Origin of the sequence: Jannaschia rubra, assembly GCF_001403735.1 — a bacterium.
Classification (GTDB): domain Bacteria; phylum Pseudomonadota; class Alphaproteobacteria; order Rhodobacterales; family Rhodobacteraceae; genus Jannaschia; species Jannaschia rubra.
In genome coordinates this window covers 111089-166348 of record NZ_CXPG01000017.1, presented here as the reverse complement: position 1 = coordinate 166348, position 55260 = coordinate 111089, and the positions used below count along the sequence as shown (strand labels likewise).

General features: G+C 65.4%; 52 protein-coding genes, 4 tRNA genes and 2 pseudogenes (2 of these 58 only partly in view). 30 read left to right on the top strand and 28 right to left on the bottom strand.

The window, feature by feature from the left end; translation table 11 throughout:
- Both JAN5088_RS09300 and JAN5088_RS18900 read right to left on the bottom strand, forming a co-directional pair.
- Window positions 1–771 carry the 5' portion of a site-specific integrase gene (locus JAN5088_RS09300; RefSeq protein WP_055682556.1) on the bottom strand. The gene continues 129 nt to the left of window position 1, outside the view, so only the first 771 of its 900 coding nucleotides appear in the window; its start codon is at window positions 769–771; its stop codon lies beyond the left edge, outside the window.
- Window positions 772–779: 8 nt separating this feature from the next.
- Entirely contained in the window at window positions 780–926 is a 147-nt protein-coding gene (locus tag JAN5088_RS18900; RefSeq protein ID WP_158448477.1) for a hypothetical protein, read from the bottom strand.
- Between the two features lie 58 nt (window positions 927–984).
- Here JAN5088_RS18900 and JAN5088_RS19255 point away from each other — a divergent pair.
- A pseudogene (locus tag JAN5088_RS19255) lies at window positions 985–1236 on the top strand (IS5/IS1182 family transposase); the annotation flags it as partial.
- 455 nt (window positions 1237–1691) lie between these two features.
- Here JAN5088_RS19255 and JAN5088_RS09290 read toward each other — a convergent pair.
- Complete coding sequence (locus tag JAN5088_RS09290; RefSeq protein ID WP_055682554.1) at window positions 1692–2123, bottom strand: EF-hand domain-containing protein; 432 nt, start codon at window positions 2121–2123, stop codon at window positions 1692–1694.
- Window positions 2124–2278: 155 nt separating this feature from the next.
- Here JAN5088_RS09290 and ilvN point away from each other — a divergent pair, with 155 nt between their 5' ends.
- Window positions 2279–2842, top strand: a complete 564-nt coding sequence (gene ilvN, locus JAN5088_RS09285; RefSeq protein WP_055682553.1) for an acetolactate synthase small subunit — start codon at window positions 2279–2281, stop codon at window positions 2840–2842.
- Window positions 2843–3311: 469 nt separating this feature from the next.
- Here the strand turns inward: ilvN and coaD are convergent, their stop codons facing one another.
- From coaD to JAN5088_RS09270, 3 genes are all read right to left on the bottom strand, one after another.
- Window positions 3312–3806, bottom strand: a complete 495-nt coding sequence (gene coaD / locus JAN5088_RS09280) for a pantetheine-phosphate adenylyltransferase (RefSeq protein ID WP_055682552.1) — start codon at window positions 3804–3806, stop codon at window positions 3312–3314.
- Between the two features lie 92 nt (window positions 3807–3898).
- Window positions 3899–4336: a CBS domain-containing protein gene (locus JAN5088_RS09275; RefSeq protein WP_055682551.1), complete on the bottom strand. Its 438-nt coding sequence runs from the start codon at window positions 4334–4336 to the stop codon at window positions 3899–3901.
- A gap of 88 nt (window positions 4337–4424) precedes the next feature.
- Window positions 4425–4796, bottom strand: coding sequence for a hypothetical protein (locus JAN5088_RS09270; protein WP_143114947.1), 372 nt, complete (start codon window positions 4794–4796; stop codon window positions 4425–4427).
- Window positions 4797–4899: 103 nt separating this feature from the next.
- On the opposite strand from JAN5088_RS09270, the gene JAN5088_RS09265 reads away from it, so the two are divergent.
- The 8 genes and pseudogenes from JAN5088_RS09265 to JAN5088_RS09230 all read left to right on the top strand — a co-directional run bounded on the left by JAN5088_RS09265 (window position 4900) and on the right by JAN5088_RS09230 (window position 13493).
- The gene (locus JAN5088_RS09265; protein ID WP_055682549.1) at window positions 4900–6396 is read left to right on the top strand and encodes a CoA-acylating methylmalonate-semialdehyde dehydrogenase; all 1497 of its coding nucleotides are present in this window, start codon (window positions 4900–4902) and stop codon (window positions 6394–6396) included.
- Window positions 6397–6417: 21 nt separating this feature from the next.
- Window positions 6418–7128, top strand: a complete 711-nt coding sequence (locus tag JAN5088_RS09260; RefSeq protein WP_143114950.1) for a hypothetical protein — start codon at window positions 6418–6420, stop codon at window positions 7126–7128.
- Window positions 7128–8252 (top strand): annotated as a pseudogene (locus JAN5088_RS18290) (glycosyltransferase); the annotation flags it as partial. The gene JAN5088_RS09260 and the pseudogene JAN5088_RS18290, both read left to right, overlap by 1 nt.
- A 193-nt stretch (window positions 8253–8445) precedes the next feature.
- Window positions 8446–9036 (top strand): L,D-transpeptidase, encoded by a 591-nt coding sequence (locus tag JAN5088_RS09250; protein WP_055682546.1) that lies wholly within the window; start codon window positions 8446–8448, stop codon window positions 9034–9036.
- Between the two features lie 122 nt (window positions 9037–9158).
- Window positions 9159–10298, top strand: coding sequence for an acyl-CoA dehydrogenase family protein (locus JAN5088_RS09245; RefSeq protein WP_055682545.1), 1140 nt, complete (start codon window positions 9159–9161; stop codon window positions 10296–10298).
- Complete coding sequence (locus tag JAN5088_RS09240; RefSeq protein WP_055682544.1) at window positions 10295–11338, top strand: enoyl-CoA hydratase/isomerase family protein; 1044 nt, start codon at window positions 10295–10297, stop codon at window positions 11336–11338. The genes JAN5088_RS09245 and JAN5088_RS09240 overlap by 4 nt, the downstream gene beginning before the upstream one ends.
- On the top strand, window positions 11335–12207 hold the full coding sequence (mmsB, locus tag JAN5088_RS09235; protein WP_055682543.1) for a 3-hydroxyisobutyrate dehydrogenase: 873 nt from the start codon (window positions 11335–11337) through the stop codon (window positions 12205–12207). Before JAN5088_RS09240 ends, mmsB begins: the two co-directional genes overlap by 4 nt.
- Window positions 12207–13493, top strand: a complete 1287-nt coding sequence (locus tag JAN5088_RS09230) for an ATP-grasp fold amidoligase family protein (RefSeq protein ID WP_055682542.1) — start codon at window positions 12207–12209, stop codon at window positions 13491–13493. Before mmsB ends, JAN5088_RS09230 begins: the two co-directional genes overlap by 1 nt.
- 54 nt (window positions 13494–13547) lie before the next feature.
- On the opposite strand, the gene JAN5088_RS09225 is transcribed toward JAN5088_RS09230, so the two are convergent.
- The 4 genes from JAN5088_RS09225 to JAN5088_RS09210 form a co-directional block, all read right to left on the bottom strand.
- A tRNA-Asp gene (locus tag JAN5088_RS09225) sits at window positions 13548–13624 on the bottom strand.
- A gap of 26 nt (window positions 13625–13650) precedes the next feature.
- A tRNA-Asp gene (locus tag JAN5088_RS09220) sits at window positions 13651–13727 on the bottom strand.
- A 150-nt stretch (window positions 13728–13877) separates the two neighbouring features.
- A tRNA-Val gene (locus tag JAN5088_RS09215) sits at window positions 13878–13953 on the bottom strand.
- 21 nt (window positions 13954–13974) lie between these two features.
- Entirely contained in the window at window positions 13975–14577 is a 603-nt protein-coding gene (locus JAN5088_RS09210; protein ID WP_055682541.1) for a histidine phosphatase family protein, read from the bottom strand.
- A gap of 165 nt (window positions 14578–14742) precedes the next feature.
- On the opposite strand from JAN5088_RS09210, the gene JAN5088_RS09205 reads away from it, so the two are divergent.
- The 5 genes from JAN5088_RS09205 (at window position 14743) to JAN5088_RS18895 (ending at window position 19407) form a co-directional block, all read left to right on the top strand.
- Window positions 14743–15873: a TRAP transporter substrate-binding protein gene (locus tag JAN5088_RS09205; protein ID WP_055682540.1), complete on the top strand. Its 1131-nt coding sequence runs from the start codon at window positions 14743–14745 to the stop codon at window positions 15871–15873.
- 61 nt (window positions 15874–15934) lie between these two features.
- Window positions 15935–16519 (top strand): TRAP transporter small permease subunit, encoded by a 585-nt coding sequence (locus JAN5088_RS09200; RefSeq protein ID WP_055682539.1) that lies wholly within the window; start codon window positions 15935–15937, stop codon window positions 16517–16519.
- Window positions 16516–17937, top strand: coding sequence for a TRAP transporter large permease (locus JAN5088_RS09195; protein ID WP_055682538.1), 1422 nt, complete (start codon window positions 16516–16518; stop codon window positions 17935–17937). Before JAN5088_RS09200 ends, JAN5088_RS09195 begins: the two co-directional genes overlap by 4 nt.
- A gap of 25 nt (window positions 17938–17962) precedes the next feature.
- On the top strand, window positions 17963–19252 hold the full coding sequence (locus tag JAN5088_RS09190; RefSeq protein ID WP_370736408.1) for an amidase: 1290 nt from the start codon (window positions 17963–17965) through the stop codon (window positions 19250–19252).
- Window positions 19249–19407: a hypothetical protein gene (locus tag JAN5088_RS18895; protein WP_158448476.1), complete on the top strand. Its 159-nt coding sequence runs from the start codon at window positions 19249–19251 to the stop codon at window positions 19405–19407. The genes JAN5088_RS09190 and JAN5088_RS18895 overlap by 4 nt, the downstream gene beginning before the upstream one ends.
- Window positions 19408–19430: 23 nt before the next feature.
- Here the strand turns inward: JAN5088_RS18895 and JAN5088_RS09185 are convergent.
- Window positions 19431–19505 (bottom strand) — tRNA-Val (locus JAN5088_RS09185).
- A gap of 251 nt (window positions 19506–19756) precedes the next feature.
- On the opposite strand from JAN5088_RS09185, the gene JAN5088_RS09180 reads away from it, so the two are divergent.
- Window positions 19757–19894, top strand: coding sequence for a hypothetical protein (locus JAN5088_RS09180; RefSeq protein ID WP_233489748.1), 138 nt, complete (start codon window positions 19757–19759; stop codon window positions 19892–19894).
- 73 nt (window positions 19895–19967) lie between these two features.
- Here JAN5088_RS09180 and lon read toward each other — a convergent pair whose 3' ends face one another.
- From lon to JAN5088_RS09165, 3 genes are all read right to left on the bottom strand, one after another.
- Window positions 19968–22373 (bottom strand): endopeptidase La, encoded by a 2406-nt coding sequence (lon, locus tag JAN5088_RS09175; RefSeq protein ID WP_055682535.1) that lies wholly within the window; start codon window positions 22371–22373, stop codon window positions 19968–19970.
- Between the two features lie 238 nt (window positions 22374–22611).
- Window positions 22612–22842 carry a hypothetical protein gene (locus tag JAN5088_RS09170; protein WP_055682534.1) on the bottom strand — a complete coding sequence of 77 codons (231 nt, stop codon included), beginning with the start codon at window positions 22840–22842 and terminating at the stop codon, window positions 22612–22614.
- Between the two features lie 2 nt (window positions 22843–22844).
- On the bottom strand, window positions 22845–23492 hold the full coding sequence (locus JAN5088_RS09165; RefSeq protein WP_055682533.1) for a hypothetical protein: 648 nt from the start codon (window positions 23490–23492) through the stop codon (window positions 22845–22847).
- Between the two features lie 380 nt (window positions 23493–23872).
- Between JAN5088_RS09165 and JAN5088_RS09160 the strand changes: the two genes are divergently transcribed.
- Window positions 23873–24508, top strand: a complete 636-nt coding sequence (locus tag JAN5088_RS09160; protein WP_055682532.1) for a hypothetical protein — start codon at window positions 23873–23875, stop codon at window positions 24506–24508.
- Here JAN5088_RS09160 and tgt read toward each other — a convergent pair.
- The gene (gene tgt, locus JAN5088_RS09155) at window positions 24505–25635 is read right to left on the bottom strand and encodes a tRNA guanosine(34) transglycosylase Tgt (protein WP_055682531.1); all 1131 of its coding nucleotides are present in this window, start codon (window positions 25633–25635) and stop codon (window positions 24505–24507) included. The two genes, JAN5088_RS09160 and tgt, sit on opposite strands and share 4 nt — an antisense overlap.
- Before the next feature lie 211 nt (window positions 25636–25846).
- Between tgt and JAN5088_RS09150 the strand changes: the two genes are divergently transcribed.
- The 4 genes from JAN5088_RS09150 to JAN5088_RS09135 all read left to right on the top strand — a co-directional run bounded on the left by JAN5088_RS09150 (window position 25847) and on the right by JAN5088_RS09135 (window position 30028).
- Window positions 25847–26488 carry an outer membrane protein gene (locus JAN5088_RS09150; protein WP_055682530.1) on the top strand — a complete coding sequence of 214 codons (642 nt, stop codon included), beginning with the start codon at window positions 25847–25849 and terminating at the stop codon, window positions 26486–26488.
- A gap of 141 nt (window positions 26489–26629) precedes the next feature.
- Window positions 26630–26995, top strand: coding sequence for an SUF system Fe-S cluster assembly protein (locus JAN5088_RS09145; RefSeq protein WP_055682529.1), 366 nt, complete (start codon window positions 26630–26632; stop codon window positions 26993–26995).
- Between the two features lie 51 nt (window positions 26996–27046).
- Window positions 27047–28708: a mechanosensitive ion channel family protein gene (locus JAN5088_RS09140; RefSeq protein WP_055682528.1), complete on the top strand. Its 1662-nt coding sequence runs from the start codon at window positions 27047–27049 to the stop codon at window positions 28706–28708.
- Window positions 28709–28801: 93 nt separating this feature from the next.
- Window positions 28802–30028 (top strand): glycerophosphodiester phosphodiesterase family protein, encoded by a 1227-nt coding sequence (locus JAN5088_RS09135; protein ID WP_055682527.1) that lies wholly within the window; start codon window positions 28802–28804, stop codon window positions 30026–30028.
- Window positions 30029–30118: 90 nt separating this feature from the next.
- Here JAN5088_RS09135 and JAN5088_RS18890 read toward each other — a convergent pair whose 3' ends face one another.
- A complete protein-coding gene (locus JAN5088_RS18890) occupies window positions 30119–30262 on the bottom strand; it encodes a hypothetical protein (RefSeq protein WP_158448475.1) in 144 nt (47 codons plus the stop codon).
- 85 nt (window positions 30263–30347) lie between these two features.
- Here JAN5088_RS18890 and JAN5088_RS09130 point away from each other — a divergent pair, with 85 nt between their 5' ends.
- The 3 genes from JAN5088_RS09130 to tpiA are packed head-to-tail and all read left to right on the top strand — an operon-like array spanning window position 30348 to window position 32348.
- The gene (locus JAN5088_RS09130; protein ID WP_055682526.1) at window positions 30348–31187 is read left to right on the top strand and encodes a LysR family transcriptional regulator; all 840 of its coding nucleotides are present in this window, start codon (window positions 30348–30350) and stop codon (window positions 31185–31187) included.
- Between the two features lie 47 nt (window positions 31188–31234).
- Window positions 31235–31603 (top strand): HesB/IscA family protein, encoded by a 369-nt coding sequence (locus tag JAN5088_RS09125; protein WP_055682525.1) that lies wholly within the window; start codon window positions 31235–31237, stop codon window positions 31601–31603.
- A gap of 37 nt (window positions 31604–31640) precedes the next feature.
- Entirely contained in the window at window positions 31641–32348 is a 708-nt protein-coding gene (tpiA, locus tag JAN5088_RS09120) for a triose-phosphate isomerase (protein ID WP_055682524.1), read from the top strand.
- Between the two features lie 11 nt (window positions 32349–32359).
- Here tpiA and JAN5088_RS09115 read toward each other — a convergent pair whose 3' ends face one another.
- The 4 genes from JAN5088_RS09115 to JAN5088_RS18885 form a co-directional block, all read right to left on the bottom strand.
- A complete protein-coding gene (locus JAN5088_RS09115) occupies window positions 32360–33802 on the bottom strand; it encodes a TRAP transporter large permease (protein ID WP_055682523.1) in 1443 nt (480 codons plus the stop codon).
- Between the two features lie 3 nt (window positions 33803–33805).
- A complete protein-coding gene (locus JAN5088_RS09110) occupies window positions 33806–34540 on the bottom strand; it encodes a TRAP transporter small permease (RefSeq protein WP_055682522.1) in 735 nt (244 codons plus the stop codon).
- Between the two features lie 61 nt (window positions 34541–34601).
- Window positions 34602–35606 carry a TRAP transporter substrate-binding protein gene (locus JAN5088_RS09105; RefSeq protein ID WP_055682521.1) on the bottom strand — a complete coding sequence of 335 codons (1005 nt, stop codon included), beginning with the start codon at window positions 35604–35606 and terminating at the stop codon, window positions 34602–34604.
- Between the two features lie 698 nt (window positions 35607–36304).
- Window positions 36305–36916, bottom strand: a complete 612-nt coding sequence (locus JAN5088_RS18885; protein ID WP_055682520.1) for a sensor histidine kinase — start codon at window positions 36914–36916, stop codon at window positions 36305–36307.
- A gap of 497 nt (window positions 36917–37413) precedes the next feature.
- On the opposite strand from JAN5088_RS18885, the gene JAN5088_RS09095 reads away from it, so the two are divergent.
- Window positions 37414–38574, top strand: coding sequence for a cytochrome P450 (locus JAN5088_RS09095; RefSeq protein WP_055682519.1), 1161 nt, complete (start codon window positions 37414–37416; stop codon window positions 38572–38574).
- A 39-nt stretch (window positions 38575–38613) separates the two neighbouring features.
- On the opposite strand, the gene JAN5088_RS09090 is transcribed toward JAN5088_RS09095, so the two are convergent.
- From JAN5088_RS09090 to JAN5088_RS09075, 4 genes are read right to left on the bottom strand one after another with little or no spacing between them, the layout of a single operon-like run.
- Window positions 38614–39225, bottom strand: a complete 612-nt coding sequence (locus tag JAN5088_RS09090; RefSeq protein ID WP_055682569.1) for an ABC-type transport auxiliary lipoprotein family protein — start codon at window positions 39223–39225, stop codon at window positions 38614–38616.
- Window positions 39226–39230: 5 nt separating this feature from the next.
- Window positions 39231–40946: an MlaD family protein gene (locus JAN5088_RS09085; protein WP_055682518.1), complete on the bottom strand. Its 1716-nt coding sequence runs from the start codon at window positions 40944–40946 to the stop codon at window positions 39231–39233.
- A complete protein-coding gene (locus tag JAN5088_RS09080) occupies window positions 40946–41734 on the bottom strand; it encodes an ABC transporter ATP-binding protein (protein ID WP_055682517.1) in 789 nt (262 codons plus the stop codon). The genes JAN5088_RS09085 and JAN5088_RS09080 overlap by 1 nt, the downstream gene beginning before the upstream one ends.
- Entirely contained in the window at window positions 41734–42858 is a 1125-nt protein-coding gene (locus JAN5088_RS09075; protein ID WP_055682516.1) for an ABC transporter permease, read from the bottom strand. The genes JAN5088_RS09080 and JAN5088_RS09075 overlap by 1 nt, the downstream gene beginning before the upstream one ends.
- Before the next feature lie 247 nt (window positions 42859–43105).
- Here JAN5088_RS09075 and uraH point away from each other — a divergent pair, with 247 nt between their 5' ends.
- Window positions 43106–43495 carry a hydroxyisourate hydrolase gene (gene uraH, locus JAN5088_RS09070; RefSeq protein ID WP_055682515.1) on the top strand — a complete coding sequence of 130 codons (390 nt, stop codon included), beginning with the start codon at window positions 43106–43108 and terminating at the stop codon, window positions 43493–43495.
- Window positions 43496–43531: 36 nt separating this feature from the next.
- Here the strand turns inward: uraH and JAN5088_RS09065 are convergent, their stop codons facing one another.
- The 4 genes from JAN5088_RS09065 to JAN5088_RS09050 form a co-directional block, all read right to left on the bottom strand.
- A complete protein-coding gene (locus JAN5088_RS09065; protein WP_055682514.1) occupies window positions 43532–44425 on the bottom strand; it encodes a polysaccharide deacetylase family protein in 894 nt (297 codons plus the stop codon).
- Between the two features lie 64 nt (window positions 44426–44489).
- Window positions 44490–45554 (bottom strand): AI-2E family transporter, encoded by a 1065-nt coding sequence (locus JAN5088_RS09060; protein WP_082429917.1) that lies wholly within the window; start codon window positions 45552–45554, stop codon window positions 44490–44492.
- A 165-nt stretch (window positions 45555–45719) separates the two neighbouring features.
- On the bottom strand, window positions 45720–46469 hold the full coding sequence (locus tag JAN5088_RS09055) for a sulfite exporter TauE/SafE family protein (protein ID WP_055682512.1): 750 nt from the start codon (window positions 46467–46469) through the stop codon (window positions 45720–45722).
- 145 nt (window positions 46470–46614) lie between these two features.
- Window positions 46615–46893, bottom strand: a complete 279-nt coding sequence (locus JAN5088_RS09050) for a YjiS-like domain-containing protein (RefSeq protein ID WP_055682511.1) — start codon at window positions 46891–46893, stop codon at window positions 46615–46617.
- A 660-nt stretch (window positions 46894–47553) separates the two neighbouring features.
- On the opposite strand from JAN5088_RS09050, the gene rnk reads away from it, so the two are divergent.
- From rnk to glgB, 4 genes are all read left to right on the top strand, one after another.
- A complete protein-coding gene (rnk, locus tag JAN5088_RS09045; RefSeq protein ID WP_055682510.1) occupies window positions 47554–47991 on the top strand; it encodes a nucleoside diphosphate kinase regulator in 438 nt (145 codons plus the stop codon).
- A 135-nt stretch (window positions 47992–48126) separates the two neighbouring features.
- On the top strand, window positions 48127–50097 hold the full coding sequence (locus tag JAN5088_RS09040; RefSeq protein ID WP_055682509.1) for an alpha-1,4-glucan--maltose-1-phosphate maltosyltransferase: 1971 nt from the start codon (window positions 48127–48129) through the stop codon (window positions 50095–50097).
- Complete coding sequence (gene treS, locus JAN5088_RS09035) at window positions 50094–53375, top strand: maltose alpha-D-glucosyltransferase (RefSeq protein WP_055682508.1); 3282 nt, start codon at window positions 50094–50096, stop codon at window positions 53373–53375. Before JAN5088_RS09040 ends, treS begins: the two co-directional genes overlap by 4 nt.
- Window positions 53372–55260: the 5' portion of a 1,4-alpha-glucan branching protein GlgB gene (gene glgB, locus JAN5088_RS09030; RefSeq protein ID WP_055682507.1), read on the top strand. It continues 289 nt past the right edge of the window; 1889 of the gene's 2178 nt are visible here — the first part of the coding sequence; its start codon is at window positions 53372–53374; its stop codon lies off the right edge, out of view. The genes treS and glgB overlap by 4 nt, the downstream gene beginning before the upstream one ends.

Here is a 55260-nt window from a genome sequence, read left to right as displayed (position 1 = left end):
CACCCGCTTGGTGTAAATCGCGGCGGTTTTGGGATCACTGTGAGACAAGTAGGCCATCACCTCGTAAACCGATCCGGACGCCTCTGCGATCTGCTCTGCGCGGCGCTTGCGGATGCCATGCTGCGATCGGGTAGCGCGCATCTTCGGATTCCCGTTCTTTTCCAGGATCGGGTTGCCCTCGTCGTCGAGCGCAGGCTCGCAGAGACCCGCCGCGATGGTCCATTTACGGACCGCGTTGTCGAGCGAGCCCGACGATGCGAATGGCGTGCCCTTTTCGGTCAGAAGGTAGGCGGCGGCATCTGCGGGGAGATTGGCGGCCTCCAGCATGAAATCCCAGGGCAGCGGAAGCTGGACTTCAGACGATCCACGCTTTGATGGTTGAAACCGGATGTAAAGTCGCTCGTTCCGGGTCATCTCGGTGACCGCTTCCCTGACGGCGTGCAGATCGTTTGCGCAGCGCACCAGAGCGGGCGTCTCCTCTTCCAGGTGGATGACTTCGTAGCCACCGCGAACGTGACCCTCGTCCGCCTCCCAGCCGACATGCGTGCCCTCCGAGATTCGGGCGGCAAGCACTTCGATCAAGGCGCCCATCTCGTCGATGAACCCTTCGTCGAAAATTTCAGCCCGCTCCAGCCGGCGAGCGAGGTCGGCGGGAAATGCGCGCTTCGCCGGCGGCCATGCCGGGATGACAGTCTCTCGTAGACCGAAGGCGGCGATCTGCGCATCCGCCAGGGCTGCTGCGACGAGACCGGCGAACAGATCCTTGTTCATCTCGGTCCTCATCGGACGTCTCCCCGATGAGCGAGTTGCCTTCGGACACGGCGCCGCTCGATCGTGAACTGGTAGGAAGACCGCAGCTTCGCGCCACTATCGGTGACCGTGGCGCTCGGATCGGCCAGTGCTTTGCGATCGATCTCGATCTTCATGTATGTCTCCCGTTTCGATGACGGAGTGGCCCTGTGCCACTGCGGATGTCGTCGTCGCCAGGTTCCGGCAGATGAGGAGATCGCCGCCGTCACCGCCGATGGCGCCTGCGACACCCGCGGCTGCCGCGATGCCATCGCGAGCCGGGGCGTCGACGCGGTCATTCCTCCCGGGCGCAACGCCAAGCCGTGAAAGAAGGCCAGCCCCGGGGCGGCAGTCGGGAATGAGGCGCTGCGCACCACCAAGCGCCTCTGCAGGACCATCTGGCGCAACCGAAGCGGCCATCACCGCCGAAGCCGCGCCGAAACGAAACCTCTCGGGATCATGCTTCGCATGACCCTGCCGGTCAGCGGATAGACTGCATGACGCTGCCCGGCCAGAAGCCTGCCGCCGTTCGGCATCGGTCTCGGACCCATGGCGGCTCGATGCCTCACCTTCGATCGCCATACCGCCGAACTCCAGGTCCGCCTCGCCCTCCCGAACCGCTTGACCGCCCTCGGCACCCCGTCACAAGACCCGCCGCCCGAGCCGATCGGGGAAAGCGGAAGCTCAGCCTTCATCGCGTTCCGTGCAGCAGAGCCCGGAGGAGCCTTCAACGTGTGTGAATGCTAGAAGGCTGGCGGCAGAATAGAGCTGCCCAATGCTTCCTGAGGCGAACGAAAAACGGCCGACCCTCTTGGGCCGACCGTCTTGACTACCTTGGGTTTCACCGCGCGGAATGAGTCACCGCAGGACCGCCCTTGATATTGAAATGGCCAACGCGAAGGTCAGCCGGCAAAAATGCCGTCCGCGGCGAAGTCGGCCTCCATCTGCTCCAGCTCGGCGCCCTCGATAGATCCGGACCCGTCGCGGTCGTAGATCACGAGGAACCCTTGGGTGTATTCGTCCTGCGCGACGAGACCGTCGGAATTGAGGTCCCAATCGGTATACGTCGTCGAGCCATAGCCGAGGGTGCCCCAATGGACGTTGGCATCGGCGAATGCGGCGTCGAACTCGGCTTCGGACAATTGGCCATCGCCGTCCGTGTCATAGGCCGCGAGGCTGACGATGCCGTCGGCGTCGAACAGGTCGCGAAACTCCGCGCCGGTCAGCATGCCGTCGCCGTCGACGTCATGGGCGCGGATCGCGATCTGCGCGGCGGCCGGACCGGCAAGCATGAATGCCAAAGCGGATGCGGTGAAGAACTTGGTGGCTTTCATCGTAAAAGGCTCCTTGGTGTCTTGCAGGTTCGCGGAACGGCACGCCCGTTCCGCCTCTGGCCCGACAACACATGCCCCTCGCGCCAGGTTCCGAGCAGCCTTCCATCGCGTGGCGAAACACGGCACAACACCGACGCACATGTCGGAGGGATCAGATGTCGCCGCTCAAGCTCAAGAAAGGCTCCAGCAGCCATTCCGCCTACAACCTGCGCCCGAACTTTTCGGATGTGCAGGAGCGGCACACCCTCGCCATCCTGGTCGACAACGAGGCAGGTGTCCTGGCGCGGGTAATTGGGCTGTTTTCCGGCCGCGGCTACAACATCGAAAGCCTCACCGTGGCCGAGGTGGACCATCAGGGCCATCAGTCGCGCATCACCGTCGTCACCGTGGGCACCCCGCAGGTGATCGAGCAGATCAAGGCGCAACTGGGACGCATCGTTCCAGTGCACGAGGTGCACGATCTGACGGTCGAAGGCGCTGCGGTCGAACGCGAACTGGCGCTGTTCAAGGTCGCGGGCACCGGGGACAAGCGCATCGAAGCGCTCCGTCTGGCCGAGATCTTCCGGGCGAACGTGGTGGACAGCACCCTCGACAGCTTCGTGTTCGAGATCACGGGGGATTCGCGGAAGATCGACGCCTTCGCCGATCTGATGCGTCCCATCGGCCTGGTCGAGATGGCCCGCACCGGCATCGCGGCCCTGTCGCGCGGCAACGCCTGACGCATCGGGTCCGCTGCATCCGGAGGTTCCAACCGGTTCCGCCGAACTCCGGCTGTCATCTTGCCGAGGCCTCGATCGCGCGATCGTCTTGGTACGTTGCCTTGCGCAGCCGACGTGCTTTAAGCCCGGATAAGACGTGCTGGATGGGCCGGTCTCGGTCCCCCCGCGAGCGGTGCGGAGACGGACGCCCTCCCCAAACCAATCATTTTCGGCAAGCCTAATATCGTATGTCTCCTCCCGACCAACCACGGTGCGGTTCGATACATGCGATCCGGTTCCGTCATATCAAAGTCCGCCCCGAGAAAGGACCATCAGGCGATCCGGGATTTTGGTCATCGGCGGCACGGACATCCCGGAACGGGCACCCGCGATTGGGTGGCCGCGAACATCAATCCGTCAGGCTATGAGAACGAGCGAAAAACCGTCAGCGACAGCGCATCGACCGGGACCGTCCAACGCACCCTGATACCTAGGATGCAAACCGCGCGAGTAGGGCCTTTTCCACGGGGGGCGTGACGAATGCGGAGACGTCGCCGCCGAGGCGCGCGATCTCCTTCACCAGCTTGGACGCGATGGCCTGATGCTTGGCTTCCGCCATCATGAAGACCGTCTCGATCTTGTCGTTGAGGATACGGTTCATTCCGACCATCTGATACTCGTACTCGAAATCGGCGACGGCGCGCAGGCCACGCACGATCATCTGCGCGCCAACGTCGCTGGCGCAATCGATCAGCAGATTCTCGAAGGGGTGGGCAATGATCTCTGTACCCGTCCGTTCCGACCAGAAGGCGCATTCCGCCTCGACCATGGCGACCCGCTCTTCCAGCGAGAACAGCGGCCCCTTGTCCCGGTTGATGGCCACTCCGATCACCAGCCGGTCGACCAGCGTGCAGGCCCGCTTGATGATGTCGATATGGCCCTTCGTGATCGGGTCGAAAGTGCCGGGATAGAGCGCGGTGCGCATGGGGCCGTCTCCGCAGGGCTGTCACGCCACGCTTGCACGGCGTCGCACGGGGTTCAAGCAGGCACCCGGTCTGAACCCGGCAGACTGTCGCCTCAGCTGTAGCCGGAGACCATCGCCGTCAGGGCGTCCTTCTCCATCGACACTTCGCTCAGCCGTGCCTTTACCACGTCGCCCAGCGATACGAGCCCGATCAGGGTGTCGTTCTCGACGACCGGCATGTGACGGAAACGGCCTTCGGTCATGCGGCTCAGGATGTTTTGGGCATCGTCGCCGGGGACGCAGGTCTGCAGGTCGCGCGTCATCAGATCGCCGACCGTACGCTCCATCACGGCCGCGCCTTCGCGACCCAGTTCGCGCACGATGTCACGCTCCGACAGGATGCCCTCCGCATGGGTGCCGTCGGTCGAGACCACCAATGCACCGATACGCCGGGCCCCCAGTTCGCCCACGGCGTCGGCGATCGAAGTCCCCGGGTTGATGGTCAGCACGCCTTGCGTGGACTTCATGGACAGGATCTGGCTGACGAACATGACGGGCCTCCCTCGGTCGATGCGATAGGATCGAGCGTCGCTCTGACGCATCGTCAAGTCAAGCATCGTCGGATGCAGGACATTTTCGTCACGGCAGGACAGGCGGGCTGACGGGGCCCCCCAGAACCGCGACCGGATAGTTGAGGCAGTTCAGCTGCGCCGCCGCAGCCGTCCGGGCCCGCAAGTCCGCCCAGCCGCGGGCGGTGGTCGGACGTGGCCAGTCGTAGACGCTTTCGACATAGCCCAGGTGGGTATTCGGGATGGGCGACCCGCGCGAGACGAACTGGCGCTGCTCCTCCCTCGACTGGCCGGCCTGGCGCCCGTCGACCACGGCGCCCGCCAGCGCGACGAGATGCCCGCAGGTCACGACGCGGGTCGGGTCCGGATCGGGCGGCGGAAAGACGACGGCGCATCCGGCGAGACCGGGCAGCAGCATCAGGAGGAGGAACATGCGAACCATGTCACCCTTCTGCCGGCCAAAGGTTGAGGCTTCGTCAACGCGCAGCCCCTGTTCGCCCGGCATCGTCCGGTCTATGACCAATCCGAAAGCAGGGAGAGGTCAGATGCAGCAGATTGGACATTGGATCGACGGTGCGACCGTCGCCGGCAACGGTCGCACGGCCGACGTCTACAACCCCGCCACGGGCGAGGTTCAGGCGCAGGTGGCCCTTGCCGACAAGGACGTTCTGGATCGCGCGGTCGAGATCGCCGCGGCGGCGCAGCCCGCTTGGGCCGCGACCAACCCCCAGAGGCGCGCGCGCGTCCTGATGCGCTTCGTGGGCCTTCTGAACCGCGACATGGACAAGCTGGCCGAAGCGCTGAGCCGCGAGCACGGCAAGACCTTGCCCGATGCGGCGGGCGACGTTCAGCGCGGGCTGGAGGTGGTGGAATACTGCATCGGCGCGCCCGAACTGCTGAAGGGTGACTTCACTGATTCGGCCGGGCCCGGCATCGACATCTACTCCATGCGCCAGCCGCTGGGCGTCACCGCCGGGATCACGCCGTTCAACTTCCCTGCCATGATCCCGATGTGGATGTTCGCCCCGGCGCTGGCCTGCGGCAATGCCTTCATCCTGAAGCCCTCGGAGCGGGACCCTTCGGTGCCGATGATGCTGGCCGAACTGCTGGAGGAGGCAGGTCTTCCCAAAGGCATCCTGCAGGTCGTCAACGGTGACAAGGCGGCGGTCGACGCGATCCTGGACCATGACGGCATCGCCTCCGTCGGTTTCGTCGGCTCGACGCCCATCGCCGCCTACATCTACGAGCGCGCCGCGGCGAACGGCAAGCGGGCGCAATGCTTCGGGGGCGCCAAGAACCACATGATCGTCATGCCCGACGCCGACATGGATCAGGCCGCCGACGCCCTTATCGGGGCCGGTTACGGTGCCGCCGGCGAACGCTGCATGGCGATTTCGGTCGCCGTGCCCGTGGGCGAGGAAACCGCCGACCGGCTGATCGAAAAGCTCGTCCCCCGGATCGAGGCACTGAAGGTCGGCCCCTACACCGCAGGCGACGACGTGGATTTCGGCCCCGTGGTAACGGCGGCGGCCAAGGAGAACATCCTGCGCCTGGTCCAGTCGGGCATCGACGAGGGAGCCGAACTTGTGGTCGACGGCCGGGACTTCGGGCTGCAGGGATACGAGGACGGTTTCTTCGTCGGCCCCCACCTGTTCGACCGGGTGACGAAGGACATGGAGATCTACCGCAAGGAGATCTTCGGCCCTGTGCTGTCCTGTGTCCGCGCCGCCACCTATGAGGAGGCGCTGGCGCTCGCCATGGACCACGAATACGGCAACGGCACCGCCATTTTCACGCGCGACGGAGACGCCGCCCGTGACTTCGCCAAGCGGGTGAACGTGGGCATGGTGGGCGTCAACGTGCCCATCCCGGTGCCGCTGGCCTACCACACCTTCGGCGGCTGGAAGAAATCCATGTTCGGCGACCTGAACCAGCACGGCCCCGACGCCTTCCGCTTCTACACCCGCACCAAGACCGTCACCGCCCGCTGGCCGTCAGGCATCAAGGAAGGCGGCGAATTCTCGATTCCTGTCATGGAGTAAACAATGCGCGGGGCCGTTACGTTGACCGCGGTGCGGCGGCCTGATCTTCTTGCCCGGACGCTGGAGGACTTCGACCGTCACCTGCGGCCGGGCTGGCCCGACGGTCCGGTCTTCGTGAACGTCGATCCCGCTATGGGGACCGAGGCGGATCAAGCCCAAGCCGTCGAGGTGATCCGCCGGCACTTCCCCAATGCGGAGGTGTTCGAGCCGGAGGCGCCGGGTTTCGGCGCCGCCGTGACCCGACTGTGGTCGCGCGTGCCTGATGGCCCCGTGCTGCACCTGGAGGACGACTGGCGCTGCCTCGCGCCGATCGACCTGGAGATCGCGGCTGACTGGCTCGATCACAGGGTGCGAATGGTGTCGTTCGTCAGCGTTCATCATGGTCGGAAAGGTGAAAGGGATTTCAGCGAAAAGCGGACACGGGTCAGCGGCCTACGGCGGCTCTGGGCGGCACCAAGGATCGAGCCCCTGTTCAACACCGGCCCGGCCTTGGCCGATGGCGTCTTCCTGCGCGAACTGGCGTCCCGGATGGACCCGGCACTCGACCCCGAGAAGCAGATGCGGCGCCCTGCAAATCCCACCCTCAATGATTGGCTCGGCGCGTATCGTTGTCGTTTTCTGAAGGCGCCGGATGGCGGCGCCCTCATTCACGATACCGGGCGCGACTGGCGTGATGAGCAGGGCATCATCAAGGTGGTGGAAGTCGACCGATCGTCGTGGACGAAGAAGTAATGCTGCAACAGCTAAATTGCGCGAGCCCGGGCGGCCCCTGCGTGCAGATGACCAAGGACCCCTCCATGACCAACCCCCGAACCGCCCTCCTCGTCGGCTCTCACCCGATGCCCGGGCAAACCTTCGTGAATCGGCACATCGAACGGCTCTTTGGCGGGAACACCTGCATCATCTCGACGGACGCATCGAGCGGTGAGAACCCTTACGACAAGGCGATCTTCGACATCGGCGCGACACGGCCGCGCGGCCTGCCTCTGCTGCTGTCGTTGCCGGAGAGGCTTCGGAACCTGCGCGTCTACGGCACCAGTCACGTGCCTTTCGGAACCGGCGAAGCTGCGTTGCGGCGCTTCCTTCTGGATGAAAAAGTCGAAATGGTCCTGTCGGAAATGGGCAGCCGGATGGCCAAAGTCGTTCCTGCGGCCAAGGCTTTGGGCATCCCCTGTTTCTCCTACTTCCGCGGCAGGGACGCCACTGAAGAACTGGCAAAGCCGCGCCGCCTGCGCGGCTACCGGACCCTGATCCCGCAGCTCACCGGCGTCATCGCCGTCAGCCAGTTTCTCGTCGACCAGCTTGCTGCCAAGGACCTGACGCACCCCGACACCCACGTCATTCCTTCCGGCGTCGACACGCGACGCTTCCGGCCGGGCGAAAAAGTGCCGGGGTCCTGCGTCGCCATCGGGCGCATGGTCGAGAAGAAGGCGCCGCTGACGACGCTGCGCGCCTTCGCCGCCGCCGCGACCGACCTGCCCGACGCCCGCCTTCGCTTCATCGGCGACGGCCCCCTGCTGGAGCGCACGCGAGCAGAAGCCCGGCGGCTCGGCATCGCGGACCGCGTCTCGTTCGACGGCGCGCAGCCCCATAGGGTCGTGCGCGAGGCGCTGGCGACGTCGCAGGTCTTCCTGCAGCATTCCGTGGTCGGCCCGTCGGGTGACGCCGAGGGCCTTCCGACCGCGATACAGGAGGCCCTCGCCTCCGGCTGCATCGTCGTCTCCACCCGCCATGCCGGCATTCCCGAAGCGGTGGACCACGGCGTCAACGGCTGGCTCGGCGCGGAACACGATCTGGAGGAGTTCACCGCGCTGATCGGACGGGCGTTGACCGCCGATCCGCAGGAGATGATGGACGCGGCCCGGCAGACGGCAGAGACGCGGTTCGACAATGCGGCGCTCCTGTCGCGTCTGGAGGACGTCCTCCGCGCCGGTTTGGGGTGGGCGGTTTTTCGCCCATCAAAGGCGCGCTTTCGCGATTGTGAACGGCCGGCCCCTTTCTGCATTGAAGTTCGGACGGTATCTGCCCTTCCAGAGAGAAGGAGCAGCCATGACCCGTTCGACCCGCCGTTCGCTGATGCTCGGTGCCGCTGCGGCACTTGCGACGCCCACCATCCTGCGCGCGCAGACCTATACGGCCGAACAGTTCGGCGGCGTGACCGGACCGACCGAGACGCGGCGCAATACCTCGAGCTTCAAGATGATCGACTGGCGCGATCACTTCGACACGCTGGGCGCGGCCACCATCATCGCCGACACCACGTCACGGGCGCTGCACTACTGGGATTCGACGGGCACGGACTATCGCCTCTATCCTACTTCCGTCCCCATGTCGGAGGAGCTGACGCGCCGCGGCTATTCGCAGATCGTCCGCAAGAAGGTCGGGCCCAGCTGGACACCCACTGCCGACATGCGTCGCCGCAACCCCGAACTGCCCATCACGATCGAGGGTGGCGTGGCGGATAATCCGCTCGGCACGCACGCGATGTATCTGGACTGGCCGGCCTATCTCATCCACGGCACGCATGACACGCGCAAGATCGGGCGGCGGTCGTCCTCGGGCTGCATCGGGCTCTATAACGACAAGATCGCGGAGTTGTTCGAGATCACGCCTATCGGGACGCAGGTTCGCCTGATCTGACGGGCGCCATGGCCCGCCCGCCCGACGCCGCCCTTTTCGGGGCGGCGTTTTCGTTTGCCCCGAAAGGTCATCCCGGCCATAATTGAACAAGCGTTCGATTGCCGGCTGGGGAGGGTCATTCGATGGATTTCGCGTTGTCCGAGGAATCGGAAGCCATCTTCGACGTGGCGCGCGACCTGGGCCAGGCAGAAATCGCGCCCCATGCCCGCCGGTGGGAAGCGGAGGGCACCATTCCCCGCGATCTGTGGCCCAAGCTTGCGGAACTGGGCTTCGGTGCACTCTACGTCTCGGAGGAACAGGGCGGGTCGAACCTGTCGCGGCTCGACGCGACGCTGGTGTTCGAGGCGCTGTCGATGGCCTGCCCGTCGGTCGCGGCGTTCCTGTCGATCCACAACATGTGCGCCCGCATGATCGACAGCTTCGGGTCGGACGACCTGAAGTCGCGCTGGCTGCCCCGTGCCGTCACCATGGAAACCGTTTTCAGCTATTGCCTCACCGAACCCGGCAGCGGGTCGGACGCGGCGGCCCTTCGCGCCCGTGCCGAGCGCACGAACGAGGGCTGGCGCCTGACGGGGACCAAGGCGTTCATTTCCGGCGGAGGATATTCCGACGCCTATATTGTCATGGCGCGGTCCGGCGAGGACGGGCCGAAGGGCATCTCGGCCATGATCGTGCAGGACGGGGCCGAAGGTCTGTCGTTCGGCGCGCTGGAGGACAAGATGGGGTGGCGGTCGCAGCCGACGCGTCAGGTGCAGCTCGACGATTGCCCGGTTCCAGCCGAGGATCTGCTGGGCGAGGAGGGACAGGGGTTCCGCTATGCGATGGCCGGGCTCGACGGCGGGCGCCTCAACATCGCGGCCTGTTCGCTGGGCGCGGCGCAGCAGGCGCTGGACATGACTCTCGACTACATGGGTGAACGGCGGGCCTTCGGCCAGACCATCGACCAGTTCCAGGCTTTGCAATTCCGCCTGGCCGACATGGAGATCGACCTTCAGGCCGCGCGCGTCTTCCTGCGGCAGGCCGCGTGGAAGCTCGACGCCGGAGCGCCGGACGCCACGCAGTTCTGCGCGATGGCCAAGAAGCTGGTGACGGAAACCGGAAGCCGGGTGGTGGACCAATGCCTGCAATTACACGGGGGTTACGGCTACCTCGCCGACTACGGAATCGAGAAGCTGGTGCGCGACCTGCGGGTGCATCAGATCCTCGAGGGCACGAACGAGATCATGCGGATGATCGTGGCACGCGGTCTGCTGAAGGGATGAGCGACGACATCCACATCCGCGTCGAGGGTCGCGCGGGGCGCATCACGCTGGACCGTCCGGACGTCCTGAACGCGCTGAGCTGGGACATGTGCCTCAGAATCGAAAAGGCCTTGGATGACTGGCGGTTGCAGGACGATGTTCAGGTGATCCTGATCGACGCCGTACCCGGCCGTGCCTTCTGCGCCGGGGGCGACATCATCGCCATGCACGAGGCCGGCATCGAAGGGCGCTACGATTACGGGCGGCGTTTCTGGGCGGACGAATACCGCCTGAACGCCAAGCTGTTCCATTTCCCGAAGCCCGTCATCACCTTCCTGCACGGATTCACGATGGGCGGCGGCGTGGGCCTCGGGTGTCACGGCTCACACCGGATCGTGCGCGACGACAGCCGCATCGCCATGCCGGAATGTGCCATCGGCCTCGCGCCCGACGTGGGCGGCACGTTCATCCTCGCGAATGCACCGGGCCTTTTGGGGGAATACCTCGGTGTCACCGGCGCGCGGATGGGGCCGGGCGATGCGATCCGGGCGGGGTTCGCGGACCACTACGTGCCGGAGGAGTGGGGCGACCTGAAGGACGCGCTGGTCGAAACGGGGGACGTGGCCGCCGTCGAAGCCGCCGCCCTTGCCCCGCCCGAGGCCGCCTTGGCCGGCATGCAGGCCGAGATTGACGCGCTGTTCGCCCACGACACGCTGGCCGACGTCGCCGCGGCGCTCGATGGACGCGAGGGTTCGGCGGCGGACACGCTGCGTCAGGCCCTATCGCAGAACGCCCCGCTGTCGATGGCTTGCACCGTCGAGATCCTGCGCCGTCTGCGCGACGACCCGACGATCGAACGGGCGCTCGGGCTGGAGGCCCGGTTCACCTTCCGCGCCATGGAGCACGGCGATTTCATCGAAGGCATTCGCGCCCGCATCATCGACAAGGACGGCGCGCCCCGCTGGAAACACGCCTCGGCAGCCGATGTGTCGCGGATGGATGTGGAGAACATGCTGCGCCCGCTCGGGCCGCTCGCCCCTGATCTGGAGGTCTGGACATGAGAATCGGTTTCATCGGATTGGGCAACATGGGCGGGCCCATGGCCGCGAACCTTGCCGCCGCCGGTCACGACGTCCGGGGCCATGACACCGCCGCCCCGATGCCGGACGGCGTCAACGCAGCGGACAGCGCCGCCGACGCCGCGATGCAGGCCGATGTCGTCATCACCATGCTGCCCGATGGCGCCGTCTTGCGCGCCGTGGCCGATCAGGTCCTGCCCGCCATGACGCCCGGGGCTGTCCTGCTGGACTGTTCCACCGTCGACGTCGACAGCGCGCGGGCCGTCGCGGCCCAGGCGGCCGATCGGGAGGTTCACGCCCTTGACGCGCCGGTCTCCGGCGGCGTCGTCGGTGCGACCGCCGGCACGCTGACCTTCATGGTCGGCGGGCGGGCCGAGGCGCTCGTCACTGTGCAGCCGCTTCTGGATGTGATGGGCGGACGGACGGTGCACTGCGGCCCCGCCGGGAATGGTCAGGCGGCAAAGATCTGCAACAACATGATCCTGGGCGCCACTATGGCGGTGACATGCGAAGCCTTCGCGCTGGCCGACAAGCTTGGGCTGGACCGTCAGGCGATGTATGACGTCGCCTCGACCTCCTCCGGTCAATCGTGGTCGCTCACGACCTACTGTCCTGCCCCGGGAATCGGGCCGCAATCGCCGGCCGACAACGATTACAAACCGGGATTCGCGGCGGAGTTGATGGTCAAGGACATGAGGCTGGCCATGCAGGCCGCCGACGCCGTCGATGCCGCGACGCCCGTGGGGGCGGAGGCGCTGCGCCAATACGCCGAATTCGTCGAAACCGAGGACGGGCGAGGACGAGATTTTTCGGCATTGTTGCTCCGCTCATCCCGCGATAGACGCCACTAATGTCTATCTTTTATGCCCTGCTTCACGGACGCTATCGCGTGGCTCTTGGACCAGACGAGGTTCCGGAACATCTTGAGGACAAGCTGGTCGGTGCAGAGTTTGCTAGGTCTCGTGGGTGGCGGGTTCCGGAGTCCAAACGTTTCGATTCCGCCGCCGAAGCAATTTCCGCGACTACATCCAAGAAGTTCGCTCTGAAGGCTTCGGGTTTCTTTGGTGGCAAGCACATCTACTTGCTGCAGCAACTTGAGTCTGGGAAGTTTCTCGACCTCAACACGCTTCAGATCCGCACGACGGATGAACTAAGTCGGATATCTGTTCGGACCGATTACTGGCTGGTGGAAGATCTGGTGGAATCGACGGTGGCCGGACATGTCATTCCGATGGATTACAAGTTCTATTGCTTTGGTGGTCAGATCGCTCTGATTCTTCAGATCGATCGATCGTCCAAACCGGCAAGAGGATACTACTTCGACGGATCCTTCATGCCGTTGGTGGGTGGAACGGATTTCAGTTTTGATACCGAATATTTCCAGATGGGCGCGCCGGTCGTGCCGCTCCACGCTTCCGCAATGGTCAAGATGGCACGTGACCTTTCGCAAGCGAGCGGTGCCCGCTTCTTGAGCGTGGACTGCTACGATTCGCCGGATGGTCCGGTCTTTGGCGAATTTACGCTTCGGCCCGGTGCACCCTATTCCCGAACAGCGACTTTTTCCCGCGCGGTGATCAGAGAACTCGACCAAGCCGCAAGAGGGCAACAGATCCAGAAGATGTCAGGCTTCGACATCGATTACGATAGCTTCTGGGCCGCAGCGGATAAAGACCAGACGCCATTGACCCGGCAGCATCCGGCAGTCGTGGGAGCAATACAGGCACGTGCGGCCTTGGGCATGAGGGACTACCGGTTCAGGACAGAAGTCGCGGCCAAGAACGAGATGAAGGAACACTATCAGGCCTGCCTGACGGTCGCGTCGGCAATGCTTGGACCAGTTTCCTCCGCCTACGAACTCCAGAAGTCCATTCAATGCGGTCGCGGGTTCTTCAAGGGACGTTCGCGGGAGATGGAATTCGTTTCCATGGCAGAGGTTGCCATCGGACAGTCTCAGATCGAACAACACCGTCTTCTGATGGCGGAAATGCGGGCTTCCCGAGGTGATCAGGATGCTTTCAAGGCACTCCGTCTTATGGCAGAGGGGGGCAATCCAAGGGCGGGCGACGTCGTCCAACGGCTTGTCGAGAGCTTTGGAAGCAACGACAGCCTTAGAAATGGAACAATTTCAGCGCACTGACAGTTGCCGTCGGTGCCATTATTCCTACCGAGTTCGAAAGCTGCTGCTGAAAAGTGGCGCGGTTGACGGGGCTCGAACCCGCGACCCCCGGCGTGACAGGCCGGTACTCTAACCAACTGAGCTACAACCGCGCATCACGCGGGGGACCGATGGGCAGTGGCGCGGTTGACGGGGCTCGAACCCGCGACCCCCGGCGTGACAGGCCGGTACTCTAACCAACTGAGCTACAACCGCGCAGCATGCCCGCCGGTCCCCCGGCGTGGGGCGGGTGTATGGCGCGGCTCGGTCGCCGTCAAGCGTCGAAGCGCGCAAAGATCTCAGGTTTCGCTGCGCCTCTTCGCCGTCACGAGGGCGAGGCGGCGCAGCCATGTCCATCAAGGGAAATGGTGGGTGGTGAGGGGCTCGAACCCCCGACATTCTCGGTGTAAACGAGACGCTCTACCAACTGAGCTAACCACCCGTGGCGAGGGCCTTAGCGCGGTCACGCGAAGGCATCAAGATCGGGCGTCATCATCGTCTCGACCCCGTCCCGAATACGGAAGGCGGCGCCCTGCCCGCTCGCCAGGTCCGGCAGATCGGCGACGCTGCGCCCGAGGGCCAGCGTCCGGATCATCCGCCCCGTCATGTCGTGGGTCACAAGTATCGTCGGGCGGCGGATGCGTGCCATGACAGACCGCGCGCGGTGTTCCAGTGCGACGAACCCCTCGCCTTCGGGTGCCCCATCGTAGAACGCCAACATATCGACATCCGGCGCGAGATCGGTCCGCAGGCCCGCGATGCCCGCCCCCGTCCAGGCACCCAGCCCGATCTCGCGCAGATCGGGGTCCGTCGTCGCGCCTTCGCCGAAGGCCAGTGCGGCGGTCATGGCGGCGCGGGGTTGCGGGCTGGTCCGAAGATCATGGGACGCGGGGCCGAGGCCCATCGTCGCGAACATCGCGCCGAGCGCCAATGCCTGCTTCCTGCCCCGCGCGGTCAGCGGCGAATCAAGTGCGCCCTGCAGGCGACGCGCGACGTTCCATTCGGTCTCGCCATGCCGCATCACGATCAGGTCCGGCAGCAGATCGGGGATCGAAGGGGTGTCCATGGCGGCGGTATCCTTGCCGGGCAGACGCGGCGCAAGTGGAAAGACGGGACGTGGCCAGGGGACGGAACCGATTCCCGCTTGTCCGTCGGGGTCGTCATGTTACGGTCCCCAAGGGCTCGCAAATTCGTCATGCGCGATGCCCGAAAAAAATCTGGGAGGATTGACATGACGAGTTCAACCAAGATGGGCCGCCGGTCCTTTCTGAAGAAGACCGCCCTGGGCGGCGGCGCGGCCGGTGTCGGCGTCCTTGCGGCCCCGGCGGTCATGGCGCAGTCGCCCATGGTCCTGAAGATGCAGACGGCCTGGCCGTCGTCCAACATCTGGCAGGAGATGGCGCAGGACTACGTCACCCGTGTGGAGGCGATGTCGGGTGGACGGCTGAAGATCGACCTTCTGCCGGCGGGCGCGGTCGTCGGCGCGTTCCAGGTGCTGGACGCCGTCAACGACGGCCTGCTCGATATCGGCCACGACGTGCCCGTCTATTGGTACGGCAAGAACAAGGCCGCATCGCTCTTCGGGACGGGGCCGGTCTTCGGCGGCTCGGCCAGCACGATGATGAATTGGTTCTACGAAGGCGGCGGCAAGGCGCTCTATGATGAGCTGACGCAGGACATCATGGGCCTCGACATCGACGGCTACATGGCCTTCCCGATGCCCGCACAGCCGTTCGGATGGTTCAAGAATCCGGTCTCCTCGGTGGATCAGCTTCAGGGCTTCAAGTACCGGACCGTCGGCCTGGCCGCCGACCTGATGGCCAAGCTGGGCATGTCGGTGGCGCAGCTTCCGGGTGGCGAGATCGTCCCCGCGATGGAGCGCGGCGTCATCGACGCGTTCGAGTTCAACAACCCCTCGTCCGACCGCGACTTCGGCGCTCAGGACGTGGCGAAGAATTATCTGCTGTCGTCCTACCATCAGGCATCCGAAAGCTTCGAGTTCCTGTTCAACGGGCTTCTGATGGAAGACATGGAGCCTGACCTGAAGGCCATCCTGATCCACGGGGTCGAGGCGGTGTCGACGGCGAACACGGCCAAGGCGGCCCGCCGCTATTCCGCGGACCTCAAGTGGCTTCAGGAGGAGGCCGGGGTGGACGTTCAGCGGACGTCCAAGGAAATCCTCGCAGCGCAGATCGAAGCCTGGGACGAGCTGATCCCCGATCTGGAGTCGGACCCGTTCATGAAGAAGTGCCTCGACAGCCAGCGGGCCTGGGTCGAGGACGTGGTGTTCTACGAGTTGATGAACGCCCCCGACTATACTCTGGCCTATGAGCATTATTTCCCGGGCAAGCTGAAGCTCTGACCGCCGTCGGCCCCTGCGTACCGCGCGGGGGCCGATTGCCCGACTTCCTGGGGGAATTTTCGTGCTGCGATACATCCAGTTCGCCGATGCGGTGTCAGCATGGTTCGGCAAGACGTTTGCATGGCTCATCATTTTGATGTCGGTGGGCACAGGGTACGAGGTCTTCGTACGCTATGTCCTCAATAGTCCGACGGTCTGGGCGTTGGACGTGTCATTCATCATGTACGGCACGCTGTTCATGATGGGCGGAGCCTATACATTATCGCGGCGCGGCCATGTGCGGGGTGACTTTCTCTATCGACTCTGGTCGCCGCGGTGGCAGGCGCGCGTCGATTTGGTGCTTTATTTCCTCTTCTTCTTTCCAGGCGTCCTGGCCCTCATCTTCGCGGGATGGAAATACGCAGCCCGATCCTGGCAATACGCCGAGGTGTCGGTCAGCAGCCCGGCGGGAATCCCGATCTATCAGTTCAAGACGGTGATCGTCGCTGCCGGTATCCTCCTGTTCATACAGGGCATCGCCGAGGTCTTCCGCTGTATCCACTGCATCCGAACGGGTGAATGGCTCATCGCCGACGAGGATGTGTTCGAGACCGAGGACCTTCTGATGCAACAGGCCAATGCGGCCGAAAAGGACGCCCATCCATGACCGATCCGCAGGTCGCCCTGTTCATGCTGGGGCTTTTCATCGTCTTCGTCTTCCTGGGCTTTCCCATCGCCTTCACGTTGATGGCGATGGGCATCGGCTTCGGCTACTACGCCTATTTCGACGAACGGCGCATGTGGCGTGCCTATGACCGGCTCGACATCGACGCCGCGTCCTGGTGGGACCAGACGAGCCTCTGGTGGGAAGGGTTGCTCAATAACCGCATCTTCGACCTGTTCGTGAACCAGACCTATACGGTGATGAGCAACGAGGTGCTGACCGCCGTGCCGCTGTTCCTGTTCATGGGCTACATCGTCGAACGGGCGAACATCGTGAACCGGCTGTTCGACACGCTCAACATCGCATCGCGCCGCGTGCCCGGCAGCATGGGGGTGGCCGCGCTGATCACCTGTGCGCTGTTCGCCACGGCCACCGGCATCGTCGGTGCGGTCGTTACCTTGATGGGCCTGCTGGCGCTCCCCGCGATGCTCAAGGCCCGCTATGATCCGGCCTTTGCCAGCGGCATCATCTGCGCGGGCGGCACGCTGGGCATCCTGATCCCGCCATCCATCATGCTGATCGTCTATGCGGCTGCGTCCAACGTTTCGATCGTCCGCCTTTATGCCGGCGCGCTGCTGCCGGGCCTGACACTGACCGGACTCTACCTGGTCTACGTCGTCGGTCGGTCGATCCTGCAACCCAGCGTCGCGCCCAAACCCACGCGAGCGGAGGTGCCGGACGTTCCCATGGGCAAGCTCCTGGTAATGGTCGTCACCTCCTTCGTGCCGCTGGCGTTCCTCATCCTGGCGGTGCTGGGGTCGATCCTGTTCGGTCTGGCCACGCCGACCGAAGCCGCGTCGATCGGCGCGCTCGGCGGCATTCTTCTGGCGCTGGTCTACCGTGCGATGACATGGCAACGGTTGCGGGAATCGGTCTATCTGACGGTTCGCACGACCGCGATGGTGTGCTGGTTGTTCGTCGGCTCCTACACCTTCTCGTCGGTATTCTCCTATCTCGGGGGCGAGCACGTGATCAGCGAGTTCGTCCAGTCCCTCAACCTCACGCCGCTGATGTTCCTTCTGCTGGCACAGATCATCATCTTCCTGCTCGGCTGGCCGCTCGAATGGTCGGAGATCATCATCATCTTCGTGCCGATCTTCCTGCCGCTTCTGGCGATCTTCGAGATCGACCCGCTGTTCTTCGGCGTGCTCGTCGCGCTGAACCTGCAGACCAGCTTCCTGACGCCACCGATGGCCATGTCGGCCTATTACCTCAAGGGAATCGCCCCGCCCGAAGTCCGTCTGACGCAAATCTTCGCGGGCTGCCTGCCTTTCCTCGCGTGCGTCTTCATCGCCATGGTCCTGATGTACGTCTTCCCGCAGATCGTCTTCCACCTGCCAAACCAGTTCTATGGCAACTGAGGAGATCAGTCCCGACGCCATCGCCTTGCGCGACAGGATCGCGAAGGGCGCCTTGTCCGTGGCGCAGGTAGCCGAGGCGCATATCGCGCGGATCGAAGCGCAGGACCCCGAGATCGGCGCCTTTGCCTGGTTCGATGCCGCCTACCTGCGGCGACAGGCCGATGCCCTCGATGCGCACCGGCGGGCCGGTCGTGCCATCGGCGCGCTTCACGGCGTGCCCGTCGCACTGAAGGACGTCATCGACACCGCGCGCATCCCGACGGAAAACGGCAGCCGGATCGACGCGGGCCGTGTGCCCGGTCAGGACGCTGCCCTCGTCCAGAACCTCAAAGCCGCCGGAGCGCTGATTCTCGGAAAGACGGTGACGACGGAACTGGCGTTCATGGACCCGGCGATCACGTGCAACCCGCACGACCCGGCCCGGACGCCCGGCGGATCGTCGGCGGGGTCCGCTGCGGCCGTCGCAGCCGGCATGACGGCGCTGGCCGTCGGCACGCAGACGAACGGGTCTGTCATCCGCCCAGCTTCGTTCTGCGGGACGACCGGGTTCAAGCCGACCTTTGATGCCATCTCGACAAAGGGCGTTCTGCCGCAATCGCCGAGCCTCGACACGGTTGGCGTCTTCGCACGCTCTCCGAGGGAGGCCGCACTGCTCTGCGACGTCCTGTTCGCGCAGGTCAGGGCGGGGGTGCCGGTGCCGCCGCCCGGTCTTTTGAAGACAGTTCAGGCCGGCGCGCCCGTGCCGCCCACCCTGGCGGTGCTGCAACCGCCGGGCTGGGACAGGGCCGAAACGGAAACGAAAGACGCGTTCGCGGAACTGACCGATAGCTTGGGTGATCAGGCTTTCCAACTTGTGCTGCCGGCGCTGTTCGATCAGGCCGAAGAGATACGCCGCCGCATCAACCTGGCCGAGATGGCGCGCTGCTACCATCGCTACGCCAGCAACGATGGTCTGTCGGAGGGGCTGCGTGCCGCGATGGAGGAAGGCAACGCGATCCTTGCCCGAGACTACATCGCTGCGCTTGACTGGCCAGGTATCCTGAACGCTGCTCTGGACGAGATTTTCCAGCGATGCGACGCGATCCTCTGCCCGGCCGCCCCCGGCCCTGCGCCCTTGCGGGACACCACTGGCGACCCGGTCTTCAACGGGCTGTGGACCCTGTGCGGGACGCCGGCAGTCACCGTGCCGATTTTGCAGGTCGTTGACCTGCCACTCGGGGTGCAGTTGATCGGTCCGCGGGGAGGCGATGCGCGATTGCTTCGGACGGCGCAATGGCTCTACGATTGGGTGGACACAGCGGGAGAAACGGAATGAACCGAACCATTGCGGCCATCGCTTTCCTCGTATTTGCGGGCTTCGTCGGCATCCTCGTGGTGGCCGTACCGAGCCCGGACCTGATCGCCGTCTCCGTCCTGACGGTGGGACTGGCGTTCTACGATCTGCTCACGTCCTCCGGGCGGCGGAACTGACGACTAGGATCCGAGCGGGATGATGGTGGGTGATGAGGGATTTGAACCCCCGACATCTTCGATGTGAACGAAGCGCTCTACCACTGAGCTAATCACCCGATCCGTGGATGGGCTTAGCCAAAGCGCGGCAGGGGTTCAAGTGCCATCCACAGGGAATCGAGGACCTAAAGTGCGGGGTTTTCGTCACGCCCCGAGTCTCCGTATGAACCAGGTTAACGACAATGACCTTGACTCGTTCCAACCTTGGACCAGACTCGGAAGGGTTACCAAGGCCGCACTCATTTTTGAGAGGACATCGTCAATGCTACGTTCAACCGCACTTGCAATGCTCGTCGTTGCCGCAGGCACCATGACCGCCTCCGCCGGCAATATCGCGCCCCCGCCCCCGGAACCGGTTGTCATCGTCGAGGACACATCGTCGAGCGCGCAGGGAATCGTCGTCCCGCTTCTGTTTCTGGTCTTCATCGCCGCCGCAGCGGCAAACTGATTGGAACTGGACGGTTCGACAAGACGAGAAAGGGCCCCTGAGGGCCCTTTCCTTTTATGCATTATCGAACCGTTCAGTGCGCCGTAGCACCCTGCCCCGTCTGTGACGATTTGGCAGCCAATGCTGCGGCTTCTTCGGCGGCCTCGTCCCAATCAATGGGTTCCGGCATCCGAGTCAGGGCAAGTTTCAACACCTCCGAGACGTGACTGACCGGAATGATCTTGAGACCTTCCTTCACGCTGTCGGGAAGTTCCACCAGGTCCTTCTCGTTCTCCTGCGGGATCAATACCGTCGTGATGCCCCCCCGCAGAGCCGCCAACAACTTCTCCTTCAGACCGCCGATCGGCATCGCATTCCCGCGCAGGCTGACCTCCCCCGTCATCGCGATATCGCGCCGGACGGGGATTTGCGTCAGGACCGAAACGATGGATGTCACCATCGCCAGACCGGCCGACGGGCCGTCCTTGGGTGTCGCGCCGTCCGGCACATGGACGTGGATGTCCATCGTATCGAACTTCGGCGGCTTCACCCCGATGCTGGGTGCGATCGAGCGGACGTAACTGGCCGCCGCATCGATCGACTCCTTCATCACGTCGCCCAGCTTGCCCGTCGTCTTCATGCGACCCTTGCCCGGCAGGCGCAGCGCCTCGATGTGCAGCAGATCGCCGCCCACGCTGGTATAGGCCAGACCGGTCACGACACCTATCTGATCGTCCTGCTCGGCCAAGCCATAGCGGTACTTCTTGACACCCAGGAAATCGTCCAGGTTGTCTTCGGTCACCGTGATCGCGGTCTCCTTCTTGCCGACGATGCGCGTCACGGCCTTCCTGGCCAGCTTGGCGATCTCGCGCTCCAGATTTCGAACCCCTGCCTCGCGAGTATAGGTGCGAACCATCTCGCGCAGGGCCCCGTCCGTCACGTCGAACTCACCCTTGCGGAGGCCATGGTTCTTGACCTGCTTGGGCAGCAGATGCTGCCGCGCGATCTCGACCTTCTCCTCCTCGGTATAACCGGCGAGCGGGATGATCTCCATGCGGTCGAGCAGCGGCCCCGGCATGTTGTAGGAATTGGCCGTCGTCAGGAACATCACGTTCGACAGGTCGTATTCGACCTCCAAATAGTGATCGACAAAAGTGCCGTTCTGCTCCGGGTCCAGAACCTCAAGCATGGCGGAAGCCGGATCACCGCGGAAATCCTGACCCATCTTGTCGATCTCATCCAGCAGGATCAGCGGGTTGGTCGTCTTGGCCTTCTTCAGGGCCTGAATGATCTTGCCCGGCATCGACCCGATGTAAGTGCGGCGGTGCCCACGGATCTCGGACTCGTCGCGTACGCCGCCCAGCGAGATGCGGATGAATTCGCGCCCCGTGGCCTTGGCAACCGACTTGCCCAGCGACGTCTTGCCCACGCCCGGAGGGCCGACGAGACACAGGATCGGGCCTTTGAGCTTGGCCGACCGCGCTTGGACGGCGAGATATTCGACGATCCGCTCCTTCACCTTCTCAAGTCCGTAATGGTCCTGATCCAGCACGGTCTGCGCCTTGACGATGTCCTTCTTGACGCGACTGCCCTTCCCCCACGGGATCGAAAGCATCCAGTCGAGATAATTGCGGATCACGGTCGCCTCCGCGGACATGGGCGACATGTTCCGCAGCTTCTTAAGCTCGGCCTCCGCCTTCTCGCGGGCCTCCTTCGAAAGGTCGACCTTCGCGATACGCGCTTCCAGTTCGGCGACCTCGTTCTGGCCATCCTCACCGTCGCCCAGTTCCTTCTGGATCGCCTTCATCTGTTCGTTCAGGTAATATTCGCGCTGCGTCCGCTCCATCTGCGACTTGACGCGGGACTTGATGCGCTTCTCGACCTGAAGCACGGACATCTCGCCCTGCATCATGCCGTAGACCTTTTCCAGCCGTTCGGACACGGTCAGCATCTCGAGCAGTTCCTGCTTCTGCGCGACCTCGATGCCCAGGTGTCCCGACACGAGATCGACCAGCTTGGCCGGATCCTGCGCTTCGGAAACTGCGCCGAGCGCCTCCTCCGGAATGTTCTTCTTAACCTTGGCGTAACGCTCGAATTCCTCAGCAACGGAGCGTTGCAGGGCCTCGATCGTGGCGTCGTCACCGCGGCTCTCTTCCATCGTCTCGGCCTCCGCCTCGAAGAAGGCGTCGTTGTCGAGAAAACGGGTGACACGCACGCGGGAGCGTCCTTCGACGAGAACCTTGACAGTTCCGTCGGGCAACTTGAGCAATTGCAGCACGTTGGCCAGCACGCCCACGCGATAGATGCCGTTTTGATCCGGCTCGTCCACGGCAGGGTCGACCTGGCTCGACAAGAGGATCTGCTTGTCGTCGGCCATCACCTCCTCAAGGGCGCGGACCGATTTCTCGCGCCCCACGAACAGGGGAACGATCATGTGCGGGAAGACCACGATGTCACGCAGCGGCAGCACGGGATGGGTGGAAGTCGTCATGTCTGTCATGTCCTTTCGCAAAGACCCCTGCCCCATTGCGGCGGCATGTGGAGTCCTCCGTCATCGATACCCTAGGTGGGGATGCCGATTGCTGGCGTCAATGCGCGGGATGTTCCCGTCTTGTTTCCCAGTCTGGCCAGCCAAGCGGACGGGCACAAGGGGGCGACACGAATTTTACGCAAAGCATGACAGACCGGCACACCCGTCGGCTGCTAGTCCGGCGAAGGGCGCTACGATGGCGTTAATGTCAAATTGGGAACTTGTGCCCGATCTCGGGGATGGCCACGAGGGCGCGCTGAAGCCCGCCCGCGTCGAAGCCGTCGCTGAGCTTGAAATAGCAACGGCTGCTGAGCCAAGGCACCAGTTCCGTCAGACAGGATGGCGATCCGGGGACGGCGGCGATCCCGCCTGCGTCACTCCAGGCGGTCTGGGAAGAGTTGCTGCCCCAGTCTTCGTAGGAGGTCTGGAGGTAGTCCATGTCTAACGAAAATCCATCCAGAGCGCCCGTTCGATCGCCTCGGCCGCGCGCTCCGTACTCGCCACCCGTGTGCCGGAGGGTGCGTCCGCGATGAACCGGGTCCGGCTGGCGTGGTTTGCCAAAGCGTCCTTCTCTCCGGTGGGAAGTCCGCTTCGCTTGATCGCGGTATGGACGCTGTTCGGCGACACGTTGTGCGCCGTGACCCACGTGTCCAGATCGAGGTAGAAGTCGAGCTTGTCCATCATCGTCGTCGTAACGACGAATAAGCTGTTCTGCGTCCCCGCGCCTGCCATGCCAGAGGTCGCGGCGGCGCCCAGCTTCTTCTGGACCTCGCCGAAGGCCTCGCCCGGCATGTATCTCGCCGCGTCGCCCACCGCGCGCGACCGGGTCGCACGGCCCAGCCGCACCGACATCCAGCCGCCGATGAGGATCGTCACGGCGAGCGAGATGAGGTTGGCCACGAAGTCGGCCCGCGCCTTCTTCACGGCTTCCTGGTCGGCCAGCTTGTCGCGGAGGTCGTTGAACGCCTTGTTGTAGGCTTTGGTCCCGGAATTGCGCCGGTTAAGGTTGTGCAGGCTTTGGGCCTTGCTGATGTTCCCGAAGAACCCGTCGGGGTCGACGTCGTCCGACCGGCCGGAACTGAAAGCCACGCGCGCATCTTGCGATAAAGGGATCAGACAAAGGGCCGACCGATGCGGCTCGAACCGGGTTTGGCGAGCCTATCCTGCCGTAACGTCAGTGGTTGCCGCGACGGCGTGCCATGACGACCCTGGCCAGGCAAATTTCGGCGTGACGGACGCGCGAATGAATTTGGATTGTTTCCGTTTTTCTGCCGGTCTGGTCCTCGCGTCATCTTCCCGGTGAACCTGGCGCGATTGTCGACCGACCGAGTACTTCCTGACACCGTGTTTTCAGAAATTATTCATAATTTGCGATCAGGATTGACCCATGCCCCATCTGCGTCATGCTATGGTCGAAATCCGGGAACAACGATGGCCTTGTCGTTAACTGGTTAAACACGAGTTCAGGAATGCACGTCTCCTACAGCGTCTCTCCCACCTCCCGGACCGTGGCACAGCGCGTCGCAGAGGCGCGTCTTCAGGCCAGGCAGGGTCGGCATCACCTTGGGCGTCGCCATGGTCTGACCCGTCGTCCGGCGGAGGCACTGCCCTTCGACGAACCCGGCTGGACGGTCGATGCGACGCTCGACTTCCTGTCGCGTGCCGTCCGCACCTATTCCGCGACAGGCAGCTTCGGGCGTACCTTCGATACGTCCGACTACTACGCCATTCGCGCGCAGCCCGACGGGGCGATCCGGTTCCGGCACGTCGACGGCGCGCTGTTCGGCACGGTCGAGGACAAGAAGGCCTCCCTCACCATCGTGGGGGGCACGGCCACGTCGGTCGTGAACAAGGCGCTTGCCCTTATCTGCAGGACCGCTGGCGGCCGGCCGCAACTGGCTCGGGTGCAATCGGGGCCGCGGCTCGTCCACCTCGCCTCGATGATGATGTCGGCCGAGCGGCGGATGCGGTTCGCCTGTTTCGACGCGACGCTGCGCGACCGTGACACCGGCATCGGCCGTCCGGCGGCCACGCTGCTCCTGCGGCCGCTGGCGGCGCCGGTGCTGATCCTGCGCAACCCGATCGCACTGCCCCATCCGGCCTAGATCGGTTCGATGTCACCCTCCGCGCGGGTGGCGTGGAATGACTTCTGCCAGGTGGCGAACCGCCCGGCCCCGATGGCCTCGCGCATCCCGGCCATCAGATCCTGATAGTACTGCAGGTTGTGCCAGGTCAGGAGCATCGATCCGATGATCTCCTGCGCGCGGACGACGTGATGCAGATAGGCGCGGCTGAACCCGGTGCAGGCCGGGCAGGTGCAGGTTTCGTCCAGGGGGCGCGGATCGTCGGCGTGGCGTGCGTTCCGCAGGTTGACCTGTCCACGTCGTGTCCAGGCCTGGCCCGTCCGGCCGGACCGGGATGGCAGGACGCAATCCATCATGTCGACGCCCCGCGCCACAGCGCCCACGATGTCGTCGGGCTTGCCCACTCCCATCAGATAGCGCGGCCTGTCTTGGGGCAGTTGTCCCGGCGCGACGTCGAGGCAGTCGAACATCGCCGCCTGCCCTTCGCCCACGGCCAGTCCGCCGATGGCATAGCCGTCGAACCCGATGGCCCGCAGGCGCTCCGCAGACTCGGCACGCAGGTCGAGGTCCAGACCGCCTTGCTGGATGCCGAAGAGCGCATGTCCGGGCCGGTCGCCGAAGGCCGCGCGGGACCTTTCCGCCCAATCCATCGACAGGCGCATGGAGGTGGCGATTCGGTCGCGATCGGCGGGCAAAGCAGGGCATTCGTCGAAGCACATGACGATGTCAGAGCCAAGTAACCTCTGGATTTCTATGGACCTTTCTGGGGTCAGGCGGTGCTTGGACCCATCGATATGTGACTTGAATGTCACTCCGTCGGAATCAACTTTGCGAAGCTCACCGAGTGACATGACCTGAAACCCACCGCTATCGGTGAGGATCGGACGATCCCAGTTCATGAAGCGGTGCAGTCCACCCAGACGGTCGATCCGCTCCGCCGTGGGACGCAGCATCAGGTGATAGGTGTTTCCCAGCAGGACATTGGCCCCGGTCGCCCGGACCGACCCGGGCAACATCGCCTTGACGGTGGCGGCGGTGCCGACGGGCATGAACGCGGGGGTGCGGATGTCACCGCGGGGCGTGCGGATCAGACCCGTTCGCGCGCCGCCATCCGTCACCCCCAAATCGAACGAAAAGTGCTGTGTCATAGGCCCTCCGCCACCGTTGGAATGCCCCCTAACAGCTTCAAGTGCAAAGAAACAACAGTAGGCGGACAACCGCCAGTTACGGTCAAGGCGTCGGCGGAAAAGGGCGCATGCCCCCTGTAAACAGGAACTTTTCCTGTATTCCTCTCATTACCCCCTTAGCTCGACGAAGCAGCCCCAGAATCGGGGCCGAGCAGAGACACAGGAGTTATTCATGAACCGTTTTGCTACCCTCGCGCTGATCCCGCTGATGGCGTCCCCCGCCTTCGCCGGCAACATCGCGCCCGCCCCGGTCGAGCCCGCGCCGGTCTTCACCGCCGCCCCCGCCGCCCCCGTCTACAGCTGGACCGGTGGCTATGTCGGTGGTCAGGTCGCCTACGCCAACATCGACGCCGATGGCCTGTTCGACGACGATGACGACGATGACGATGACGATCTGATCAACTTCGACAGCGACGGCGACGGCGCCCTCTACGGTCTGCGCGCAGGTTACGACTACGACTTCGGCGCGGCCGTGCTCGGTGGTTTGATCCAGTACGACTTCGGCAGCATCGACCTCGACGACTCGGACCTCGAGCTTGAGAGCGTCCTGCGCGTCGGTGCCCGTCTGGGCTACAACGCGGGCCAGAACCTGTTCTACGGTGCCGCCGGTTGGGCACAGGCCGACACGAACGACGCGGGCGACGCCGATGGCTGGTTCGCCGGTCTCGGCTTCGAGCGTTACCTGACTCCCGCCGTCACCTTCGGCGCCGAAGCTCTCTACCATGAGTTCGACGAGTTCGACGATTTCGACAGCTTCGAAGGCGTCGACACCAAGCTGACCACGGTCGGTCTGAACCTGAACTACCGTTTCTAAGACGCTGTCCGGTTCGCCGGGCTCCCGTTAGGGAAACGCAAGGGCGCGCCATCACGGCGCGCCCTTTTTCATGGAATCCACACCCTTTACCCCGGCGGCCGCAATCCTTATCTTTTCGCTCGACAAAGGAAGGAACACGCGATGACCGCCGAGACGACGGACCGACTGGAAGGTGCCCCCCTTATCGCCCCTTCGACCACGGATCATCCGATGCACGAAGCCGTGGTCGATGCCTGCCGCAGCGTCTTCGACCCGGAAATTCCGGTGAACATCTTCGACCTGGGCCTGATCTATACGATCGACATCAACGCAGAGAACGACGTGAGCGTGATCATGACCTTGACCGCCCCCGGATGCCCCGTCGCGGGTGAGATGCCGGGCTGGGTCGCCGATGCCGTGTCTGCCCTGCCCGGGGTCCGCACCGTGGATGTCGACCTGGTGTTCGAGCCGCCCTGGGGCATGGAAATGATGTCGGACGAGGCCCGCCTGGAACTCGGGTTCATGTAACCGACCGCCGGCCCGATCCGGAACCGCCGCCCTTCGCGGACGTTTCGGACCATGTCGCGCATCCTTCCGATCCTCTTTGCCGTTCTCGCGGCCCTTCTGACCCTGCCCGCCCTGGCGCAGGATTCGGTCTTCGAGATCCCCGAACTGAACGCGGGGCTGGGCCCCGTGCCAGACCGCATCGACCTGCGCACCCCGCGCTCCGCCATGGCCAGCTTTCTGCGCGCGGCCCGGGACGGCGACTGGGACGCAGCCGCCCATGTCCTCGACCTCGCGGAAACGCCCCCCGAACGTCAGCCCGTCGAGGGCCCCGTGCTGGCCCGGCAGCTTTTTGACGTGATCGACCGGAAGGCGGTGTTGGATTGGGGCATCCTGATCGACCGGCCCGACGCGCTGCAGACACGGGGGGGCGAGAACGCCCCGCAGGCGGGTGAGCCGCGACGGTCCCTGCTGTTGCGCGACCTGCCGCTCGACCTCGTTCCCGCGGCCATCCGCCTGAACCGCGTCCAGCCTGCGGACGCCGAGGATGCCGTCTGGATCTTCCCGAGCGAGACGGTCCGCGACGTTCCCGCCCTGCACCGCGCCTACGGCCCCTCCCGGTTCGAGATGATGCTGCCGGAAATGCTGCGGACGGATGCTTTCGGCGGGCTGATGTGGTGGGAACTGATCGGCATGCCGCTGCTGCTGGCGGGGGCCATCGCCATCGGATGGGTGGTGCACCGCATCCTTCGCAGGCTCTGGCGACGCGCCGACGGGCGGGTGGCGACCGGCATCCTGCGGGCCCTGTCCACGCCCCTCATCATCGCGAGCGTAACGACGCTCGTCTGGTGGGTGACCGGGCGGGTCTTCGTGTTCTCGGGCCGGATCGACGTGTTCCTGGCCCCCGCCGTCGCGATCGGCTTCGTCACCGCGATCCTGCTGTTCATCGTCAATGGCGTCGAGGTCCTGCTCGACAACCTGATCGCCCCCGGCGAAGACGTCGACCTGACCCGCGCCGAACAGACCGAGGCGCGGATCCTGGCCACGAGGCTCAACGCGGCCAAGCGGGTTCTCGTGGTGGTGGTGTTCGTGATCGGCACCGTCATCGTGCTGACATCGGCCAACCTGTTCCAGGATATCGGCCTGTCGCTCCTGGCCTCCGCCGGCGCGCTGACACTCGTGCTGGGTTTCGCCGCGCGGAGCATCCTCGGAAATGTCCTCGCATCGCTCCAGATCGCGCTGAACCAGTCGGCCCGCGTCGGGGATCGCGTCGTCTACAAGGATGAGCTTTGCCATGTGGAACGGATCCACATGACCTTCGTCCAGTTGCGGAACTGGGACGGCACTCGCCTCGTCGTGCCAGTCGAGGAATTCGTGTCCGAGACGTTTTCGAACTGGTCGCTGCAAGAACCGGCAATGCTGCGCGTGCTCGAACTGCGCCTCGACCCCGCCGCGGACGTGGAGGCCCTGCGCCAGGCTTTTCACGAAGCCCTGTCCGAGGTCGCGGACACCGATCTGGGCGAGGAGCTCGGCGACCTGGACGGCGCGAGCGTCAATGTCAGCGGTCAGGACGTCTTCGGGATGGAGGTGTGGTTCAGCCTGCCCTGTACCGATCCCAACACCTCCTGGGAGGTGGCCTGCGCGGTGCGCGAACGGCTGCTTGCCCGGGCGGCCCGCATCGAGCAGGACACCGGCAAGCCGGTCTTCCCCCGCAACGTCGCCGCCGGCGCGACCTGATGTCCAGTCACGGCTCCCTCACGAAATCGTTGCGCTTTGGTTACCGAAGCCGTTCACTGAGCGGCGACACCACCAGAGCCCGAGGGAACATCCATGTCCGTCCGACCGCTTCTTGCGCTGACCCTGCTATCCGCAACCCCCGTATTCGCCGATACCCACGACGCCGGGCTGTCCTATGGCCCCCGTCCCGCCTGGCTGATCGGCCAGATGGACGACGGCGAACTCAAGACGAAACTTCAGTCCTGCCTGGGCCAGACCCCCAGCCGCACCGACTTCTCGATCGGCCACCGCGGCGCTCCTCTGATGTTCCCCGAGCATACTGTCGAATCGAACGTCGCCGCCGCCGGAATGGGTGCGGGCATCCTCGAATGCGACGTGACCTTCACGCAGGATCACGAACTGGTCTGCCGCCACGCGCAGAACGACCTCGCGACGACGACCGACATCCTGCTCACCGACCTGGCCGACACCTGCGTCACCCCGTTCAGCCCCGCCTCCGGCGATACCGAAGCTTCCGCCGAATGCCGCACGTCCGAGATTACGCTGGACCAGTTCCGCACGCTGACGCCCAAGATGGACAGCTCCGATGCGAACGCCACGACGCCGGAGGACTACCAGGGCGGCGTCGCGCCCTATCGTACGACCACCTATGCGGATGGCGCGCATCTTCTGACCCACGCGGAATCGATCGAGCTGTTCCGCGACATGGAGGCGAAGTTCACGCCTGAGCTGAAATCCGCGTCGGTCGACATGCCCCACGACGGCTTCACCCAGGAAGATTATGCGCAGAAGCTGGTCGATGAATACAAGGCCGCCGACGTTCCTGCGTCGGATGTCTGGCTGCAGTCCTTCGACCTGTCGGACATAAGGTACTGGATCGAGAATGAGCCCGAGTTCGGCGCGCAGGCCGTCTATCTCGACGACCGCTACGAGGCCTTCGACGATGACGAGGGCGAGATCGACCCGATGGACGCCTCTACCTTCAAGCCCACCATGCAGGAGCTGGCGGACATGGGCGTGAACTACATCGCGCCGCCGCTCTGGATGCTCGTGACGTCGAAGGACGGGGAAATCGTGCCGTCGGTCTATGCCGAGGAAGCGAAGGCCGCGGGGCTGAACATGATCGCCTGGTCGCTGGAACGGTCCGGTCCGCTGTCGGACGGCGGCGGCTGGTACTATCAGTCGATCGAGGATGTCACCGACAACGACGGCGTGACCTATGAACTGGTCGATGCGCTGGCGCAGGACGTGGGCGTCGCGGGCATCTTTTCGGATTGGCCGGCGACGGTGACGTTCTACGCGAACTGCATGGGTCTCTGACGGTTTCGGGCGTGCGAGGGGCCAACCCCTCGCGCTTCCCGGAATATCGGGAAAGCAGAGACGGGGCGCCGGGGGTCCGGCGCCCCTTTTTCATCGGCCGAGCAACCGGGCGATCCAGCGGCGCCACCGTGACGGCGTCCGCTCCCGTGCCTCGGCTCGCAAGCTCGCGAAATGGGCCTGCTCGCGTTCGTAGCTCGTCTTCGGGACGACTGGTTGATCGGACAGGTCGATCATGGCATGCTCCTTCTTCGACTAAGCCGACCCTGCCCATCAGATGACGCGATTGCAGCCCGCCGGGTCGGCAACTAGGGTTGCGATCATGCAAGTGCCGATCCCCTGGAACGACCTCGCGCTGTTTGCCGCCATCGCCCGGCACGGAACGCTCGCGGGTGCCGCGACCGAAACGGGTATGTCCAGCGCGACCCTGTCCCGTCGGATGACGGCGCTCGAATCCCGGCTGGGCCGGCGCCTGTTCCGCCATGGTGCGCAGGGGTACGCCGTGACCGACGACGGTGCTGCCCTGCTGGTCCGTGCCGGGCGCATGGAGGCGGCGGCGGCCGATGTGGCCCAATGGCAGGCGGACGGCGCCGGACCCACGCGGGTTCGCATCTCGGCCGGCGCATGGACCGCGCAGACGCTGGCCGCAGACGTCCGACAGTTCTGGTCACCCGGTGCCGCCTGGATTCCGGAGTTCGTCCATTGCGACAAGGACATGGACATCGCCCGACGTGAAATCGACATCGGCGTCCGCAACAGGCGGCCCGAACAGCCCTGGATGGCGGGGCGACGCACGGCGCGCGTTGACTTCGCCGTCTACGGCCGGCCGGGCGTGTCGGGCTGGATCGGGGCGACGAGCGATGCCGTCAGCACGCCCTCGGCCCGCTGGGTCGCGCAGCATCACGGCGCCGACGTCGTCACCACCGTGAACGACCCGCGCCTCGGGCTGGAACTGGCGCGGGCGGGCGTGGGGCGGATCGTGCTGCCTTGCTTCGTGGGGGACGGCTCCGGCCTTGACCGGCTGTCCGACCGGATCGACGCGCTGAGCCATGACGAATGGCTCGTCTGCCATCACGATGCGCGGCATGGCCCGGCGATCCGCGACGCCCTGGACGCCCTTGGCGCCTGGCTGTCGTCCCGCCTGTCCAGCAACACCCCTTGAGGCACCGCGCCCGTGCGCCTAGGTAAAGGATCGAGGAGGCCCTGCCCATGTTTGCCATTCCCGGTCAATCGCCCGTCACCGTCACACCCGCCGCCGCCGCGCAGATCGCGCGTCTGATGGCGAAACGCGATGCCGCCGGTCTTCGGATCGGGGTCAAGAAGGGCGGCTGTGCGGGCATGGAGTACACCATGGACTACGTCGCCGAGGCCGAGGTCCACGATGAGGTCGTCGAGGTCGACGGCGGCGCGCGCGTCCTGATCGCGCCCATGGCGCAGATGTTCCTGTTCGGGACCGAGATCGATTACGAGACCTCGCTTCTCGAATCCGGCTTCCGGTTCCGCAACCCGAATGTTGTGGACGCCTGCGGCTGTGGCGAGTCGATCAAGTTCGACGAAAAGCTGGGCAATGACGCCTGACGTGCTATCCCCTCGGAATACCCCCGAGGAGGATGCCATGACCCGAAAGATCGCCGCCGGTAACTGGAAGATGAACGGCCTGCGCGCCTCGGTCGAGGAAGCGCGGGCCATCGCGTCCGGCGCCGATGGGTGCACGGTCGTCATCTGTCCTCCTGCCACGCTTCTGGTGCCCATGTCGGCCCTGGGTGTGGCCCTCGGCGGCCAGTATTGCCATGCCAGCACGTCGGGCGCGCATACCGGCGACATTTCGGCGCCCATGCTGGCCGACGCAGGCGCGACCTGGTGCATCACCGGCCACTCCGAGCGCCGCGCCGACCATGGCGAGAGCGACGCCGATGTGCGGGCGCAGACCGAAGCGGCCTGGTCCGTGGGCCTGACCGCGATCCTGTGCCTGGGCGAGACGCTGGCGCAGCGCGAGGCGGGCGAGACGCTGGACGTCCTTCGCAGCCAGATGGACGGATCGCTGCCGAGCGGCGCGACCCCGGACAACACGGTCATCGCCTATGAACCCGTCTGGGCCATCGGCACCGGGAAGGTCGCCACCCCGGATCAGGTGGCCGAGGTTCATGATGCCCTGCGCGCGCGCGTCGGGCCGGGGTTCAGCCTGCTCTACGGCGGGTCGGTCAAGGCCGGGAACGCGGCCGACCTGTTCGCACTCGACAACGTCGACGGTGCGCTGGTCGGCGGCGCCAGCCTCGCGGCCGCGGATTTCCTTCCCATCGTCAAGGCGCTGGCGGAAAGCTGAGGCGCTCGCCGCTATTTGATGATGATTTCCGGGCCCATCACCAGCGTCGGCAGCCATGTCGACAGGATCGGGATGTAGGTCACCATGATCAGGAAGACGAACAGCACCGCAAGGAACGGCAGTGCCGCCCGGACGACCGCCATCATCGACATGCCGGCCACGCCCGAGGTGACGAACAGGTTCAGGCCGACGGGCGGGGTGATCATCCCGATCTCCATGTTCACGACCATGATGATGCCCAGATGGATCGGATCGATGCCCAGCTCGATCGCGATGGGGAAGACCAGCGGCGCGACGATGACCAGAAGGCCCGAAGGCTCCATGAACTGACCGCCGATCAGCAGGATCACGTTCACCACGATCAGGAAGGTGATCGGCCCGAGGCCCGTGCCCAGCATCGCGGCGGCGATGGATTGGGGGATCTGTTCGTCGGTGAGGACGTGCTTGAGGATCAGCGCGTTGGCGATGATGAACATGAGCGTGATCGTCAGCTTGCCTGCGTCGAGCAGGGTATCGCGCGTGTCGCGATGGAAGAACGCGGTGAGCAATGCCTGCGGATTTGACAGGAGCGACTTCGGCGTGCCGACGGGCGCATGAAGTGGGCCGTCGACCACCGCCGCCCCTACCGACTGCGCCGGTCGCGCGCGAAGGGGGCCGATGTCGCGGTAGACGAACATCGCCACCACGAAGGCATAGACCGATGCCACCGCCGCCGCCTCGGTCGGCGTGAAGATCGCGCCGGTCACGCCGGGGATGCCGTAGATGCCAAGCATGATGATCGCGATCAGCATCAGCCCCCAGAATGCGTCGCGGAAGCTGTCGCCGACCTCGCCCCAGCCGGCGAAGTCGCCCTTGGGCATGTTGCGGTGAACGGCGATGACGTAGATCGTGATCATCAGCATCAGACCGGCCAGCAGGCCCGGAATGACGCCCGCCAGGAACATGCGACCGACCGACACATCGGTGGCTGAGGCATAGACGACCATCACGATGGAGGGCGGGATCAAGATGCCCAGCGTGCCTGCGTTGCAGATGACGCCGGCCGCAAACTCCTTGGTATAGCCCGCCTGCTGCATCGCCGCGATGACGATCGTGCCGATGGCGACCACGGTGGCGGGCGACGACCCGGACAGGGCCGCGAACATCATGCAGGCAAAGACCCCGGCGATGGCCAGCCCGCCGCGGAGGTGACCCACGCAGGCAATGGAAAACCGGATGATCCGCCGCGCGACGCCCCCAGTTGACATGAAGGACGACGCGAGGATGAAGAACGGGATGGCGAGCAGCGTATAGTGCCCCTCCATCGCCTGATAGAAGCTTTGCGCGATGCTGGCGAGCGACGTGTCGGAGAAGGCCAGCAGGAACAGGATCGAGCTGAAACCCAGCGAGACCGCGATCGGAACGCCGATCAGCAGCAACCCCACGATCATCACGAACAGGAGGACGACTTCCACGGCTCAGGTCCTTTCGGAGGGGGGAAGATGGCTGCTGTAGATATCGACCGTCTGCTTGCCCTCGCGGGCGGCGACGACCTCGGCGACGGCATCCTCGGCTTCATGGCTGACGATCAGGCTGGCGCGGGTGCCGCGAAGGATGCCGATGGTCGCCTGAACCACCCGGAACAGGATCAGCGCGGAGCCCACGGGCAGGATCACATACGGCACCACGCGCGGCAGCTTTTCGTAGACCTCGCCCTGGTTGATCAATGGCTCGAGCCAGCCGAACAGCCAGCGCACCTGCGGGACCTGCTCGGTCACGTAGAACGCCTGATCGCGCGTCCGCTCGTCGAATCCCGTCGGAAACCACTTGCCGCTGGTCCGTTCCAACGCGGCAAAAGGCGCCCAGTAATCCCATGACCCCTTCAGCAGGAGCAGCGCATAGGCGATGGTGATGAGCGCCGCGACGATCGCCGCGATCCGCCTGCCCCGGTCGGGAAGGATCGCGGTGACGGCATCGACGCCCAGGTTCGCGGTGATCTTGAAGGCATAGCTGACGCCGAAGATCACGAGCCAGGCGAACAGGATCAGGATGACCTCGAGCGACCAGATCATCGAATGGTTGAACAGGTATCTCAACACGACATTCACGAAAGTCAGAAGCGTCATCGCCCCCAGAAGGAAGGCGATCATGCTTTCCTCCAGGGTGTTGACGATGCGGCCCAGGCGGCCTGTCGGCTCGTATCGCGTGGCCATGCCTTTTCCTTTCGGCGGAGATGGCCGGGCCGCGTCGTGCGGCCCGGACCGGACGCGTGGATCAGCCCTGCTGCTCGCCGGCAGCGACGGCGGCGTCGATGACGTCCTGACCGATGCCGTCCGAGAACTGCTCCCACACAGGCTTCATCGCATCGACCCAGGCCTGGCGCTGCTCCGGGGTCAACTCGCGGATCTCCCCGCCGGCGTCGATGATCGACTGGCGCGCTTCGGCATCCACTTCGGTGACGGCCGCGTTCCGCTCCTCCGTGACCTCCGACAGGATGGTCAGCATCTGGTCGCGGACCTCCGGCTCCAGGCTGTCGAGGAAATCGACCGAAGACACGACCAGATAGTCAAGGGCGCCATGGTTCGTCTCGGTGATGCCGTCCTGAACCTCGAAGAACTTCTGGCCGTAGATGTTGGACCAGGTGTTCTCCTGTCCGTCCACGACGCCGGTCTGAAGCGCGCCGTAGACCTCCGAGAACGCCATCGGCTGCGGCGACACGTCGATCGCCTCCATCTGCGCCACGATCACGTCGGACGGCTGGATGCGGAACTTGAGCCCCGCCGCGTCCTCGGGCACCAGAAGCGGCTTGTTGGCAGACATCTGCTTGAGGCCGTTGTGCCAGAACCCCAGCCCCTGAAGGCCGCGCCGCTGCATCGAGTCGAGCATTGCCTGCCCGGTCTCGCCTTGCTGGAAGGCATCGACGGCGGCGATGTCCGGGAACAGGAACGGCAGGTCGAACACCTGGAAGACCTTGGTGAAGGTCTCGAACTTCGACAGCGACGGCGCCGCCATCTGGACATCGCCCTGCAACATCGCCTCGAGCACCTGGTCGTCGTCATAGAGGGTCGAGTTCGGAAAGACTTCGACGCACATCGTGCCGTCCATCTCCTCGTTCACGCGGTCCTGGAACAGCGACGCTGCAATGCCCTTCGGATGCTTGTCGGTGTTGGTGACATGGGCGAACTTGACGACGATCTCACCGTCGTCGCAGGCGGCGAAGGCGGCCTGCGCGGTCACCGAAAGGGCAAGCGCCGTCGCGGCGGTTGTCAGCAGCTTCATTGTATTTCTCCCTGTTGGCACGCCCCCCGAGGGAAGCGCTTGCCCCGAAGGTTATCAGGCGGGAAGGCTGGGTAAAGCGGGAACTTGCCTGCGAACATTCGGCCTCTGTATCAGTCATCTACAGCTTGATCCTCATGTGAAAACCACATCGAGTGCGGTTTTTTGCACGGTCTTTCCCCATCCCCTGTGCGGGAATCCGGACAGGTCAAACCCGCCGGCAATCCTTTCGTCGCAGGCCATGTCGGGCGAGCTTGTCGTAGAACGTTTCGCGCGGCAGATCGAGATCGCTGCCCGCCGTGCCGCATCAGCGTCTCGATCAGGAACGACCGTTCCACCGCGCGCATCCGCGCGGCAAGCCCCGCACGCGGCGTCCCCGTCTCGTCCTCCAGTCCCGTGGCGAACCGCATGGTGCGGTTCATCAGGCCCCGCGCATTGCCCGGCCGGTCGCGCGCCATCCGCCGGGCCTGCATGTCGGACGGAACCTCGGGCACGGGGGTATCCACATGTTCGCCGGCAAGGTTCAGGTAGTGCGGGAACAGCACCGGATGTCGCTGGACACCACACCGGCCAAATCGCGGGTCAGGCGGGGCCGCGCGGCGACGAAGCCGCCCGCCTGCGCCCGCGGCAAGTCCGCCAAGTCCAGTGTCTGCTAAAGCGCTTCGCGCACGCTCAGCTCGTCCTCCACCGCGGGACACCGGTCATGCCGCGATCCCTTGCGGGGTGGGCAACAACTCCACGGTGAACTCCGCGCCCTCCCCCGTGTTGCGCCCCCGGATGGTGCGGCCGAAGCCCGACACAATGCCATAGTCGATCGGCAGCCCCAACCCAAGCTCCACCCCCATCTCCTTCGTCGTGTAGACGGGATCGAAGATCTCCGCCGGGTTCGCCAGGCCGGACCCGGTGTCGCGGACCGTGATCCGGGGCGGGTCGGATCGCAGCGTCACGGTCAGCCGTGCGTCGTCGCGCCCCGCCACGGCGTCCACGGCCTTGGCGATCAGGTTCGCCACCACCTGCCCCGGCCGCATCTCGCCGCCCATCGCGATGACGGGATATGCAGGCAGGTCCAGCCGGATCTGCACGCCGGCCTCCCGGCGCCGCGTCTCTGTGATCTCCAGCGCGGCCCCGATTACCTGCGCCAGATCGGTCGGGTCGGCGGGTTGCGGCTCGGCGCGGGCGAAGGCGGACAGGTTGCGGATGATGCGCCCCATGCGGACGGCCAGATCGTCGACGCGGCCGAGGTTGTTACCCCTGCCCTCCGGGTTTCGAAGTGCGAGGAACGCCCCCGCGATGAGGCCGGCGTTATCCAACATGGGGCGGCATGATCGAAGATGCGTCCGTCCGAGATCGACCGGGCTCCCAAGGCGCCCTGAAGCGCGCGGGTCATGTATGGCGCGCCTCCCATGTCGCCGCACCGTCCGGAGGCGCTGGCGGCGACCTGGCCGTCGCTCAGCAGCAGCAGGATGTCCGACGCCCCCGACCGCAGTCACGCTTCGCCATAGATGATGTCCGGCGTGCGCTCGATGGACAGGAGGACGCTCCGGTCCTTCGACAGCATCGCTGCCCGCTCGCGCGATCGTTGCAATTCCAGCGGCAACCGGTCGTCCGCGAGGCTCAGGTCGGAGCGGTCCTTGGCGTACGGCGTGTCGGGCGCGGTTCCCGGCGTTGCCCATTACACCGCTGGGGCGACGAGGGTCGCGGCGAGAAGGGACCGACGGATCGGAAGCGCACGCTCCATGATCGGAAAATTAGGCCGCAATCCATAGGCGCCAAGTCTTGACGCGACCGTCGTGCCGCGGAATGTCAGGGAATGGAACGCTTGTCGCAGTCGCCGACCGATCCGGCCTTCGTCCAGAACCCCTGGCCGTTCTACGACCGGCTGCGCAGAGCCGGGCCGCTTGCCTTCTGGATCGATTATGACATGCCCATGGCCGCGTCCCATTCAGCTGTGGGAATGCTGCTGCGCGACCGCCGGTTCGGACGCGAAGACCCGTGCCCGCCAGCGCGTCCCGATCATCAGGCGGGGTTCTGGGCGGTCGAGGACCATTCGATGCTGGAGCTTGAGCCGCCGCGTCACACCGCCCTGCGTGGTCAGGTCCTGCGAACCTTTACATCGCGCCGGATCGCGGCGCTGGCACCCGAGATCGCGGCGCTGGCCCATGAGCTGATAGACGGATTCCCCGCAGGCGAATTCGACCTGCTCGACGCCTTCGCCCGACCCCTGCCCGTCCGCGTCATCGCCCGTCTTCTCGGCGTGCCGGAGGAGGATGCTCCGCATCTGCTCGCCTGGTCGAACGCCATGGTCGGGATGTATCAGGCCCGTCGCACCCATGCGGATGAGGTCGCCGCCGCAGGGGCCGCGCGCGACTTTACCGCTTATCTGGACCGCGTGTTCCGCGCGCCCCCGCCCGACAGCCTGATCGCGCAGCTTCTGAGCGTCGAGGCGGAGGGAAGGCTGACGCGGCCCGAGGTCAACGCGACGTGCATCCTGCTGCTCAACGCGGGGCACGAGGCGACGGTGCACACCTTGGGCAACAGCGTCGCGGGGCTCTGTGCGGCGAACCTCTGGGGGGCGACGGTGACGGACGACCTGATCGAGGAGGTGCTGCGCCACGACGCGCCGCTGCACATGTTCGCCCGCTACGTTACGGAGGAGGTGGAGATCTTCGGCCACCGCTTCGCGCGCGGCGACAGGGTTGGGCTGCTGCTCGCGGCAGCGAACCGCGACCCGGGGGTCTATCTCGACCCCGACCGTCTGGACCCCGCGCGCTATCCCGATGCGCCCGTCCATCACAGCTTCGGTGCCGGGCTGCATTTCTGCCTCGGCGCGCCGCTGGCCCGGCTGGAACTGCTCTTGGCGCTCCGCGTCCTGACCGAGCGGTGCCCCCGCCTGCGGGTGACGGCGCCGCCGCGATATGCGGACATCTATCATTTCCATGGCCTGGAAAGATTGGATGTCACGGCAGGGTGACGGCCGGCCGGAAGCCCGCGTCGACCGACCCGCCCCGCGTCAGGCCGCGAGGGCGAAGTTCGCCATCTGCGGCAGCAGCGCGTCCATGACGGCCTGGAACCCGGCGACGATGGCGAGTGGACTGTCATCCACCACCGGTGCCGAATGGCGAAAGGCGCGCGTGGCAATCACGCGCTGGTCGCTGTCGCTCAGGACGGTGAGCGAGAGGGCGACGGACACGAGGAACGCCTCTCCCCTGACCTCCACCTGGAAGGCATCCATCCGCGTCAGCAGGGCGCGGTCGGGCACCGGCCCGCCCTCTGCCGGGCCGACGTAGCCGATGCGCCCGGTATCCGCGATCGACCGGATGAGCAGCGTCTGCAGGAACGCCGGAGCCTCGTCCGGCCAGCGGGCATCGGGAAGATAGGTCACCGACAGGGGGTTCGGCTTGATCAGGATACGGTCGGTCGTGATCGCAGCGCCCGCCTGCGGGCGGGCCACTACGAGCGTCCGGCCGGACCGCGCGCCTGCCGTCGACCCGGGAGCAGGTGTCAGGTCGTAGGTGGCAAGCACCGTGGCCGCCGCGTTCAGCGACGAGATGGCGGAGCATCCGCCAAGGCTGGCCGCCGCCCCCAGAAGGGCCGCGCGACGGGTCAGGTTGGGCAATGTCATGTCGGTCACCTCCGGTATTCGGGCACACGTTCGTCGAGCAGGAACCGCGCCGGATCGCGTTCGACGCGGCGCACCAGCTGATTGAGCGACTGGACCAGCCCCCGCGCCTCGTTCGCCAGTCGGCCGAGTTCGGGCAGGCTGTTGTTCGTGAAGTTCTGCAGACCCGGCGCGGCGCCGGCGACGCTCGATTGCACCTGCGCGACCACGTCGTCGGCACGGGCGATGAGTGAACGAAGGTCGCTGGTGATCGCCGGAAGGTCGTCGGACACCTGACCCGCCGCCGTCTCGATCCGGCCGGCGGCCGAACGGATGTCGTTCATCGCCGGGCCAAGATCGGTCGACAGGACATCGGTCGCGCCGTCGAAGGCCGATTGCGCCGAAACCAGTGCCCCGTCCGCGACGTCGAGCGAGCCTTCCAGACGGTTCAGCGTCTGCGTCGCGCGGTCGAAAACCTGCGTGGCGGATGTCAGGGCGGCACGCGCGTCGATGGCCAGCGGGTCGAGCTGACCCGTGGCATCGGTCAGGTCGGTCGCCACCCGCTCGACCGCGGCCGACGCCGTGGCGACCGCGCTGCGGATGTCTGCAACGACGACGGGGACGTCCTCGTCGATCACCGTCTCGATGGTCGCGACGGCCGAACTTATCTCGGTCAGGACCGCCCGTGCTTCCGCTATGAATTCCGTACCGTCGACGTCGACCAGGGTGTCGAAGCTGTCGGAGGCTTCGGTCACGGCCGCAAAGGCGGCGTCCGCTTCCGCCAGAGTCGTCTCCAACTCGGCCAGGCGCGCGTTCAGAAGGTCGGCCGTCTGCTCGAACCCGCCCAGCGTGCTGCCGGCCTGCGCCGACAGGTCGGTGACAGCCGCATTCAGCGTGTCGGTGGTCTCGGAGATCCGGGTCACGATGCCGGGCACCTGGTCGCGCATGATCGTCTCGGCCTGGCGGAAGGCTTCGCCCGCGCTGTCGATGGCCGACAGCGATGCGTTCATCGTGGTCTCGGCCGCGTCGAAGGCACTGGTGGCGGAGTTCAGCGTCTCGTCCGCGTTGCCGAGCGTCGTCTCGACCGCTTCCCCGATGGTGTCGAGCCGGTTGGTGAAATCACCGATCTGTGCCGTAGCCTCGCCCACCGTATTCGAGATCTCCGAGAAATCCGTCAGCGCCTGTTCCAACCCGCCGGATGCGGCGTCGAGATTGCGAAGGATGTTCGTCACATAGGTCTGATTTTCAGGCCCCGCGATTTCTTGGAATCGGGTCAGCAGGTTCGTCGCCTCCGAAATCAGGTCGGGCGCATCCTCGACCAGCGCCTGCACGGTCGACCGCCGGGACGGAATGATCGGCAGCTCCCCCTCCGGGGCGGTCAGCGGCGGGGCCTCGGCACGGCTGTTGCTGAGCGAGACATAAGCCACCCCGGTCACGCCCTGCGACGAAAGCTGCGCCACCGTATCCTCGCGCACGGGGGTGGAGGCATCCACCTCGATCGTGGCGAGAACCTTCGATCCGTCATCCTCCGAGATGCGGAGCGCGATGACCCTGCCGACCGAAATACCATTGAAGGACACGTTCCCCGAGGCGTCCAGACCCGACACATCATCGAACAGGATGCCGTAGGATTCGTACTGTCGGTCGATCTGCACGCTGGCGAGCCACACGAAGAAGAGCAGCGTGCCGATTATGCCGGCCAGTGTGAACGCCCCGATCAGAATGAAGTTCGCGCGGGTTTCCATCAATCCACCTCGTCCGGTCGGGGTTTGCCTTGGGCCGCGCGCGCGCGGGGGCCGTGAAAGTACTCGCGCACCCAGGGGTGGTCGATCTCCAGCATCTCGGCCATCGTTCCGACGGCCAGCACCTTCTTGTCGGCCAGCACCGCTATGCGGTCGCAGATCGCGTGCAGCGAGTCCAGATCGTGCGTCACCATGAAGACGGTCAGGCCGAGAGCCGATTGAAGCTCCCGGATCAGCGTGTCGAAGTCGGCCGCACCGATGGGGTCGAGCCCCGCCGTCGGCTCGTCGAGAAAGACGATCTCGGGGTCTAGCGAAATGGCGCGGGCGAGCCCCGCACGCTTGCGCATGCCGCCGGACAGGTCTGACGGATACTTGTCGTGGGCGTTCTCCGGCAGACCCACCATGCGCACCTTGATGCCGGCCAGCGTCTCCCGCAGGTCGTCGGGCAGATTCATCTGTTCGCGCATCGGCGCCTCGACGTTCTGACGCACGGTCAGCGACGAGAATAGCGCGCCGTCCTGGAACATCACGCCCCAGCGGCGGCGCAGGCGGCGGTATTCCTCGTCCGAGGTGTCGCGCACGCTTTCGCCGAAGACCTCGATCCGGCCCGCGTCGGGTTTCAGCAGGCCTACGATCTGATGCAGCAGCACCGACTTGCCCGTCCCCGATCCGCCGACGATGCCGATGATCTCGCCCCGGCGCACGTCGAGGTCCACGCCGTCGTGGACGACATGATCGCCGAACGCCTTGACCAGCCCCCGCACCTTGATGATGGGCTCCTCCTCCGCCATCAGACCCCCACCACCGCGAAGAAGACCGAGAAGACCGCGTCCACCACGATCACCATGAAGATCGACAAGACGACCGAGGTGGAGGTGAGGCGACCGAGGGATTCGGTGTTGCCGCCGACCTTCATCCCCTCGTAGCAGCCGATGATCCCGATGATGAGCGCAAAGAACGGCGCCTTTATCAGGCCCACGACGAAATGCCAGACGTCGGTATTCGCCACCAGCCGCGACTGGAAAACCGCGGGCGAGACGCCGAGTTCGATCCACGACATCATCGCACCGCCGATGAGGCCCGAGAGGTCCGCGATCAACCCGAGAACCGGCAGCATCAGCATGAGCGCCAGCACGCGCGGCACCACGAGGATCTGGATGGGGTTGAGGCCCAACGTCCGCATCGCATCCACCTCCTCGCGCATCTTCATCGCGCCGATGGAGGCCGTGAAGGCCGAGCCGGACCGCCCCGCCACGATGATCGCGGTCAGCAGGATACCGAGTTCGCGCAGGACGGAGATCGCGATCAGATCGACCACGAAGACCTCGGCTCCGAACTGGCGAAGCTGACTCGCACCCTGGAACGCCAGCACGACGCCGATGAGAAAGGCCATCAGCGCGACGATGGGCACGGCGTTCAGCCCCACCTCCTGCATATGGTGGACCAGCGAGGTGAGCCGCAGCCTGCGCGGATGGATGACGAGAGCGCCCAGCGTCGCCACCACCTGCCCCAGGAACGCCGTCAGTTCGACCGCGATACGACCGGCTTCGGCGGTCCGGCGGCCGAAAGCCTCCAGCCGGTCGAGCATCGTGACGCGCTTGTCCCCGGATTTCTCGGCAGGCGGCATGTTGCGACGGACGGTGTCGAGGATCTGCCGCTGCGCGTCGTTCGCCCCGTCGATGGGGGGATGGTCGGCATCGGCCCCCTCGATACGGCCCGCCAGGTCCAGCACGAACCAGGCGCCTGCGGAGTCGATCCGTCCGGCATCGCTCAGGTCGATCCGGCGCGCACCGCCCACGTCATGCGACAGATCGGCGATCGTCTCGATCACGAGGTCGCCCGACAGGTCGACCGTCCCCTCGGACAGCTCGATCCGCGCGCGGACCGCGTCTTCGGGCGCTCGGGGGGAGTTCATTCGTGCCTGGCTCCCTGTCGGTCAAGCGTCCGGGTCGTCGGATACCGCGCGGAACGGTCCGGGTGAAGCGTCGCCTCCCGACATGCGTCTGAAGGAGCGGATCCGGGCCACTACCTATCTCTTCCGCCGGGATGGCAAGCCCCAACACGATTTTCAGGCTGGGGACGAAGGTTCAGGCGGGAAAGAAAGCGGATCGGTTAGGCACGGCGACGCGTTCCACCCCGTACCCCGACCGAAAGGACATTTCATGAAGACCCTCCTGACCGCCTGTACCGCCGTAACCCTGCTGGCCGCGGCGCCGGCGCTGGCCGAAGACATCTCGACCCACGTCCTCGACATCTCGACCGGAATGGGCGGTACCGGCATTCCGGTGACGCTGGAAATGCGGAGCGGCGACGGCTGGGAGCAGATCGGCACCGGCACCACGCAGGACAACGGCCGCGTCGAAGGCTTCGACATCACGACGGAGGCCGCGACCTATCGACTGGTCTTCGACATGACGGCCTATGACGACTTCGGCCCCGATGCGTTCTTCCCGGAGATCGACGTGACCTTCGCCGTCTCGGACACTGACCGGCATCATCACGTCCCCGTACTGGTCAGCGCCTACGGCTATTCGACCTATCTGGGCAATTGATCCGTCCCGCCGCCCGGCCCCGCGTCGGGCGGCGGGTCAACCCGGATCCAGACCCCGCCAGTGCCGGTCGATCCGGCCCGGTGTCGTGAACCAGACCTCCGGGCCGGCCTTTTCCTTCAGGTCGGTCAGAACCTTCGCCAGATGTGCGAAGCGATGCGCCTGCCCCATGAGATAAGGATGCAGCGCGATGCCCATGACGGAGGGGCGGGTGGCGCATTCCGCCAGATGCACCTCGAAGGCCGAGCGGATCATGTCTGCAAATCCGGCCCCCTCCTGGCGTCGACCGACGATCTGCGGCACGTCGTTGAGTTCCTGCGGATAGGGCACAGACAGGATGCGCCCTGCGCCCTTGGATGTCTGCGTGTCGAACCAGACCGGCTGTTCGTCATGCGCCCAGTCCATGAGGTAGGAGAACCCGAGTTCGTCGAGCAGGTCCGGCGTATGGACGGACTCGGAAATCAACGGTGCGAGATATCCGCGCGGCACCGTTCCGGTCGCCCGCGCCAGCCGGTCCCGCGCGCCTTCGATCATCGCCTTCTCATCCGCACGGGACAATTGCCCCGGCGCAATGGAATTCGTGCGGCCGTGGGCCACGATCTCATCCCCGCGGGCGACGAAGGCATCGACGATCTGCGGCGCCTGATCGCAGACTTCGGCGTTCAGCAGCGCGGCCGACGGCAGTTCCAGCCGGTCGAGCAGCTCCAGCATCCGCCAGATGCCAACCCGGTTGCCGTAGTCCCGCCAGGCGTAGTTCAGGACGTCGGGCATATCGTTGGCCTGGGCCAGCACGGCGCCGCCCTCCTCGTCGAATGCGAACCATTCGACATTGATCGCCACATAGATGGCCAGGCGCCGCCCCTCGGGCCAGGTGAAGTCGGGCCGTTCGGTGATCGGCTTGAACGCATAGCGGCCGTGGTGGGACAGTGTCATCGTAGTCTCCGGTCGGGGTCGGGACAGCGGGAGGTAGGGGCGAGATGGAACCGGTCCACCCCGGTCAACGGTCGTCCTCGGCGCTTTCGGGCGGGGCGACGGAATGGTCGCCCAGAATGTCCTCGACGTAGATCATCTTGATCAGGATGATCACCACCAGCAGCAGCGGCGTCGCCACCAGCAACCCGATGAACCCGAACAGGACGCCGAAGGCCACGATCGCGAGGACGCTGAGCGCCGGCGGCAGGGAGGCCACGCGTTTCTGGATGACGGGCATCAGGATGTTCCCCTCGAACTGCTGGACGAGGAGGAACACCCCCGCGGCCCACAGCGCGTCCGACGGTTCGTTCGCGAAGGCGATCAGGACGGCGGGGATGCCCGAGATGAAGGGGCCTACATAGGGAATGAAGTTGGTGATGCCCGCGATCAGGCCGAGCGTGATCGAAAGCGGCACCCCGATCAGCCAGAGCCCGGCCCCGGTCAGGACGGCGACCACCGCCATGTCGAGAAGCTGCCCCTGAAGCCAGAGCCAGAGGTTGTAGCCGAGCGCATCCAGGATCTCCTCCGCCCGATCACGTTGCGACAGCGGCATGAGGTGGAGGACCCCGCGACGGTAAAGCTGCGGATCGAGCGCGAGGAAGATCGCCACGGCGATCAACACGAGCACGTTCGTCGCCACACTGATCACCGTCGAAAGCGTCCCGCCTATGGCGCCGAACAGGTTCAGGTCGGGACCGGCATCGCCACCCGGAATGTTGTTCAGGAGGTATTTTCCCCATGACCGGTCTTGCAGCGCGTCCGCGACCGTTCTGGCCGCTTCGGGCAGGATCTGCCCGATCTGTTCCATCTCGGACGTGATACGGGGGCCGAAGGTCATGACGAAAGCCGTGCCGACCGCCACAGCCGCGACAACGATCAGACCGACCGACATCCTCGCGGACAGTGGCGTATGTCGGGCGATGGCGCATGCCGAATGTCGCAGGAGAACGGCGATCAAAACGCCCATGAACGCAACGAGCAAAACGTAGGAGAGCATCCAGGCCAGAACGAGAAGAACAGCTGCGACCAGCACGATCAGGGCAACGCCCAAGGGGCCATGCGTGGCCCGGTCGGGAACGGGGCGCATCATCTTCGGTGCCGACCGGCGGACCTGATAACGCTGATGGATGGCGGGCGCCGCCCGCAACGGCGGGGAAGAGCGTTCGGCATGGATCGACTTTCCGGCGATATGGATTACGGAGCGATGGCTGGAGGCAAATCCCCGGCCCCGGCATCCGGTTCCGGCCGCATCCCATCAGAGCAGGAAGAACGCCACCGTCATCAAGGCGCCTACGGCGACGACAAACAGCCGCAGAAGATCGGTGCGGCGGATGCGGCGGCTGGACCTGGCGCCCAGCCATCCACCTATCGCCGTCGCAATGGCAAGGACCAGCGCGGGCTGCCACGCGATCAGGCCCGCAACGACGAAGGTGGCCGCAGACAGAAGCGACAGCAGCGCGGACAATACGTTCTTGAGCCCGTTCATCGCATGCAGGTCGGTGTGACCGAGCAGGCCGAACATGGCGAGGAGCATGATGCCCAGCCCGCCGTTGAAGTAGCCGCCATAGACCGAGACCGCCAGGATCCCCAGGACCGAAAGACCCGGCCCCGCCTGTCCCACCCCGCGCGAGGCCAGCGCGGCCAGAAGGCGCGGCCCAGCAGCGAACAGGGCTGTCGCGGCGAGCAGGAGCCATGGGACGAGGCCCCGAAAGACATCACCCGGGGTCACGAGCAGAAGCAGCGCGCCGGCCATCGCCCCGAACGCCGCGACGAGGAGGATCGCGCGCAGGCCCAGCGACCCTTCGGCGTGCAGGTCATGCCGGTAGCCCCAGGCGCTGCCCAGATAGCCCGGCAAGGCAGTCAGCGTCGCCGTCGCATTGGCCGATATCGGCGGCACGCCCAGCCAGACGAGCACGGGAAAGGTGAGGAACGTCCCCCCGCCCGCGACGGCGTTGAGCGCCCCGGCGGCCAGCCCGGCCCCGGCGAGGAGGAGGAATTCGAGCATGAAAGGAACTCCGTCGGGGATGCGCGGCCCGATGCCGCGACGGCGTCCCGGTCTGCAATACGGTCAGTGAAAGGAGTGGCGACGTCCGACGCGCCGGCCACGGTCCCGCGCCGCCAACCAGGGGCGGCGCGGGACGTCGGGATCGTCAGCCGACCTTGTGCATGGACGAGCGCGCGGCAGACCGGGCGTCCCCTGCGGTGTTGCGCGGGTTCAGCCCCTGGACGAAGCGCCCGATCTGGCCGCGCACGATGCCGATATCGTCGAGCGTGGCGTCGTCGAGCTTCTGCAGGACGGCCGCGACCTTGCGTCGGCGCCATTGTCTCAGCGTCGCGTTCAGCCGCCGGCGGAGCACCGCAAGCGTGCGCGTACGGGTCGCCTGATCCGGTGCCGAAGTCAGCAGTTGCCTCGTGATGTAGACCGACATGTCATCCTCCTGTGCCGATGTGCCATCCGGAACGTGTGACCGCCCGCGCCGGACCGCCGGAGGATCCTTTGCGGACGTCGCCGTCCCGTTCGTGTGATCCGTGGAAACTGGATGCCCCGAGGACAGAGAGGGCCCGGCAGCCCGCCCCGTCCGGGGCTAGAGGCGTGTGAGCAGGTTTCCCGCCGACAGCAGGAACCTTCTATGCAGACAGACCAGCATCATGAGGCAGATCTTGCCCGAACCGTCCCCTTTTTCAATAGGCGGTCGATGCGGGCGGCACGTAAATGCCGAAAGTTTCGCAAGCGTGGCAAAGGGGCGACGAACCGCCGCCGAACCGGACACCGCGATTGACGCCGGGGTGGGCGATACCTAGCTTCAGGACATGACGTTTCACGCGGGCCATATTGGATTTCCCCTGCTGAACCGCCCGTTTCCCCGGGCGGCCTAGGCGCATCCGCGCCTGACGCGCCCCCGGGGCCCCCTCGCAGTCAGGCTGGAACAGGTGGCGCCTCGCGCCCCGAGGAGGAGCGATGATCGCCACCCGTCTTGTTCCTGGCGACATTCGGCGCGCCCTTCTCTGCCCAACAGCCGTCCGACGACTGCGACGGCCCGTTTGAAACGCACTTTCGCCATTCATCTTCCATCAAGGGAATTGTCACCATGACCACGCTCACCTCGACCAACGGCAAGCCGCGCAATCCGAGGGCGCCGAAGATCGTCATCGACGCGGACCATCTCGCCCATATCGAAGGTCTGGCGGAGGGTGCGATGCAGCGCAATCCCGACCTGGCCGACCGCCTCCTGGATGAGATCGGCCGTGCCCGGATCGTCCCGTCGGGAAAGATGCCGCCGGACGTCGTCTCGATCGGGAATGTCGTGACTTACCGCGACGAGACGACCGGACAGGAAAAGTCGGTGAGCCTCGTCTACCCGGAAGATGCGGACATCGACCGGCAGCGCGTGTCGGTGATGACGCCCATCGGCGTGGCGCTTCTGGGCCTGAAGGAAGGTGCGACCTTCTTCTGGAACACGCGCGGAAACGAGCGGCGGACCCTGACCGTCGTGCGGGTGGCCCCGGCCGACGACGCGAAGGCGTGATCCCGGCGCGGCCGGAACGGCGGCCGCGACCTGACGGACCTGCGGAACAAATGGACCCCGATCCCGGTTGAGCGTTCAACAGCGAGGGCTCTCCATGGGAGGCCCCGCCACAAGAGCGTGCGAAGGGGGATGTGCATGAACCGACAGGAAACCACCGATCCGACCGCGCTCGCCTCCGCCCGGCTGGCCATCGAGGCGGTCCGCCCCGTGGTGGACGCGGGACGGTTCGCCGCCAAGGCGGTGGCCGGATGGCCCACACCCATCGAGGCGGACATCTTCGCCGACGGGCACGAGGTTCTGGGCGCCATGGCTCTGGTGACGGTGCCGGGCCGGCGCGAGGTCACGCAGGTTTCGCTGCGCCATGACGTGAACGACCGGTGGGTCGGATCGCATGCGTTCGATGCGGTAGGTTCGGCCCGGATCACCATCACCGCATGGCGCGACATCTTCGGGACCTGGGCGCGTGACACGGCCAAGAAGATCGCGGCAGGTCAGTCCGTCGATGTCGAACTGATCGAGGCACGCGCCATCCTGAAGGCCACGAAAGCCAAGGGCGACGACCTGACCGCCCTGCGCGAATTGCGGCAGGCGGCCAAGGGTCCGGGCGCGGCAGATGCGTTGACCTCGGACGACACGCGCCGCCTGATGGCCCGGATCGGGCCGCGCGCGAACCTGACGCAATCGCCGGACTACCCCATCTGGGTGGACCGCGAGGCGGCCGCATTTTCGGCGTGGTACGAGTTGTTTCCGCGCTCGATGGGTCAGCCCGGTACGCATGGCACCTTCCGCGACGTGGAGGGGCATCTGGGCTATGTCACCGACCTGGGCTTCGATACGCTCTACTTTCCGCCGATCCATCCCATTGGCAGCACGAACCGCAAGGGCCGCAACAATACCCTGACCGCCGGACCGGACGACGTGGGGTCTCCCTATGCCATCGGATCGAAGGACGGCGGGCATATGGCCGTCCATCCCGAACTGGGCACGCTCGACGATTTCGACCATCTGGTCGATGCCGCACGGAAGCAGGGCCTCGACATCGCGCTCGACATCGCGCTGAACGCGTCCCCCGATCATCCCTGGGTCAAGGAACACCCCGAATGGTTCGAGTGGCGGCCCGATGGCTCCATCGCCTATGCCGAGAACCCCCCCAAGAAATACGAGGATATTGTCAACTTCCGCTATTATCTGGACGACGGCGCCCCCAATCTGCCGTTCTGGCGGGCTGTGCTGGACATGTTCCGGTTCTGGGCCGACCACGGCGTTCTATGCTTCCGCGTGGACAACCCGCACACCAAGCCCTTTCCTTTCTGGGAGTGGCTGATCGCCGAGATGCGGGCCGACCATCCCGACGCCATCTTCCTGGCCGAGGCCTTCACCCGCCCCAAGGTGATGAAGCGCCTGGCGAAGCTGGGCTACAATCAGAGCTACAGCTACTTCACCTGGCGCAACACCAAGGCGGAGCTGACGGACTATCTGGAGGAACTGACGCAGCAGGACTGCCGCGACTACATGCGCGTCAACTTCTTCGTCAACACGCCCGACATCAACCCGATCCCGCTTCAGTCGAGCGGACGGCCGGGCTTCCGCACGCGCGCGATCCTCGCCGCGGGGCTTGCCGGCAACTGGGGTCTCTATTCAGGGTTCGAGTTCTGCGAGGGCGCCCCGATGCCAGGCAAGGAAGAATACCTCGACAGCGAGAAATACGAGCTCAGGCATCGCGATCCTGACGCGCCCGACAACATCAAGGACGACATCCGCCTCATCAACCGGATCCGGCGCGAGAACGTCGCGATGAAGGACATGCGGAACCTGCGGTTCGTCCCAGCCCACGACGACCGCGTCCTGTCTTGGCTGCGCCACGATGAAGCATCGGGAAACGCGATCTTCTTTCACGTCCTTCTCGACCCTCATTCTGCGGCCGAGTTCGGGTTCGAGGTTCCCTTGTGGAACTTCGGCCTGCCCGCGGAGGCGTCGATCGAGGTGCAGGACATGGTTCAGGGCAATTCCTTCACCTGGCATGGCCGCGACCACCGTCTGACGCTCGACCCGCAGACGCGCCCCTATGCGATCTGGAAACTCATTCCCCCCGGAGCCGACCGATGAACGCCCCTTCCAAGGAAATCGCCGCAGATCCCGCAGACCGCCCCGACTGGTTCAAGGACGCCGTGATCTATCAATGCCATGTCAAGGCATTCCAGGATTCCGACAACGACGGCATCGGCGACTTCAAGGGCCTGATGCAGCGTCTCGACCACATCCAGTCGCTCGGCGCGACCGCGATCTGGATCCTGCCTTTCTATCCTTCGCCGCTGCGCGACGATGGCTATGACATCGCCGAATTCAAGGCGGTGAACCCGCAGTACGGCGACATGGAAGATTTTCAGAACTTCGTGGACGAGGCCCACCGCCGCGGCCTGAAGGTCATAACCGAACTCGTCATCAACCACACCAGCGACCAGCACGAGTGGTTCCAGCGTGCCCGCCGCGCGCCCAAGGGCAGCCCGGAGCGGGACTTCTACGTCTGGTCGGACGACCCCACGCAGTGGATGGACACGACCCGCGTGATCTTCAACGATACGCATGACAGCAACTGGTCGTGGGATCCGGTGGCGGAACAATTCTACTGGCACCGCTTCTTCGATCACCAGCCCGACCTGAACTTCGACAATCCGGAAGTCATCGACGCGGTCCTGGATGTCATGCACTTCTGGCTCGACATGGGGGTGGACGGCCTTCGGCTCGACGCGATCCCCTATCTCGTCGAACGCGACGGCACCAACAATGAGAATCTGCCCGAGACGCACGACGTCCTGAAGGCTATCAGGCGCGATCTCGACGCACACTACGAAGGCCGGATGCTGCTGGCCGAGGCGAACCAGTGGCCCGAGGACACCCGCCCTTATTTCGGGGATGGCGACGAATGTCACATGGGGTTCCACTTCCCCCTGATGCCGCGGATGTACATGGCCGTAGCGCAGGAGGATCGGCACGCGATCACCGACATCATCCGCCAGACACCCGAGATCCCCGAGGATTGCCAGTGGGGCATCTTCCTTCGCAACCATGACGAGCTGACGCTTGAAATGGTCACGGACCGGGAACGGGACTACCTGTGGGAGACATATGCCTCCGACAAGCGGGCGCGCATCAACATGGGGATCCGCCGGCGTCTTGCCCCCCTGATGCAGAACGACCGCCGCAAGATCGAGCTTCTGAATTCCATGCTGCTGTCGATGCCGGGCACGCCGATAATGTACTACGGCGACGAGATCGGGATGGGCGACAACATCTACCTCGGCGACCGCGACGGGGTCCGTACCCCGATGCAGTGGTCCGCCGACCGCAACGCGGGCTTCAGCCGCGCAGACCCACAGCGCCTGTACCTGCCCACGATTCAGGACCCGGTCTATGGCTACGAGGGCGTGAACGTCGAGGCGCAGGCCGCCTCGCCGTCGTCGTTCCTCAACTGGATGCGCAGGATGGTGACGGTCCGCAAGAAGCACGACGTCTTCGGGCGAGGCGAGATCGACCTGCTCTATCCGGCGAACCGCAAGGTGCTGGCCTATGTCCGCCGCAGCAAGGACGTCGAGGCGGGGGATCCGGCCGACGGCGCCGTGCTGTGCGTGGCCAACCTGTCGCGCGCCCCGCAGGCGGTCGAGATCGACCTGAGCCGCTGGAGGGGACGCGTGCCCGTGGAACTCGTCGGCCAGTCGCCATTTCCCCCGGTGGGGGAGCTTCCCTACATGCTGACGCTACCGGCCTATGGATTCTTCTGGTTCGTCCTGGCGGATGAGGAGGACGCGCCCGCATGGCACACGCCGGCGACGGCGGTCCTGCCGGATTTTCTGACGATCACGACCCGCGACGGCCGTTTGTCCACCGCCCTGTCGGGCCGGGAGGGCCGGCAATTCGAGGCCGAGACCCTGCCGCGCTATCTAATGCTGCAACGGTGGTTCGCCGGCAAGGAAGCCGGCGTGACCAAGGTCCGGATGCGGCAGTTGGGCGAGCTGGGCAACGGGCAGCACCTGCTGTCGGTGGCCGAGGTCGAGACGGGCGGCGAGACGCAGAGCTACTTCCTGCCGCTGTCGGCGGTCTGGGACGAAGGCGCGCTGACGCTGTCGCCCCGTCTGCCGGCGACTTTGGGCAAGCTGCGCCGTCAGAACCGGGTCGGTGCCCTGATCGATGGGGCCTCCGACGAGGAAATGGCACGGGCCCTGATTGACGCCATGCGTTCGGGCGCCGAAGTCGCGGGCAATGGCGGCCGGATCGTGTTCGAAGGCAGCCAGATCGAGGGTCTTGCGGACGTGGAGCCGCGCCTGCTGGGAGCGGAGCAATCCAACGCCTCCATCGCGTTTTCGGACAAGGTGATCCTGAAGCTCTACCGGCGCGTCAGCGAGGGCGTGCAGCCCGACATCGAGGTGGGCCGCTTCCTGACCGAGGAGACCGACTTCGACGGCACGCCGCGGCTGCTCGGCACGATCCGATGGATCGCCGAGGACGGAACCGAGACGGTGCTGGCCGCCGCGTCGGAATACGTCTCGAACCAGGGCGACGCCTGGGCGTTCGTGACCGAGGGCCTGGACCGCGAGATGGAGGCCCGCGAAGTCGGATCGGACGCGGAAAGCGACCGGCCCTTGCAACTCGGGGCCATCGACCTCGGCACCCTGCTGGGCCAGCGGACGGGGCAGATGCACCTGGCGCTCGCGTCGGGCGACGGGGCCTTCGGGACCGAGCCGATGGACGAGGACCGCCTTCGCACCCTGATTGCGGATTGCCGAAGCGACGTGAACCGCGCGCTCGATCGGCTGGCGGGCACTGACCTGACGGACGAGGCCGGCGACCTTGTGCGCGACGTGTTGAACCGGCGGGACGACATCCTGGCACGGATCGACCGCGTGGGTGACATGACACCATCGGGTGCGGCGAGCCGTATTCACGGTGACTATCATCTGGGTCAGGTTCTGGTGGCGCAGAACGACCTCGCGATCATCGACTTCGAAGGGGAGCCGCTTCGCAGCCTGGCCGATCGTCAGGCCAAGTCGTCGGCCCTTCGTGACGTGGCGGGAATGCTCCGCAGCTTCGACTATGCCCTCTGGACCGCGCTCGACCGGCGGCTTGAGGCCGGGGCCGACCGCGACCGCGCGATGTCCCGCGTCCGCGACTGGCGGATGGCGACCTCGGGCGCGTTCCTCGACGCGTGGCGCGATACGACCGATGGGGCGCCGATCCGCCCGACCGACCGTGCCTTCGAAGACGCGCTGCTGGACCTCTATCTGCTGCATAAATGTGCGTATGAGGTCGAATACGAACTGGATTTCCGCCCCGCATGGATCGACGTGCCGCTGCGCGGAATGCTGCATGTCCTGGGGGATGCCGAATGACCCGACCCGACACTCAAACCTGCGAGGCCATCGTCCGCGGTCGCCTGTCCGATCCATTTGCCGTGCTCGGCATGCATATGGACGGCGCCGCGATCGGTCTGACCGTTTTTGCCCCGGATGCGGGCGAGGTGACGGTGACGGACGAGGCCGGGAAGCCGCTGGCCGAGATGGAGCGCATCCATCCCGAGGGCGTGTTTCACACAACGTTCAAGCGTCGCAAGAAGCCGTTTCCCTATCGCCTGCATTGCCGCGCGGGCGACCATGAATGGGACCGCGACGACCCTTATCGTTTCGGCCCCGTGCTCGGCGAGACGGACGAATACCTGATCGCCGAAGGACGTCACGAAGAGCTTTGGACCCGTCTTGGCGCGCATCCGATGACGCATGAGGGCGTGCAGGGCACTGCCTTCGCGGTCTGGGCGCCAAATGCCCGGCGCGTCAGCGTGGTCGGCCATTTCAACGCCTGGGACGGTCGCCGGCACCCGCTGCGTCGCCGTCTCGGCGCGGGCCTGTGGGAGTTGTTCGTGCCCGGCCTGTCCCGCGGCGAAGTCTACAAGTACGAGATCGTCGGCGCGTCGGGAGCCGTCCTGCCGCTCAAGGCCGACCCGCTGTCCTTTCGGCAGGAGAGCGCCCCCGACACCGCCTCGATCGTCGACGGACCGATCCGCTACGACTGGACCGACGGCGATTGGCGCGACCGGCCCAAAGGAAACCCGCAGAGCGAGCCCATCTCGATCTACGAGGTGCATCTGGGGTCGTGGCGCCGCGGCGATGGCGACACCGTCCTGTCCTATGCCGAGGTCGCCCCGCTGCTGGCGGATTACGTCAACGACATGGGGTTCACCCACGTCGAGTTCCTGCCGCTGTCGGAACACCCCTATGCCCCGTCCTGGGGGTATCAGCCCATCGGCATGTTCGCCCCCACCTCCCGCTTCGGCAGCCCGCAGGACTTCGCCGGGATGATCGACCATCTGCACGGCGCCGGCATCGGCGTCATCATGGACTGGGTGCCGGCGCATTTTCCGTCCGACGAACACGGTCTCGCCCGGTTCGACGGCACCGCGCTTTATGAGCACGACGATCCGCGCCTCGGCTTCCACAAGGACTGGAACACGCTGATCTACAACTTCGGCCGCAATGAGGTTTCGAACTTCCTTCGGGCCTCGGCGCTCTACTGGTTGAACGAATGTCACGTCGATGCCCTGCGGGTGGATGCTGTGGCCTCCATGCTCTACCTCGACTACTCGCGCGAGCCGGGCGAATGGATCCCGAACCGCCACGGCGGGCGCGAGAACCTGGACGCCATCGATTTCCTGCGCGACGCGAACGTCCAGGTCGCCCAACGCACGGGTGGCATGACCATCGCGGAGGAGTCCACCGCCTTTCCCGGCGTGTCGCGTCCGGTGGACGAGGACGGGTTGGGCTTCGATTTCAAGTGGAACATGGGCTGGATGCACGACACGCTCGAGTACATTGCCGAAGATCCGATCAACCGCCGCTGGCATCACGACAAGATGACCTTTGGTCTGCACTACGCCTTTTCCGAGAACTTCGTCCTGCCGATCAGCCACGATGAGGTCGTTCACGGCAAGGGGTCCCTGCTTGGCAAGATGCCCGGTGACGACTGGCAGCGGTTCGCGAACCTCCGGGCGTATCTGGGCTGGATGTGGACGCATCCAGGCAAGAAGCTTCTGTTCATGGGCTCGGAGTTCGCCCAGGACCGGGAATGGAACCACGACCGCAGCCTTGACTGGCACCTTCTCGATGACTCACGCCACGCCGGCATCCAGCGGCTGGTGCGGGATTTGAACGGTGTCTATCGCAGCCATCCTGCGCTGCATGCGCTGGACTGCGACCCGGAGGGATTCCGCTGGATCGACGGCGG

What these genes read in the sequence shown, in the direction of transcription:
- JAN5088_RS09055 (WP_055682512.1), bottom strand. Translation starts at nt 46,469, where the DNA reads ATGCTCGAATTCCTCCTCCTCGCCGGGGCCGGGCTGGCCGCCGGGGCG.
- JAN5088_RS18900 (WP_158448477.1), bottom strand. Translation starts at nt 926, where the DNA reads ATGAAGATCGAGATCGATCGCAAAGCACTGGCCGATCCGAGCGCCACG.
- JAN5088_RS09080 (WP_055682517.1), bottom strand. Translation starts at nt 41,734, where the DNA reads ATGGCGGAGGAGGAGCCCATCATCAAGGTGCGGGGGCTGGTCAAGGCG.
- lon (WP_055682535.1), bottom strand. Translation starts at nt 22,373, where the DNA reads ATGACAGACATGACGACTTCCACCCATCCCGTGCTGCCGCTGCGTGAC.
- JAN5088_RS09265 (WP_055682549.1), top strand. Translation starts at nt 4,900, where the DNA reads ATGCAGCAGATTGGACATTGGATCGACGGTGCGACCGTCGCCGGCAAC.
- JAN5088_RS09145 (WP_055682529.1), top strand. Translation starts at nt 26,630, where the DNA reads ATGACCGCCGAGACGACGGACCGACTGGAAGGTGCCCCCCTTATCGCC.
- JAN5088_RS09195 (WP_055682538.1), top strand. Translation starts at nt 16,516, where the DNA reads ATGACCGATCCGCAGGTCGCCCTGTTCATGCTGGGGCTTTTCATCGTC.
- JAN5088_RS09230 (WP_055682542.1), top strand. Translation starts at nt 12,207, where the DNA reads ATGTCTATCTTTTATGCCCTGCTTCACGGACGCTATCGCGTGGCTCTT.
- JAN5088_RS18895 (WP_158448476.1), top strand. Translation starts at nt 19,249, where the DNA reads ATGAACCGAACCATTGCGGCCATCGCTTTCCTCGTATTTGCGGGCTTC.
- JAN5088_RS09170 (WP_055682534.1), bottom strand. Translation starts at nt 22,842, where the DNA reads ATGGACTACCTCCAGACCTCCTACGAAGACTGGGGCAGCAACTCTTCC.
- JAN5088_RS09275 (WP_055682551.1), bottom strand. Translation starts at nt 4,336, where the DNA reads ATGTTCGTCAGCCAGATCCTGTCCATGAAGTCCACGCAAGGCGTGCTG.
- JAN5088_RS09130 (WP_055682526.1), top strand. Translation starts at nt 30,348, where the DNA reads ATGCAAGTGCCGATCCCCTGGAACGACCTCGCGCTGTTTGCCGCCATC.
- JAN5088_RS09250 (WP_055682546.1), top strand. Translation starts at nt 8,446, where the DNA reads ATGACCCGTTCGACCCGCCGTTCGCTGATGCTCGGTGCCGCTGCGGCA.
- JAN5088_RS09270 (WP_143114947.1), bottom strand. Translation starts at nt 4,796, where the DNA reads ATGGTTCGCATGTTCCTCCTCCTGATGCTGCTGCCCGGTCTCGCCGGA.
- JAN5088_RS09085 (WP_055682518.1), bottom strand. Translation starts at nt 40,946, where the DNA reads ATGGAAACCCGCGCGAACTTCATTCTGATCGGGGCGTTCACACTGGCC.
- JAN5088_RS18885 (WP_055682520.1), bottom strand. Translation starts at nt 36,916, where the DNA reads ATGTTGGATAACGCCGGCCTCATCGCGGGGGCGTTCCTCGCACTTCGA.
- JAN5088_RS09150 (WP_055682530.1), top strand. Translation starts at nt 25,847, where the DNA reads ATGAACCGTTTTGCTACCCTCGCGCTGATCCCGCTGATGGCGTCCCCC.
- mmsB (WP_055682543.1), top strand. Translation starts at nt 11,335, where the DNA reads ATGAGAATCGGTTTCATCGGATTGGGCAACATGGGCGGGCCCATGGCC.
- JAN5088_RS09160 (WP_055682532.1), top strand. Translation starts at nt 23,873, where the DNA reads ATGCACGTCTCCTACAGCGTCTCTCCCACCTCCCGGACCGTGGCACAG.
- JAN5088_RS09205 (WP_055682540.1), top strand. Translation starts at nt 14,743, where the DNA reads ATGACGAGTTCAACCAAGATGGGCCGCCGGTCCTTTCTGAAGAAGACC.
- JAN5088_RS09075 (WP_055682516.1), bottom strand. Translation starts at nt 42,858, where the DNA reads ATGAACTCCCCCCGAGCGCCCGAAGACGCGGTCCGCGCGCGGATCGAG.
- tpiA (WP_055682524.1), top strand. Translation starts at nt 31,641, where the DNA reads ATGACCCGAAAGATCGCCGCCGGTAACTGGAAGATGAACGGCCTGCGC.
- JAN5088_RS09040 (WP_055682509.1), top strand. Translation starts at nt 48,127, where the DNA reads ATGAACCGACAGGAAACCACCGATCCGACCGCGCTCGCCTCCGCCCGG.
- JAN5088_RS09125 (WP_055682525.1), top strand. Translation starts at nt 31,235, where the DNA reads ATGTTTGCCATTCCCGGTCAATCGCCCGTCACCGTCACACCCGCCGCC.
- tgt (WP_055682531.1), bottom strand. Translation starts at nt 25,635, where the DNA reads ATGACACAGCACTTTTCGTTCGATTTGGGGGTGACGGATGGCGGCGCG.
- JAN5088_RS09180 (WP_233489748.1), top strand. Translation starts at nt 19,757, where the DNA reads ATGACCGCCTCCGCCGGCAATATCGCGCCCCCGCCCCCGGAACCGGTT.
- treS (WP_055682508.1), top strand. Translation starts at nt 50,094, where the DNA reads ATGAACGCCCCTTCCAAGGAAATCGCCGCAGATCCCGCAGACCGCCCC.
- JAN5088_RS09140 (WP_055682528.1), top strand. Translation starts at nt 27,047, where the DNA reads ATGTCGCGCATCCTTCCGATCCTCTTTGCCGTTCTCGCGGCCCTTCTG.
- coaD (WP_055682552.1), bottom strand. Translation starts at nt 3,806, where the DNA reads ATGCGCACCGCGCTCTATCCCGGCACTTTCGACCCGATCACGAAGGGC.
- uraH (WP_055682515.1), top strand. Translation starts at nt 43,106, where the DNA reads ATGAAGACCCTCCTGACCGCCTGTACCGCCGTAACCCTGCTGGCCGCG.
- JAN5088_RS09050 (WP_055682511.1), bottom strand. Translation starts at nt 46,893, where the DNA reads ATGTCGGTCTACATCACGAGGCAACTGCTGACTTCGGCACCGGATCAG.
- JAN5088_RS09245 (WP_055682545.1), top strand. Translation starts at nt 9,159, where the DNA reads ATGGATTTCGCGTTGTCCGAGGAATCGGAAGCCATCTTCGACGTGGCG.
- rnk (WP_055682510.1), top strand. Translation starts at nt 47,554, where the DNA reads ATGACCACGCTCACCTCGACCAACGGCAAGCCGCGCAATCCGAGGGCG.
- JAN5088_RS09090 (WP_055682569.1), bottom strand. Translation starts at nt 39,225, where the DNA reads ATGACATTGCCCAACCTGACCCGTCGCGCGGCCCTTCTGGGGGCGGCG.
- JAN5088_RS09110 (WP_055682522.1), bottom strand. Translation starts at nt 34,540, where the DNA reads ATGGCCACGCGATACGAGCCGACAGGCCGCCTGGGCCGCATCGTCAAC.
- JAN5088_RS09065 (WP_055682514.1), bottom strand. Translation starts at nt 44,425, where the DNA reads ATGACACTGTCCCACCACGGCCGCTATGCGTTCAAGCCGATCACCGAA.
- JAN5088_RS09290 (WP_055682554.1), bottom strand. Translation starts at nt 2,123, where the DNA reads ATGAAAGCCACCAAGTTCTTCACCGCATCCGCTTTGGCATTCATGCTT.
- JAN5088_RS18890 (WP_158448475.1), bottom strand. Translation starts at nt 30,262, where the DNA reads ATGATCGACCTGTCCGATCAACCAGTCGTCCCGAAGACGAGCTACGAA.
- JAN5088_RS09060 (WP_082429917.1), bottom strand. Translation starts at nt 45,554, where the DNA reads ATGATGCGCCCCGTTCCCGACCGGGCCACGCATGGCCCCTTGGGCGTT.
- JAN5088_RS09210 (WP_055682541.1), bottom strand. Translation starts at nt 14,577, where the DNA reads ATGGACACCCCTTCGATCCCCGATCTGCTGCCGGACCTGATCGTGATG.
- JAN5088_RS09095 (WP_055682519.1), top strand. Translation starts at nt 37,414, where the DNA reads ATGGAACGCTTGTCGCAGTCGCCGACCGATCCGGCCTTCGTCCAGAAC.
- ilvN (WP_055682553.1), top strand. Translation starts at nt 2,279, where the DNA reads ATGTCGCCGCTCAAGCTCAAGAAAGGCTCCAGCAGCCATTCCGCCTAC.
- JAN5088_RS09135 (WP_055682527.1), top strand. Translation starts at nt 28,802, where the DNA reads ATGTCCGTCCGACCGCTTCTTGCGCTGACCCTGCTATCCGCAACCCCC.
- JAN5088_RS09105 (WP_055682521.1), bottom strand. Translation starts at nt 35,606, where the DNA reads ATGAAGCTGCTGACAACCGCCGCGACGGCGCTTGCCCTTTCGGTGACC.
- JAN5088_RS09240 (WP_055682544.1), top strand. Translation starts at nt 10,295, where the DNA reads ATGAGCGACGACATCCACATCCGCGTCGAGGGTCGCGCGGGGCGCATC.